The organism is Paucibacter sp. JuS9 (assembly GCF_044043925.2).
GTDB lineage: Bacteria > Pseudomonadota > Gammaproteobacteria > Burkholderiales > Burkholderiaceae_C > JAUASW01.
The window spans coordinates 2,317,656-2,371,786 of sequence record NZ_CP194172.1; the positions used below are offsets into that span (position 1 = coordinate 2,317,656).

Consider the following 54,131-nt stretch of genomic DNA (forward strand, 5'->3'; position numbering starts at 1 on the left):
GACCTACGGCGACCCGCGCGGCCGTTCATTCTTTGCAAGCCTGAGCTACAGCTTCCGCTGAACGGGCCAAGGCCCGGCCCTGCTGCGCAGGGTCGGGCCTGCCTTCATTTCATCAATGTGGGCTTGCTTGCAAAGTCCCAGCTGAACTTCATCAGCACCGAGTTCTTGGCGGCATCCAGGCCGGTGTCGCGGCCCGCACCCAGGGTCAGGTACAGGTCCTTGTCCAGGCGCTTTTCGAAGCCCAGGACCGCGCGCTTGCGATCTGCGAACGCGTGACCACTGGCGTGCGAACGCAGGGTCGAGTACTCCGCAATGAAGGCGCCCGATTCGCTGCCCCAGCGCAGGTTCAGGCCCACCAGCTCTTGCCGCGCCAGCGTGCTGACGCCGAGCGTGGATTTGGCGCTGGCATTGGAGTTGCGGCGCCAGTGCGCGGTGAGCAACCAGCCGACATCGTCATTGCCGTCCTCGGCTTTGTCAGGGGCCGGCGCGCGCCCGCCGCCGCCCAGCGCCGCGGTGAACCACACCATGTTGGAGTCACCCGAAACGCCCGCTGGCAAGGCCGCGCCATCTTCCAGAGAAGCGACTGAGCGGCCAAAGCCCACGGCGACCATGGACTGGTTCCAGCGGGTCAGCGCGGTCTTGATGGCCTTGGCGCACTTGAGCCGGGATGCCTCGTCTTCTGCGGTGTAGTCGGGGGTGGGCATGGTCGTCCGGCCCGTCTTGTTCATTTCCGCAATGGCCTTCTTGAGAGCCTCTTCCCTGACAAATGTCTGTGCAGTGGCCATGCAGGACTCAACGCGAGACTGCTGCAAGGCCTCTTGGTAAGCTGGCGCATACAGAATGGTTTGCAGGCCAAGGGCGGAACGCGCCACATCCTTGTCCGATTTCACCTTGGTTGCGACGGACAAGGCCGTACGCGCCCATGCTCCCATCAGCGGGTCCTTGAGCTGCCCCCAGTCGAGCTTGCCTATGGCCATCGCCGGAATGAACTCGGCCGAAACAGCATTGGCCACCTTGCCATTGGCATCGAAGGCCCGCCCGACCTGGGCTGAGAACTCGCGCAGGCTGGACAGGCGCGGCACGTTTTCTCCGGACGCACCGAGCATGAAGGCAGCCACCGAGGTGGTGATCGGCATGTCGACATGCGTGGCCTTGATGGTCTCGCTGAGTGTGGTGGGCTTGGGCTCGTCAGCCGCCAGCACACCACTCGAAGCCAACGACATCAGCGCGAAAGCAGATCCGGAACAGGCATGGATCCATGTTTTCATGACAGCGCTCCCGGCTTACTGCGCGTCGACGTTGACCACGCCGACAAGACCGCTGGACATCGACTCTGAAAGCGTCTGGGCACCGCCGAAATCGGAGACCACGGCCCCGTTCCCAGCAAGGTAGAAGCTCAGCTTCAACGTCGAGGCAGAGACATCGATCAGCTGAAGATCGCCCTTGAAGCTCAGGCCGTAGCGCATGCCCTTCACAGCCTGGAAGGACACGGTCATGCCGTCGAAGGTGTCGGGGTCGTTGTCGAGCACCTTGCTGTCGACCACTTGCCAGTTGGCCTTGCCAATGGGGGTGCGAAAAACGCGCACTCCAAGCCTGGCCAGACCCGGCCAGGGCACCACCATGCCAAACGTCAGGGTTCCGGGCGCGCAGGCGCGCAGGGTCTTGTCTGTGAAATCAAGTACGGTCGCCATTGCAAACTCCTTGCGTCAAGAGATGGCGAGGATTCTTTTGCAATGAACAGAGGCGGCCATCCATCTTTGAGACGAGAAGACACGCTGCCGTCCGCAGGGTTGTGGAATACGGCCCGCTCGGTGCGGGGGTAGGCCTTGGGCTGCCAGGGCGCGAATGCCCGCGGCTCAGTCCTCGATATGCCGGCGCAGCCAGTCGGGCAACGGCGCCGACTTCTGCGCTGGGAAATCCATCCACACCGTGGTGGCACCGCCGGCGGCGCAGATCACGCCCGGCTCGCCCACCCGCTCCAGCGTGATCCAGCAATCAAAGCTGCTGCGGCCCGGGTTGCTGACGTAATGCTTGGCCAGCACCTCGCCCGGATATTCCAGCTGCTTGTAGAAATTGCAGAAGGTGTTGACGATCACCGGCCCTTCGCCGGCTGGGTTGGGCGCCGCGTTCAAGGACTCCAGCCACTCGACCCGCACGATCTCAAGGTAGCGGAAATAGATCGTGTTGTTGACATGACCCATTGCATCCATGTCGCCCCAGCGCAAGGGGATGCGGGCCTCGTGGACCAGCTTCTTCTGCTCGGGGATTTCAAATCTCATGGGGTCCTGCTCATGCGATGCCCAACTCCGCCTTGATCTGCGCAATCTGCGCTTTCAAGGCCTCGATCTCGCCAGCCTGGCGCGCCTGCTCGGCACGCAATTGCAGAATCTCGTCATCCCGCGAAGCTGGCTCGCCGGGAGCGGCAGGCACGGCATCAAACACCTCGCCGCAAAGCAGATGCGCCCAGCGACTTTCGCGCGCGCCCGGGGCTCTGGCCAGCTTGATCGCCAGCGGCGGCTGGCGCTCCGACAGCTCGACCAGGAAGGCCTCGACCGACGAGATGTCGGCAAAGCGATGCAGCCTTTCCGTGTTGCTGCGCAACTCGGCCGCCGTCTGCGGGCCACGCAGCATCAGCAGCGTGAGCAAGGCCTCGGCCTGCCCCGGCACATTGATGCCCCGGCGGAAATTGTGTTCATAGCGCTCGACCCGGCTGCCACTGACGCGGTTCACCAAGCTCATGCCCCGCAGCTCGTCGAGCGCGCGCAGCACCTCGTTCTCACCCGCGCTCATCACCGGGTCGCGGGCGGTCTTCTGATTGCAGCCCATCGTCAGGGCGTTCAAGGACAGCGGATAGCTGTCGGGCACGGTGAATTGCTTCTCGACCAGGACGGCCAGGACCCGCGCTTCCAGCGCGGTCAGCACACGAAGACTCATTGACTCAAACTCCAAAAACTCAGACGCCGAAGCCGTCGTCGGCCTGCAATACCGCGCCATTGATGAAATGGCTCTCGTTGGCGCACAGCATCAGCAGCGCCGTGTCCAGGTCCTGCGGCTGGCCGACGCGCTTGCGCGGCAACAGCTCGATCAGCTTCCTGCCCTGTTCGGTACCCCAGTGGTGGTGGTTGATCTCGGTGTCGATATAGCCCGGGCAGATGGCGTTCACATTGATGCCGTACTTGCCCCATTCCAGCGCCATCGCGCGTGTCATGTGGATCACGGCGGCCTTGCTCATCGAGTAGACACCGATCTGGCTCAAGACGCGCAGGCCGGCCATCGAGGCGATGTTGACGATGCGACCGCCCGTGAAGGTGCCGGGCGCAGAGCCGCGGGCGCGTGCCAGCATGCGCTTGCCCACCTCCTGGGCCACGAAGAAGGCGCCGCGCACATTGGTGTCCATCACGAAGTCGTAGTCGTCCGCGCCGACATCGGTGAGCTTCTGCGTGGTGCTCACGCCGGAGTTGTTGACGAGGATGTCGATCGTGCCCATCTCGGTCTCGGCATGCGCGATGGCCGACTTGATGCTGTCGAGATCGGTGACGTCGAGCGCCACCACATGGGCATCGCCGCCCTGCGACTCGATCTCGGCGCGCAAGTCCTTCAGCTTCTCGGTGCGCCGGCCCGCCAGCACCACGCCGGCCCCGGCCTTGGCGAGGGTGCGCGCGAACTGCGCCCCCAGGCCACTTGAAGCGCCGGTCACCAGGGCGACGCGCCCTTCCAGATCAATGCTGTAGCTCATCGCCTTGTCCTGTGAAAGCCTGGAGGAAACGATAGCACGCGCCCTGCACCGTGCCGACCTCAATCCGCATGCTGCAACTGACGCTGCGACATCCAGAAGCCTCCCGGCCCGGGCAAGCATTCGGCCGCGGCGCCAACGTGGAACTACCAATTCTTTGCCCCCGCAATCGCACTAGAGTCGTACCCAGCCCCGGCGCCTGACCGGGCGACCACAGGAGACTCCGATGCAACTGACTCGCCGCACCCTGACTCTGTCCGCAGCCCTGAGCTGGCTGACGCCCGCCGCCTTCGCCCAGCAGAAGTTCATCACGGTGCTGACCGGTGGCCAGAGCGGCGTCTACTACCCCTTGGGCGTGGCGCTGTCGCAGATCTATGGCAAGGCCCTGCCCGACGCCAAGGTCACCGTGCAGGCCACCAAGGCTTCGGCCGAGAACCTCAACCTGCTGCAGGCCGGCCGCGGCGAAATCGCCTTCACGCTGGCCGATGCCTTGTCCGACGCCTGGAAGGGCGACGCCGAAGCGGGCTTCACAGTGCCGCTGAAGAAGTTGCGCGCGGTCGCGGGCATCTATGCCAACTACATCCAGATCGTGGCCAGCGCCGACGCCGGCATCAAGACCCTGGCCGACCTGAAGGGCAAGCGCATCTCGGTCGGCGCTCCGAAGTCGGGGACCGAGCTGAATGCCCGCGCCGTGCTGAAGGCCGCGGGCCTCGCCTATGCCGACTTCGCCAAGGTCGAATACCTGCCCTTCGGAGAATCGGTGGAGCTGATGAAGAACCGCCAGCTCGACGTGACCCTGCAGTCGGCGGGCCTTGGTGTGGCCTCGATCCGCGACCTCGCGGCGGCGGTCAAGATCGTCATCGTGCCCATTCCTCCCGAGGTGGTGGCCAGGGTGGGCGACGCGGCCTACCAGAGCGCGCCGATCCCGGCCAACACCTACGCCGGCCAGGCCGCCGACGTGCCGGCCATCGCGGTCAAGAACTTCCTCGTCACCCATGAGGGTGTGGCGGCCGACGCGGTGTATGCCATGGTCAAGTCGATGTACGACAACCTCGACACCCTGGTGGCTGCCCACAACGCCGCGAAGGGCATCCGCAAGGACACCGCGCTGGGCGGCACGCCGGTGCCGCTGCATCCGGGCGCTGAAAGGTACTTCCGCGAAGCGGGACTGATCAAGTGATCGCCGGCAGCACGCCGGACGCACAACTGCAGGAACCCGGCCATGCCGGGGGCTTCAGCGGCGCGCTGTTCTGGATTGCCGTCATCTTCTCGACCTTCCAGATCGTCACGGCCGCCTTCAGCCCGCTGTCGAGCTCGGTGGTGCGGGCGGTGCATGTCGGCTTCCTGTTGCTGCTCACCTTCACCCTGCATCCGCCGCTCAGGCGCGGCTGGCTGGGCTGGATCATGGGCAGCCTGGCCTTCGCGGCGGGGCTCTACCACTGGGTGTTCGAGGCGCAGCTGGTGCAGCGGGCCGGCGAGCTGACGCGGGCCGACATGGTGGTGGGCGTGCTCAGCATCGTGCTGGTCTTCGAGGCCGCACGGCGCATCATGGGCCTGGCCCTGCCGCTGATCTGCCTGGCCTTTCTCGGCTATGCGCTGTTCGGCGAGCATCTGCCCGGCGCCCTGGCACACCGCGGCTTCGGACTCGACCAGGTGGTGTCGCAACTGGGCTTCGGCACCGAGGGCCTCTACGGCACACCCACCTACGTCTCCTCGTCCTACATCTTCCTGTTCATCCTGTTCGGCTCCTTCCTGGAGCAGGCCGGCATGATCACCCTCTTCACCGACTTCGCGCTCGGCCTGTTCGGCCATGCCAAGGGTGGGCCGGCCAAGGTGGCCGTGGTGTCGTCCGGCCTGATGGGCACGATCAACGGTTCGGGCGTGGCCAATGTGGTGACCACCGGCCAGTTCACCATCCCGCTGATGAAGCGCTTTGGCTACAGGGCTTCGTTCGCCGGTGGCGTGGAGGCCTGCGCCAGCATGGGCGGGCAGATCATGCCGCCGGTGATGGGCGCCGTCGCCTTCATCATGGCCGAGACCATCAACGTGCCGTATGTGGAGATCTGCAAGGCCGCGGCCATTCCGGCGCTGCTGTACTTCCTGACAGCGTTCGTGATGGTGCATCTAGAAGCCGGCCGTGCCGGCCTTGTCGGCCTGCCCAAGGAGCAGTGCCCCAACCCCTGGGCCGCGCTGCGCCTGCGCTGGTACCTGATCCTGCCGCTGGCGGTGCTGGTGTGGCTGCTGTTCGCCGGGTACACGCCGCTGTTCTCGGGCATGGTGGGGCTGGCACTCACCGTGGTGCTGATCTTCGGCGCCGGGCTCACGCCGCTGCTCGGGCGCCGCGTGCTGCAGCTGCTGTTCTGGGTGCTGATCGGGCTGGCCGCGTCGAGCTTCTTCCGCTTCGGCATCCTGGCCATCATGCTGCTGTGTGCCGTGCTGGGCACGGCGCTGTGGTTTGCCAAGGGGGGCCGCGACACGCTGCGCCTGGCGCTCGGTGCGCTGGCCGACGGCGCGCGGCATGCGCTGCCGGTGGGCGTGGCCTGTGCGCTGGTGGGTGTGATCATCGGCTCGCTGACACTCACCGGTGCGGCGACCTCGTTCGCCGGCATGGTGATCCAGCTCGGCCAGGACAGCCTGCTGCTGAGCCTGCTGCTGACGATGCTGGTCTGCCTGGTGCTGGGCATGGGCATACCGACCATCCCGAACTACATCATCACCAGTTCGCTGGCCGCGCCGGCCCTGCTGCAGCTGGGCGTGCCGCTGATCGTCTCGCACATGTTCGTCTTCTATTTCGGCATCATGGCCGACCTGACCCCGCCGGTGGCGCTGGCGGCGTTCGCGGCCGCGCCCATCGCGCGCGAATCGCCGATGAAGATCGGCCTGCAGGCGATGCGCATCGCGATAGCCGGCTTCGTGGTGCCCTTCATGGCGGTCTACGCGCCGGCGCTGATGCTGCAGGGCGGCACCTGGTGGGACACGGCCTATGTGGTCGTCAAGGCTGTGCTGGCCATCCTGCTATGGGGCGGCACGGCCATCGGCTACTGGCTCGTGCCGTTGGCCTGGTACGAGCGCGTCTGGGCCTTCGTCGCCGCGGCCCTGCTGATCTCCGCCGTGCCGCTGACCGACGGGATCGGGCTCCTGATGACGGCGGCGCTGGTGCTTTGGCATGTGCCGCGCGCGCGGCGCATCGCGCCTGCGTGAGCACGGCACTGCTGGCCCTGTGCCTCAGCGCCGGCGCACTGCGGGTCGAGCTGCAGATGTCCAGTTTCACGCTGCGCTGGCGGCACTCGATCGAGAAGACCGAATGGGCCGAGGACTACGAACTCGCCGGCGACTGGCTGCACCTGTCGCAGGCCCGCATCCGCGGCTCCGGCGCAGGCATGGAGCCGCCGGCCGGTGCGGTGCTGCTGCACGGCGTCTGGCATTACCGCCCGACCGAACGCTGGCATCGCGAACTGGTGCTGGCGCGCTCCGGCTTCGTGCCTGACTACGAGCTCTGCACGGCGGCGGGATGCCGCCCCCTCACGGACTGGCTGCCGCTGGACCACGACGCAGAGGGTCCGACGGTGTTGCGGTCTTGTCCCCTTCGCCACAAAAAATAGCACGACCGTTCTATTTTTTGTGGGCGCCAGTAGAATGCGCCGCCAACGAGAGACAGCAGTACTTCACAGGACCTCCTACATGACCTCCGCAGAACTCCTCGCCCAATTCGGCCCCCGCGAAAGCATGGAATACGACGTGGTGGTCGTGGGCGGCGGGCCGGCAGGCCTGGCCACCGCCATCCGCCTGAAGCAGCGCGCTGCCGCTGACGGCAAGGACATTTCCGTCGTGGTGCTCGAGAAGGGCTCCGAGCCTGGCGCCCACATCCTCTCTGGCGCAGTGATGGACCCGCGGGCACTGAGCGAGCTGATCCCGGACTGGAAGGCTCAAGGTGCGCCCCTGGGCCAGGCCGTGACCGGCGACGACATCCTGTTCCTGTCCGAAACCGGATCGACCCGCACGCCCGACTGGCTGGTGCCGCGCAATTTCCACAACGACGGCTGCTATGTCGTCTCGCTGTCGAATGTGGTCAAGTGGCTGGCCACGCAGGCGGAAGCCCTGGGCGTGGAGATCTTTCCGGGCTTCACGGCAGCCGAAGTGCTGTATGACGAACAGGGCCGGGTCAAGGGCGTGGCCACCGGCAATCTCGGCATCGGCAAGGACGGCGCGCCGCACGATGGTTTCCAGCTCGGCATGGAACTGCTGGGCAAGTACACCGTGTTTGCCGAAGGCGCACGCGGCCATCTCGGCAAGCAGTTGATCGCCAAGTACCAGCTCGATGCGGGCAAGGACCCGCAGACCTACGCCATCGGCATCAAGGAACTGTGGGAAGTGCCGGCCGACAAGGCCAAGCCTGGCCTCGTGGTCCACACCGCCGGCTGGCCGATGACCGACGACACCTTCGGCGGCGGTTTCCTGTATCACCTGGAAGACAACAAGGTCACGCTCGGCTTCGTGATCGGTCTGGACTACCAGAACCCGTACATGAGCCCGTTCGAGGAAATGCAGCGCTGGAAGACCCATCCGGCCATCGCCGCCCATATCGAGGGCGGCAAGCGTATCGGCTACGGGGCCCGCGCCATCAACAACGGCACGCCGCAAGCCCTGCCCAAGACCGTGTTCCCGGGCGGCGCCCTGGTCGGCTGTGATGCCGGCTACCTGAACGCCGCGCGCATCAAGGGCAGCCATGCCGCCATCAAGTCCGGCATGCTCTGCGCTGACGCCATGGCCGATGCGCTGAACGCCGGCCGCGCGCAAGATGAGCTGGCCGCCTACCCCACGGCCTTTGAAGCGAGCTGGCTGAATGAAGAGCTGCAGCAGACCCGCAACTTCAAGCTGTGGTTCAAGAAGGGCAAGCTCACCGGCCAGCTGATGACCGGCATCGAGCAATGGCTGCTCCCCAAAGTCGGCGTGCAATCCCCGCCCTGGACCCTGCATGGCAGCAAGCGCGACAACGAGTGCCTGCTACCGGCGGCGCAGTGTCAGCCCATCAACTATCCGAAGCCTGACGGCAAGCTCAGCTTTGACAAGCTCTCGTCGGTGTTCATCTCGAACACCAACCATGAAGAGAACCAGCCTGCCCACCTGACCTTGAAGAACGAGGGCGTGCCCGTCGCGGTCAACCTGGCCAAGTACGCCGGCCCCGAGGGCCGCTACTGCCCGGCCGGTGTCTACGAATTCATCAAGACCGATGCCGGCGAAGACAAGCTGCAGATCAATGCGCAGAACTGCGTGCACTGCAAGACCTGCGACATCAAGGACCCGACGCAGAACATCGTCTGGGTCACGCCAGAAGGTGGCGGCGGCCCGAACTACGCGGGCATGTGATCGAAGGGCGGCCGCGGTCGCCCTTTTCGTTTCTACAAGCTGTAGTCGTAGCGCAGGAAACCCCGGTGCTGGCCCACGCGGTCGTAGAGGCCCCGCGCGCGCGCGTTGTCCTGGTGCGTGAGCCAGTAGTAGCGCGCAGCGCCTCGAGCACGCGCCGCTGCAGCCACTGCTTCGATCAGCGCTGCGGCCACACCCCGCCCGCGCGCAGCCTCAGCCACGAACAAGTCCTGCAGATAGCAGACCGGGCCGCTCCAGGTCGAGGCATGCATCAGGTAATGCGCCATCCCGACCAGCCGGCACTCATCCAGGAGCACCAGGCCGTGGACCTCGTTGGCAGACAGCAGCCGCTGCCAGGCCAGCTCGTAGCCGGCGTCGTCCAGCTCGGTCTCGTAGAACTGCTTGTAGCCGCGCGCGAGCTGCTCCCAGCCGGCACGGTCACCGGGCTGCGGCGGACGGATCTCAAACGCAGTCATCAGATGCCCAGCCTTTCCATCCACGACACCATGTCCTGCCCTCGCGCGCCCTGCCCGGCGAAATGCGCGCGCAGCCGCTCGCGCTCGCTGGCAGCGCGGTTCTGGCTCAGCTTGGCCTTGGCCTCCCAGCGCGTGACGCGGATGCGGAAGCCGACGATGGCGCCAAGCAATTTCTCCTTGTAGTCCTCCGGCAGCTCGATCCATTGCGCCGCATACCCGGGCTCATGGCGGGCGATCAGACGCTTGAGCAGGTGATCCTTGGCGAGTGGCGCGTCGATCAGCTCGACCTGACCGTAGACATGGACCGCCAGATAGTTCCAGGTCGGCACAGCGAGGTGGGTGTCGTAATGGCTGGGCGAGACGTAGCCGTCCGGCCCGCTGAAAACCGCCAGTGCTTCGCGCTGTTGCGCCAGCCAGGCCCCATGCGGGTTGGCGCGGGCCATATGGCCCTCCAGCCACCAGCCGGATTCATCAGCGCCCCAGCCCAGCGGCAGGTGGCTGACAAAGGAATGCCCTTGTGCATCGGGGCCGATCAGTGCGGCCAAGGGGCGCTCGTCGATCAACTGGCGCGCAAGGTCCAGATCGCTGAGATTGAAGTGCTTGGGGTTGTACATGGGGCCTCGTTCAGTCCTGGCGCGACTTTAGGTTCCAGCTTGGTACGATGAAAGCTCCAATATCTGCCGATTCCATGGAACCAATCGATGCCAGCCTGGGTCTCGACGCAGCCGGCATCGCGCTGCTGCCGGGTACCGCCCTGGGAGCGCAGCTCCACGAGCAACTGAAAGCCCGCATCCTGCAAGGCCAGCTGCCCGCCGCGCTGCGCCTGCCCACCACGCGGGCGCTGGCGGATGCGCTCGGCATCTCGCGCAACACGGTCGTGCGGGTCTATGAGCGGCTGCTGTCAGAAGGCTATCTGCGCACGCGCACCGGCGACGGCACCTATGTGGCAGCGCTGCGCAACACAGCGCCGGCGGCACTCAGCACCGAACGGACGGAGCCGCCACCACCTGACACGCCGATGTGGGCGCGCCTGCAAGCCTTCGAACCCTCAAGCGCTCTCACGGGCCCGCCCCGCGCCTTCCGCCACGGTGTGCCGGCGCTGGAGCTGTTTCCGAGCGAGACCTGGTCGCGCCTGCTGGCCCGCTTCTGGCGGCGCGCCGACCAGCACAATCTCGGCTATGGCGAAGCGCAGGGCCTGCCACGGCTGCGCGCGCTGATTGCCGCCTACCTGAGTCACAGCCGAGGCCTGGTCTGCACGGCCGAACAGGTGATCATCACCGGCGGCGCTCAGCAAGCGATTGCGCTGGCTTCGCTGGCCCTCTTGAAGCCCGGCGACCGAGTGGCGGTGGAGTCGCCTGGCTACCGCGCCGCAGCGGCCGCGCTGGCTCTGAACGGCGCCGAACTGCTGCCGATTCCGGTCGATGCCGAGGGGCTGCAGGTTGGCGCCCTGGAAGCGACGGGCCCTTGCCGACTGGTTCACGTCACGCCTTCGCACCAGTTCCCGTCCTGCGTGGCCATGAGCCTGCCGCGGCGCCTCGCGCTGCTCAATTGGGCGCAGCGCCACGATGCCTTCATCCTCGAAGACGACTACGACGGCGAGTACCGTCATGCCGGTGTTCCCTTGGCACCGCTCGCCTCGCTGGACAGTCATCAGCGCACCCTCTATGTAGGCAGCTTTTCCAAGATCCTCGTGCCCGGCCTGCGGCTGGGCTATCTCGTTGCACCAGCGGCCTGGGCACCGACGCTGGCGCGCCTGCGCAAGCTGCTGGACCGCCATTCGCCGATAGCGGAGCAGACGGTGCTGGCCGACTTCATCGAGCAAGGTCATTTCCTGCGCCACCTGCGCCGCGCCCGGCGCGCCGCCACGCAGCGGCGCGATGCCCTGCTCGATGCCTGGCAGGCGAGCTTCGGCGGCGCCCTGCCGCTGGCGCCCATTGACGCAGGCCTGCATGCCTTGCTGCCTCTGGATGAACCGGGCCAGGAGCAGCGCCTCGTGCAGGCGGGCCGGGCCGCCGGGCTGGAGTTGATCGGCATGCGCGAGGTCGGCGGTCTGCCACCGCACAGCAGCCGGGCCGGCATCGTGCTGGGCTTTGCCGCCGTCGCACCCGAGGTTTTGCATAAAGCGGTACGAACGCTGCACAAGGCCTGGAACAGGGGCTGAAAACTGGCAAGGCTTGACACAGGGCCGATGCGCTTGCGCCGCCACGCCGTGCCCGATAGATTGCCTGCTCCGCAAGCTCCGCAGCAGCAACAGCAGGAATCATGATGAGTGCAAGCAAGATCCGCGTTGGCATCGGCGGCTGGAACTTCGAACCTTGGCGCGACAACTTCTACCCCAAGGGCTTGCCCCAACACCGTGAGCTGGCATACGCCAGCAGCAAGCTCACGGCCATCGAGATCAACAGCACCTACTACAGCTCACAGAAGGCCACGACCTTCGCCAAGTGGCGAGACGAAACGCCCGAGAGCTTCATGTTCTCGCTGAAGGCCTCGCGCTTTGCAACCAACCGGCGCGTGCTGGCCGAGGCCGGCGAATCGGTGCAACGCTTTGTGGAGAGCGGCATTGCCGAGTTGGGCGAGAAGCTCGGGCCTATCGTCTGGCAGTTCGCGCCGACCAAGAAGTTCGATCCGGTCGACTTTGAGGCCTTCCTGAAGCTGCTGCCAGCTGAAGTGAGCGGATTGCCGCTGCGCCATGCCATGGATGTGCGGCATGCCAGCTTCCAGAGCACCGACTACCTGGCCTTGGCTCGCCGCCATGGTGTGGCCACCGTGTTCACCGAGTCCGAAGACCATCCGCCCATCGCCGACGCGACCGGCCCCTTCATCTACAGCCGCGTGATGCGCACCGCGCCCGAGCTGCCGCAGGGTTGCACGCCCGCGGTGCTGGATGGCCTGGCTGCCAGCTGCCGCAAGTGGCAGGCAGGCGGGACGCCCAGTGGCCTGCCCTTGCTCGAGCCCGCGCCGGCAGCCGGCAGCGAGCGCGATGTGTTCCTGTTCTTCATCAGTGGCGCCAAGGAGCGGGCGCCGGCCGCCGCCATGGCCTTGCTTGATCGCCTGGAATGAAACTCATGAAAAGAGTCTGCGTCGCCCTGTTCTGTATCGCACTGCTGGCGTCGCTCGCCGCGCTTGGCGCCTGCTCGACTCCACCACCAGCGCCTTCCGCACCGCTGCCCATTGCCGCCACACCCGACCCCGATCCGCAATGCAAGCTGAGGAATCGTGGCGAAGGATTCGACATGATTGCCCGGCACCGGGCCTGGAGCAATGCTGTGATCGCGCGCGATGTCAAAGCGCTCTCCGAAATCTACGATGATCTGCCCATGCATGCAGAAGGCGTGATGCATGACGCCGCCCAAACGGTACTCACCCGGGACCGCGTGATCACGGAGCTGTTGAACAAGACCGATGGCCAGCGGCTCACGTTTTGGAATTACGGTGCTGGAGGCATACGCTGCGACACCGCGATCAGCATCAACACCCTGACCCTCACCGACGCCAATGGCAACAAGCGCGACGTGACCTACCATCTGACCTGGGCGCGTGTCGGCAAGGACTGGAAGCTACTCGCCCAGTACTTCGGTCAGCAGCTTTAGACGCCCCGCGACCCGGCCAGAAACAGCAAAGCCCCCAGGCTTTCGCTTGGGGGCTTTCCATGTTCTGGCGGAGTCGGAGAGATTCGAACTCTCGATGCAGGTTTTGCCCACATACTCCCTTAGCAGGGGAGCACCTTCGGCCACTCGGTCACGACTCCAGAAGAGCCTCGCAGTATAGCAGCGTTTTTCGTGGCTCTCAGCCCAATCAGGCCGAAACTTCCTGGTCGAGATCGAAAGCCTTGTGCAGCGCACGCACCGCGAGCTCCATGTACTTCTCGTCGATCACGACGCTGGTCTTGATTTCGCTCGTGGAGATCATCTGGATGTTGATGCCCTCTTCGCTCAGCGCGCGGAACATCTTCGAGGCCACGCCCACATGCGAGCGCATGCCGATACCGACGATCGAGACCTTGCAGATTTTCGGGTCACCCATCACGCGCGCAGCCTGCACCGCGGGGCCGACCACCTTCTCCAGCAACTCCATCGTGCGCGCGTAATCATTGCGGTGCACGGTGAAGGAGAAGTCGGTCTTGCCGTCTTGCGAGACGTTCTGGATGATGACGTCGATATCGATATTGGCGTCGGCCACCGGGCCCAGGATCTGGAAGGCGATGCCGGGTTTGTCGGGCACGCCCAGCAGGGTCACCTTGGCTTCGTCGCGGTTGAAGGCGATGCCGGACACGACGGCTTGTTCCATGTTTTCGTCCTCTTCAAAACTGATCAAGGTGCCGGACTTGGCTTCCTCGTTGATGTCGATGTCCCAGGGCGTGAAGCTCGAGAGCACGCGCAGCGGCACACGGTATTTGCCAGCGAATTCGACCGAGCGGATCTGCAGGATCTTGGAGCCAAGGCTCGCCATCTCCAGCATCTCTTCAAAGCTGATCGTGTGCAGGCGGCGCGCCTCGGGAACGATGCGCGGATCGGTGGTGTAGACACCGTCCACGTCGGTATAGATCAGGCATTCGTCGGCCTTCATCGCGGCGGCAATGGCCACAGCGGAAGTATCCGAACCACCGCGACCCAGGGTCGTGATGTTCATGTCCTCGTCCACACCCTGGAAGCCGGCGATGACCACGACCTTGCCGGCCGCCAGGTCGGTGCGCACGCGCTTGTCGTCGATGCTTTCGATGCGCGCCTTGGTGTACGAGGAGTCCGTCGCCACCGGCACTTGCCAGCCGGTGTAGCTGACAGCCTCCATGCCTTCGGCCTGCAAGGCGATGGCCAGGAGGCCCACGGACACCTGCTCGCCGGTGGCGGCAATCATGTCCATCTCGCGGTTCAGCTCGGGGCTGCTGGTGGCGGGCGAAAGCTCCTTGGCCAGGCCCAGCAGGCGATTGGTTTCGCCGCTCATGGCCGAGGGCACGACCACCATCTGATGGCCGGCACGCGCCCATTTGGCGACGCGCTTGGCGACATTGCGGATGCGGTCGGTGGAACCCATCGACGTGCCGCCGTACTTGTGAACGATTAGTGCCATTGGAATTCTTTGGAAGCGCGGAATTCGTCGGCGTGCGTCGCTCACTGAACGGCGCACGGATGCGAACCGTCGATTCTAGCTACCGCAATGCAGCATTTACCCGCAGACGGTTACGGCGCGACGTCAGGAATCCAGCTGAGGCGCAGCTGCGGCGAGCCCGCCTCAGCCAGGTGACGAGCGTCCACTCCGAGGCCCGCCACAAAGACCAGTTCACTGCCGCAAACAAGCATCGGCCCCTGGCGTAGCCAGGCTGGCACCGCACGATCCTGGAAGCATTTCTTGAGGCTGCGCGGCAGCCCTTTTGCGTGCAACTGGAACTGCTCGCCGCCCCTGCGTTCGCGCATCGTCAAGCATCGCAAGACATTTTCCGAAGCCCCTTCGATCTCGGCCCGCTCGACCAACCACGCGCCTTGCCAAGCCGGCTGTGGATAGCGACCTGGCTTGCTGAGGTCGAGTTCAAGTTCGGGGCGTTCGGCCTCTGCGCCGTCTTCGATGAAGCTCAGGCGCGCGCGATAGAGGCGCAAATGCCCACCTGCGCAGGGCCAGCCGCCATGCTCATCAGCCTCGTGAAGCAATCGGGCCACGAGGCTCGCCGGCGCAGGCTGGGCCAGTTGCTCCAGGAGCCAGGCGCGCAGGGCATTGCTGGCGCGGGCTGGCGAGAGCAGTCGCAGGCCGGCCAGGTCAATGCCCAAGTCGTCCTCCAGCGCCTGCAGGTCCTGCTGCGCCATCTCGCGCTGCAAATCCAGCGCCTCCTGTGCCCATTGCGCCGCCTGAGCCAAGGAGGCTTCGGCTTGCGCAAAGGCCTCGCACAAGGCCGGCCAGACCTGCAGGCGCAGACGGTTGCGGGCATAACGAGGGTCGGCGTTGCTGTCGTCATCGACGAAGCGCAGCCCATGCTCTTGCAGATAGGCTTCAACGGCGTCGCGCGGCTGACCCAGCCAGGGCCGAGCCCAGCTCATGCCATCGCGAAACTGCAAAGCTGGCATGGCCGCCTGGCCGGCCGTACCGCCGCCACGCAAAGCCTGAAGCAAGAAGGTCTCCGCCTGATCACGGCGATGCTGAGCGAGCAGGACCAAGTCGGCGCCCTGCTCTTCAGCCATGGCCTGCAGTGCCAGATAGCGTCCCTCCCGCGCCCAGGCCTCGACACTCTGCCCCCCTGCAGGCGCTCCTGCCAAGCGACGGAACGAGAACTGCACCGGCAAGCCCTGTGCCGCCCAGGCCTCGCATTGCGAGCGGCAATGCGCGACCCAGCCGTCGGCGCGCGCACTCAAGCCATGGTGGACATGCAAAGCAAGAACCCGCAGACCCAGTTCCTGGGCACTGCGGGCTGTTGCGTGGAGGAGCGCGGTGGAATCACGGCCGCCGCTGTAGGCCACCGCAACGACCGGCAAGGGCTCAGCGGTTCTTGGTGTCGCTGAAACGGCCATAGGCCTGCAGGCGCTCGTAGCGGCGCTCCAGCAGGGCGTCCGGCTTCAGGTCGCTGACCTGGCGCAGTGCGTCGCCCAGGGCGCGCTTCAGGCTGGAGGCCATCATCTTGGCATCGCGATGAGCGCCGCCCACCGGCTCGCTGATGATCTTGTCGATCAGACCCATGGCCTTCAGACGATGGGCGGTGATGCCCAGCGCCTCGGCGGCCTCTGAGGCACGCGCGGACGACTTCCAGAGGATGGAGGCGCAGCCTTCCGGCGAGATCACCGAGTAGGCCGAGAACTGCAGCATCAGGACCTGATCTGCCACGCCGATGGCCAACGCGCCGCCAGAACCGCCTTCGCCGATCACGGTGGCAATGATGGGCACTTCCAGCTGGGCCATCTCGAAGATGTTGCGACCGATGGCTTCGGACTGGCCACGCTCCTCGGCACCGATGCCGGGATAGGCACCCATGGTGTCGATGAAGGTGAACACCGGCAGGCCGAACTTCTCGGCCAGCTTCATGAGGCGCAGGGCCTTGCGATAGCCCTCGGGGCGCGGCATGCCGAAGTTGCGCAGCGTGCGCTCCTTGGCGTCTGAGCCGCGCTGGTGGCCCACGATCATGCAGGGCTGGCCATTGAAGCGGGCCAGGCCACCGACGATGGCCGGGTCATCCGCGAAGTGGCGGTCGCCGTGCAGCTCCTGGAACTCGGTGAAGACCTCGGCGCAGTAGTCCAGCGTTTGCGGGCGCTGCGGATGCCGGGCGATCTGGTAGACCTGCCACGGCATCACGTTGCCGTAGATGTCCTTGGTCAGCTGCTGGCTCTTCTTGGAGAGGCGGTCGATCTCTTCGGAGATGTCGACGGCCGACTCGCTTTGCACGTAGCGCAGCTCTTCGATCTTGGTTTCGAGCTCGGCGATGGGCTGCTCGAATTCGAGGAAATGTTTCTTGCTCATCCTGCTAGGGTCTCTCAGTGATGATGCCGTCAGGCGGGCGGCACAGAACTCTTGATCAGGTGCCGGGCGCGTGACCCGCCGGCTGTCAGTAATCGACAGGGAGCGGGTCGAGGCTGCGCCAAATGTACCATGTGGCTACCGAGCGGTAGGGAGCCCAGGCGTCGCCCACCTCCCGTGCCTCGGCGCGGGACACCGGCTCGCCGGAGAAGTAGTTTTCGCTGATGCCCTTGAGCAGACCCAGGTCGTCCAGCGGCATCACATTGGGCCGCATCAGGTGGAAGATCAGGAACATCTCGGCCGTCCAGCGGCCGATGCCCCGGATCGCAACAAGCTCGTCAATGATCGCTTCGTCGTCCATCTGCGTCCATTGGCGCACATGAACCTTTCCGGCCTCGAAGCTTTGCGCCAGGTCCGACAGGTACTCGATCTTGCGCGCGGACAGGCCGACACCCCGCAGCGCCTCGGTTGCCAGGCCCAGCACGGCAGCCGGCTGGATCTTGGTGGACGGGCCCGAGGTCAGCGCCGCGAAACGGTCCCAGACTGCTTGCGCGGCCTTGACCGAGATCTGCTGGCCGACCACCGAGCGGGCCAGCGTCGTGAACGCGTCGCCATTGCTCTGCAGCCTGGCCTCGCCAAACTGCGGGATGAGTTTCTTCATCACCCGGTCACGCTTGACCAGGTGGCGGCAGGCCTCATCCCAATAGTCCGGGGTCACCCCCGCCGATGTGCGCGCCATCGGCTCAGGCCTTCACCCAGGATGTGCCTTGCGGCGTGTCTTTCAGCTCGATGCCCTGGGCCGACAGCTCCTTGCGGATGCGGTCAGCCTTGGCGAAGTTCTTCGCAGCCTTGGCGGCAGCGCGAGCGTCGATCTGGGCCTGGATCGCGGCCTCGTCAAGGCCGCTGCCGGCCTGCAGATAGGCCTTGGGCGACTGCTGCAGCACGCCCAGGGTGGCCCCCAGGCTCTTCAGCAAGCGGGCGTCGTCCAGCGAGCGGCTGCGGTTCACCTCGGTGGCCAGCTCGAACAGTTGGGCGATCGCGCCCGGCGTATTGAAGTCGTCGTCCATGGCCACCTTGAAGGCGGCCGCCTGCGGGTGGCGCCAGTCGATCTCGCCAGCCTCGACTTCGCCCACGCCGTCCAGCGCCGTGTAGAGGCGGCGCAAGGCGCTGCGTGCATCGTCCAGATGGGCGTCGCTGAAATTGAAGGGGCTGCGGTAATGCGTGCGCAGCATGAAGTAGCGCAGTGTCTCGCCATCGAACTTCTTCAAGACGTCCTGGATGGTGAAGAAGTTGCCCAGGCTCTTGGACATCTTCTCGTTGTCGACATTCAGGAAGCCGTTGTGCATCCAGGTGTTGACGAAGGGATGGCCCAGCGCGCCTTCGCTCTGCGCGATCTCGTTCTCATGGTGCGGGAACTGCAGGTCCATGCCACCACCGTGGATGTCGAAGCGCTCACCCAGCAGCGCGCAGCTCATGGCCGAGCATTCGATATGCCAGCCCGGACGGCCGGCCCCGAACTCGCCTTCGTACTTGGCATCCGCCGGCTCGCTCGGCTTGGCCGCCTTCCAGAGCACGAAGTCCAGCGGATCGAGCTTGCCTTCGTCCACGGCAATGCGCTCGCCGGCACGCAGATCGTCCAGCGACTTGCCGGACAGCTTGCCGTAGCCCTCGAACTTGCGCACCGCGTAGTTCACGTCGCCATTGCTGGCGCGGTACGCCAGGCCCTTGCCTTCCAGCGTGCTGATCATGGAGAGCATCTGCGGCACGTACTCCGTAGCGCGCGGTTCATGCGTGGGGCGCTCGACGCCGAGGGCGCCGATGTCGCGGTGCATGGCGGCAATCATTTCGTCCGTCAGCGCGCGGATGCTCATGCCGCGCTCGACGGCGCGCTTGATGATCTTGTCGTCGATGTCGGTGATGTTGCGCACATAGGTGACCTTGAAGCCCGAGGCCTTGAGCCAGCGCTGCACCACGTCGAAGGCCATCATCATGCGGGCATGGCCGACATGACAGAGGTCGTAAATCGTCATGCCGCAGACATACATGCGCGCATGGCCAGGTTCGATGGGAGCAAAGGGCTCGACCGCTCGGGTAAGCGTGTTGTAGATGCGCAGGGACATGGGACTTCTGGTGACCACTTCCACGGCTGCGAAAGCCGACAGAGTGGGAATGCTTCAGTACTTCAGGATGAATCGGGCAGCTTGTGCCGACCCGGCGGCCTCCGGCTGTGGACCAGGGCGTCAATGGCGGCAGCGCCTTAGAATGCCGGTCCAGTATACCGACAGGGGTTTGGCAACGCGCCCGCACTGACCCTGCCCCGGCGTGCGCTTTCGCACCCCAAACGGACGACATCAGACAATGCCCACCTCCCGGCACCTCGCACGGCTCATCGCCACCCTGGCCCTCGCCCTGCCCTTCGCGGCTGGCGCCATCGCGCCCCTGGATGAAGCGCAGGCCCTCTGGCATGCCGGCAAGCAGGCAGAAGCAATCGCCGCTGTCGAGCGCCTGGTGGCCCAGTCTCCGAACGAGGCCCGCCCCCGTTTCGCACTGGCCGTGATGCGCATGGAGCGCGGCGAAACAGACACGGCAGCCAAGCTCTTCACTGCACTGACGCAGGACTTCCCGGACCTGGCCGACCCCTTCAACAACCTGGCCGTGATCCTGGCCGCCCGCGGCGAGCTCGACGCGGCGCACCAGGCGCTGGAGCAGGCCGTGCGCCTGCAGCCGGACCACGTGCTGGCCCAGGAAAACCTCGGCGACATCCTTCTGCGCATGGCGGCCCGTGCCTACGAGCTGGCAGCCAAGCTGCCCAGCGCCACACAGGCACAGGCCGCAGTCAAGCTGGCGCGCTCCCGCGAACTCATTGCCAGCAATGCAGGCAATGCCCGCAGCGACAAGCGCTGAGCCACAATCACCATTCCGCTTGCTGCAGCCATGGGTGCAGCACCGACAGACCGAGACACGATTGCCGATGAAAACCCTCGCTTCCCGGAGCTTGCAAGTCTTCGCTGCCCTGAGCGTCAGCCTGGCCTGCAGCGCCAGCGCGCTGGCGCAGACCGTGGTCAAGCTGACCACCACCGCCGGCGACATCCGCGTTGAACTCGATGCCGAGAAGGCACCGAAGACCGTGGCCAATTTCATTGCCTACGTGAAGGCCGGCCACTACAACGGCCTGATCTTCCATCGCGTGATCGAGAACTTCATGATCCAGACCGGCGGCTATACGCCCAAGCTGGACCAGCGCCCGACCAAGCCACCGATCCCGCTGGAAAGCGGCAACGGCCTGTCCAATGTGCGCGGCAGCATTGCCATGGCCCGCAGCAACGACCCGAATTCGGCCACCTCGCAGTTCTTCATCAACACTGTCGACAACCCCGGCCTCGATGCCGAGAATTTCCCTGACGGCCGGGGCTACGCTGTCTTCGGCCGCGTCATCGAAGGCATGGAAGTCGTCGACCAGATCCGCGCCGTGCCGGTGGCACCGTCGCAAAAGAACGAGGCCTTCCAGCACCTGCCCCTCAAGAACATTCTGATCACCAAAGCCATTGTGGAGTCCAAGAAATGAGCAATACCGTCGAACTGCATACCAACAAGGGTGTGATCCGCATTGAACTCGACGTCGAGAAGGCGCCGCTGTCAGTCGCCAACTTCCTGAGCTATGTGCGCAAGGGCCACTACGACGGCACGATCTTCCACCGCGTCATCAAGGGCTTCATGGTCCAGGGTGGCGGCATGGAAGCCGGCATGAAGCAGAAGAGCAGCGACGCACCGATCCAGAACGAAGCCAACAACGGCCTGACCAACGATCACTACACGCTGGCCATGGCCCGCACCAATGCGCCGCACTCGGCCTCCAGCCAGTTCTTCATCAACACCACCAACAACGGCTTCCTGAACTTCAAGTCCGAGACGCCTTCGGGCTGGGGCTATGCCGTGTTCGGCAAGGTCGTTGACGGCAAGGACGTGGTCGATGCGATCGAAAAGGTCAAGACCGGCCGCAGCGGTTTCCACGACGACGTGCCGCTGGAAGACGTGGTGATCGAGCGCGCGGTTGAAGTCGACTGAAGTTCCGGCGTTCGCCAGTCTGATAGCGCCGCCCACATGGACGGCGATCGATCTGCTGTCGGACCTGCACCTCTCGCCCGCCCTGCCGCGCACGGTGGAGCGGCTGCGCCGCCACCTCGCCGAAACGCCGGCCTCGGCGGTGCTGCTGCTCGGTGACGTCGTCGAGGTCTGGCTGGGCGACGACGCCCGCTTCGAGGGCTTCGAGGCGGAAATCACCGCCCTGCTCCGCGAAGCCGCCAGGCAGCGTCCGCTGTTCTACATGATCGGCAACCGCGACTTCCTGGTCGGCGAGCAGATGCTGGCAGACTGCGGCTTGCAGCCACTCGCTGATCCCACCGTGCTCTCGGCGTTCGGACAGCAAATCTTGCTGACGCATGGCGATGCGCTATGCCTGGCCGACGTTGAATACCAGCGCTTCCGCGCCATGGTGCGCGACCCGGCCTGGCAACAGCGCACGCTGGCCCAGCCGCTGGCCGTGCGTCAGGCTCTGGCCAGGCAGTTGCGCGACGCCAGCCAGCAGAAGCAGGCCGCGCAGGAAACCTATGCCGACCTCGACACCGAGGCCTGCATCGCCTGGCTGCGGGCCGCTGGCTGCACGCAGATGATCAATGGCCACACGCACCGGCCGATGGCGCATGAGCTGGGCCTGGGCCTGCAGCGCCATGTGCTGTCCGACTGGGACTTCGACGGCGAGCAGCCGCGCGGTGACGTGCTGCGCCTGAGCGCAGCCGGCCTGCAGCGCATGCAGCTCGATTGAAGCAGTGATTTCTCGCCTCTTGAAGGCCTGGCAACAGCGCCGCGAGGCTGCGCAGCTGGAACGCCACGCCATCCCCGAGCCGCTCTGGCAATTGACGCTGGCGCGCTATCCCTTCATCAGCGAGCGCACTGCCGGCGAGCTGATCGAGCTGCGCCGACTCTGCTCGCTCTTTCTTGCGCAGAAGGAATTCCACGGCGCCGCCGGCTTCGAGGTGACTGACGAGATCGCGCTCGCCATTGCCGCGCAGGCCTGCCTGCCGGTACTGAAGCTGGGCCTCGCCTGGTATGACGGCTTCGTCGGTATCGTCGTCCATGCGAGCGAAGTGCTGGCCCAGCGCGAGTACATGGACGAGGATGGCGTTGTCCACCAGTACGAGGAGCTGCTGGCCGGCGAGGCCATGGAAGGCGGGCCCTTGATGCTGGCCTGGAGCGAGGCCGACGCAGCCTTCGAGTCAGGCGACAGCATCTACAACGTCGTCATCCACGAGTTCGCCCATGTGATCGACATGAGCGACGGCTGGGCCGATGGCGTGCCGCCGCTCGCGAGCAGCGCGGCGCGCGAGGCCTGGCTTGACGTGATCGAAGCTGAATGGTCTGAATTCTGCGAGCGGGTCGCTGCCGGCGAGCCCACCTTGATCGACCCCTACGGCGCCGAGAGCCTGGAAGAGTTCTTTGCCGTGGCGGTGGAGGCCTTCTTCGTGGCGCCAACAGACATGAAAAACGAGCAGCCGCGTTTGCACGCGCTGCTCGCTGGCTTCTTCAACTAGACGCTGGTTCAGCTCGCTCAGGTCGTCGTTGCCGGCTCCGCCTTGGGCTTGTTGTCCTTGGCCGGCTTCAGCGGCTGGATGTCCAGCGTCGTGTTGCCCTCGGCATCGACACCCACACTCAGGCGCCCCCCATCGACCAGGCGCCCGAACAGCAGCTCGTCTGCGAGCGCGCGGCGGATCGTGTCCTGGATCAGGCGCTGCATCGGGCGGGCGCCCATCAGCGGGTCGAAGCCCTTCTTGGCCAACTGCTGACGCAGCTCGTCAGTGAACGTGACCTCGACCTTCTTCTCCTGCAACTGGCTTTCCAGCTGCAGCAGGAACTTGTCGACCACGCGCATGATGATTTCCTGGTCCAGCGCACGGAAGGACACGATGGCATCCAGCCGGTTGCGGAACTCGGGCGTGAACAGGCGCTTGATGTCGGCCATCTCATCGCCCTGCTCGCGGGCGTTGGTGAAGCCGATGGTGGACTTGTTCATGGTCTCGGCGCCCGCATTCGTCGTCATGATGATGATGACGTTGCGGAAGTCGGCCTTGCGACCGTTGTTGTCCGTCAGAGAGCCGTGGTCCATCACCTGCAGCAAGACGTTGAACACGTCCGGGTGCGCTTTCTCGATTTCGTCGAGCAGCAGCACTGCATGCGGCTTCTTGGTGATGGCCTCGGTCAGCAAGCCACCCTGGTCGAAGCCGACATAGCCCGGAGGCGCACCGATCAGGCGGCTGACGGCATGGCGCTCCATGTACTCCGACATGTCGAAGCGGATCAGCTCGATGCCGAGGATGTAGGCCAGTTGCTTGGCCACTTCGGTCTTGCCGACGCCGGTGGGGCCGCTGAAAAGGAAGCTGCCGATGGGCTTGTCCGGCTTGCCCAGGCCCGAACGCGCCATCTTGATGGCGGCGGCCAAGGCATCGATCGCCGGTTCCTGGCCGAAGACCACGCTCTTCAGGTCGCGGTCCAGACTCTTCAACTTGCCACGGTCGTCTGTGGACACCGAGGCCGGCGGAATGCGCGCGATCTTGGCAACGATGTCTTCGACCTCGGTGCGGGTGATGGTCTTCTTCTGCTTGCTCTTGGGCAGGATGCGCTGGGCGGCGCCGGCTTCGTCGATCACGTCGATGGCCTTGTCCGGCAGATGGCGGTCATTGATGTACTTGGCCGAGAGCTCGGCTGCCGCCTGCAGTGCGCCCAGCGCGTACTTGACGCTGTGGTGCTCCTCGAAGCGCGACTTCAGGCCCTTCAGGATCTCGATGGTCTGCTCGACCGAGGGCTCGTTCACGTCCACCTTCTGGAAGCGGCGTGAGAGTGCCGCATCCTTCTCGAAGATGCCGCGGTACTCGGTGAAGGTCGTGGCGCCGATGCACTTCATCGCGCCCGAGCTCAGGGCGGGCTTCAGGAGATTGCTCGCATCCAGCGTACCGCCCGATGCGGCGCCAGCGCCGATCAGCGTGTGGATCTCATCGATGAAGAGGATGGCGTGCGGCTGTTCCTTCAGCTGCTTGAGGACGGCCTTCAGGCGCTGCTCGAAGTCGCCGCGGTACTTGGTGCCCGCCAGCAGTGCGCCCATGTCCAGTGAATAGACCACGCTGTCGCCCAGCACGTCGGGCACGTCGCCCTCGGTGATGCGCCATGCCAGGCCTTCGGCAATGGCTGTCTTGCCCACGCCGGCCTCGCCGACCAGCAGCGGATTGTTCTTGCGGCGGCGGCACAGCACCTGCACCACACGCTCGACCTCGGGCTCACGGCCGATCAGCGGGTCGATCTTGCCTTCCTTGGCGAGCTGGTTGAGGTTCTGCGTGAACTGCTCGAGCGGAGAACCCTTGCCCTGCGGTTCGGCTTCCTCGCGCTCGCTGTTCTCCTGGCCACTGCCACTACCGTCCTGCCCCTTGGGCGGCTCGGGCGGCTCGCTCTTCTTGATGCCGTGGGCGATGTAGTTCACCACGTCAAGGCGCGTCACGCCCTGCTGGTGAAGGTAATACACGGCATGCGAATCCTTCTCGCCGAAGATGGCCACCAGCACATTGGCGCCTGTCACTTCCTTCTTGCCGGAGCCGGTGGACTGCACATGCATGATGGCGCGCTGGATCACGCGCTGGAAGCCGAGCGTGGGCTGGGTGTCCACCTCGTCGCTGCCGCCCACGGTGGGCGTGTTTTCCTTGATGAACTGCGTCAGGCTCTTGCGCAGGTCTTCGATATTGGCCGAACAGGCGCGCAGCACCTCGGCGGCGCTGGGGTTGTCCAGCAGGGCCATCAGCAGGTGTTCCACGGTGATGAACTCATGGCGCTGCTGGCGTGCTTCGACAAACGCCATGTGCAGGCTGACTTCAAGCTCTTGGGCAATCATGCGGCCTCCATAATGCACTGCAAGGGATGGCCTGCACGCCGCGCGGCAGCCAGCACCAACTCAACTTTGGTCGCGGCGACGTCTTTGGTGAACACACCGCAGACGCCCCGGCCCTCGTGATGGATTTTGAGCATGATCTGGGTCGCTGTATCCAGATCGTGGCGAAAAAATTCCTGCAACACCATCACGACAAACTCCATCGGCGTGAAATCGTCATTCAGAAGCAGCACCTGGTAGAGGCGCGGCGGCTCGGTTTTCTGCGGCACGCGCTCCAGCGTGGTCGTGCCATCCACATCTTCTCGGCCGGGTTTGACGACGGGGGGCGCGGGCGGCTGGCGAGGGGTATCTGACATGGCTTTGATTCTATCGACTGGGACTGGGCCCTGCCGGCCGCGGACTGCTATCCCATCTGGGGCCTCCGGCCTTCAATGCAAGCACCGTGCGCAGCTCATGCAGGCACCTGGCTGCCGCCCTGCAGATGCCCCGCAATTGCGCCAAACCAGGAAGCAAACGGTTGCCTGCACTGCACCGCGGAGCCGACCACCCATCTCAGTGGGGAGTCCGGGTCCTTACGCAATTGACACGAAGCTGACTAGCCTTTGAGAATCCGCCTCGGTGCGTTAGACACCGGGATGGAGAATTGGAGAAAGTATGCAAACTGGAACAGTCAAGTGGTTCAACGACGCCAAGGGTTTTGGCTTCATAGAACCCGAAGAAGGCGGCGAAGACGTGTTCGCCCATTTTTCAGCAATCAAGATGGAGGGCTTCCGAACACTGCGACAGGGCGGACGGGTCAATTTTGAGCTGGTGCAGGGCCCCAAGGGCCAGTTGGCGCAGAACATCACCCCCATGGACGGCGAAGGCGACTTGCCACCGCCTGCAGCGCAGGAGCTCGCACACAGCGCCAGTGCCTGAAGCAATATCAGGCAGCAAAAACAAAGGCCCGCTTCGCGGGCCTTTTTAATTTACCAAGCAGTTGGCAAATCAATTTCTCTGCTGGGCGAAATCAAATCGCAGCTCGCGCCGCGAGTTACTTTCGATTCACATCTGGTCAATCATCACCTGCCCAAAACCCGAGCAGGAAACCTGGGTCGCGCCGTCCATCAGGCGGGCAAAGTCGTAGGTCACCTTCTTGCTGGCGATGGCCGCCTCGAGCGAGCTGATGATCAGATCGGCTGCTTCGACCCAGCCCATGTGGCGCAGCATCATCTCGGCCGACAGGATCTCGGAACCGGGGTTCACGTAGTCCTTGCCGGCGTACTTGGGCGCCGTGCCATGCGTGGCCTCGAAGCAGGCCACCGAATCCGACATGTTTGCGCCCGGCGCAATGCCAATGCCGCCCACCTGCGCAGCCAGCGCGTCGGAAATGTAGTCGCCGTTCAGGTTCAGCGTCGCCACCACGGAGTATTCGGCCGGGCGCAGAAGGATCTGCTGGAGGAATGCGTCGGCGATCGAATCCTTGATCGTGATGCCCTTGCCTGTCTTCGGACTGATCAGCTTGCACCAGGGGCCGCCATCGATCAGCTCAGCGCCGAATTCCTTCTGCGCCAGCGCATAGGCCCAGTCACGAAAACCACCCTCGGTGTACTTCATGATGTTGCCCTTGTGCACGATGGTGACGCTGGGCTTGTCGTTGTCGATGGCGTACTGGATGGCCTTGCGAACCAGGCGCTCGGTGCCTTCACGCGAGACCGGCTTGATGCCGATGCCCGAGGAGTTCGGGAATCGGATCTTCTTGACGCCCATCTCGTCCTGCAGGAACTTGATCAGCTTCTTGGCCTTCTCGCTTTCGGCCTCGTACTCGATGCCGGCATAGATGTCTTCCGAGTTCTCGCGGAAGATCACCATATTGGTCTTCTCGGGTTCCTTCAGGGGCGAGGGAACGCCCTTGAAGTACTGCACCGGGCGCAGGCAGACGTACAGGTCCAGCTCCTGGCGCAGGGCCACGTTCAAGGAGCGGATGCCGCCGCCCACGGGCGTGGTCAGCGGGCCCTTGATGGACACCACGTACTCGCGCAGCGCCTCCAGCGTCTCGGCCGGCAGCCACACATCGGGACCATAGACCTTGGTCGACTTCTCGCCGGCAAAGACCTCCATCCAGTGGATCTTCCTCTTGCCGCCATAGGCCTTGGCCACGGCAGCATCGACCACCTTGAGCATCACGGGGGTGATGTCCAGGCCCGTGCCATCACCCTCGATGAACGGGACGATGGGCTCGTCCGGCACATTGAGCGACATGTCGGCGTTGACGGTGATCTTGCTGCCCTGGCTGGGGACCTTGATGTGCTGATACATGTAGGAAGCGTCTCCGGGAATGAATGCAGGAAGTCGACGGCGGAACGTCAGGCAGCGACCATTGCCAGCGCGGCATTGAAGGTCGCGCTTGGGCGCATCACGGCATCCAGCTTGGCCATGTCGGGCAGGTAGTAGCCGCCGATGTCCGCCGGCTTGCCTTGCACGGCGGCCAGCTCGGCCACGATGGTGGCTTCGTTGTCGGCCAGGGCCTTGGCCAGCGGCGCGAACTTGGCGGCCAGTTCGGCGTCGTCGGTCTGTGCAGCCAGGGCCTGGGCCCAGTACAGCGACAGGTAGAACTGGCTGCCGCGGTTGTCCAGCTGCCCGGTCTTGGGGCTGGGGTTCTTGTTGTTGTCCAGCAGTTGGCCCGTGGCCGTGTCCAGCGTCTTGGCCAGCAGCTTGGCGCGGGCATTGTTGTTCTTCAGGCCCAGGTCTTCCAGGCTGACCGCCAGGGCCAGGAACTCACCCAGCGAATCCCAGCGCAGATGGTTCTCTTCAACCAGCTGCTGCACATGCTTCGGAGCTGAACCGCCAGCGCCCGTTTCGTACATGCCGCCGCCGGCCATCAGTGGCACGATGGAGAGCATCTTGGCCGAGGTGCCCAGTTCCATGATGGGGAACAGGTCGGTGAGGTAGTCGCGCAGGATGTTGCCGGTGGCACTGATGGTGTCCAGGCCGCGGATCACGCGCTCCAGCGTGTAGCGCATCGCGCGCACCTGGCTCATGATCTGGATGTCCAGGCCCTGCGTGTTGTGCTCGTGCAGGTACATCTTGACCTTGGTGATCAGCTGCGCCTCGTGCGGGCGGAACTGGTCGAGCCAGAACACCACCGGCATGCCCGAATTGCGGGCGCGGTTGACGGCCAGCTTCACCCAGTCGCGGATCGCGGCGTCCTTGCACTGGCACATGCGCCAGATATCGCCCTGCTCCACCTCCTGGCTCATCAGCACCTCGCCGCTGTCCAGGTCGGTGATGTTGGCCACGCCGTCTTCCGAGATCTCGAAGGTCTTGTCGTGCGAGCCGTATTCCTCGGCCTGCTGGGCCATCAGGCCGACATTGGGCACGGTGCCCATGGTCTTCGGGTCGAAGGCGCCATGCCACTTACAGAAGTTGATCATCTCCTGGTAGATGCGGGCGAAGGTCGACTCCGGCATCACGGCCTTGACGTCCTTCAGGCGGCCGTCGGCGCCCCACATCTTGCCGCCGTTGCGGATCATCGCGGGCATGGACGCGTCGACGATGATGTCGTTGGGCGAATGGAAGTTGGTGATGCCCTTGGCCGAATCGACCATTGCCAGCTCGGGGCGGTGCTCGTGGCAGGCGTGCAAGTCGCGCTTGATCTCGTCCTGCTTACTCTGCGGCAGCGTGGCGATCTTGTTGTACAGATCGACCATGCCATTGTTGACGTTGATGCCCAGCTCGTCGAACAGCTTGCCGTGCTTCTCGAAAGCCTCACGGTAGAAGATTCGCACGCAGTGGCCGAACACGATGGGGTGCGACACCTTCATCATCGTGGCCTTCACGTGCAGAGAGAACATCACGCCGGTCTGGCGCGCGTCCTCGATTTCCTTTTCGTAGAAGTCCAGCAAGGCCTTCTTGCTCATGAACATGCTGTCGATCACCTCGCGGTCCAGCAGGGCGACCTTGGGCTTCAAGACGATGGTCTTGCCGCTCTTGGTGATCAGCTCCATCTTGACATTGCGGGGGCGGTCCAGCGTCATGGACTTTTCGCCGTGATAGAAGTCGCCGGCATGCATGTGCGAGACATGCGAGCGCGAGGCCTGGCTCCAGTCGGCCATGCTGTGCGGGTTCTTGCGGGCGTATTCCTTGACGGCCTTGGGTGCGCGGCGGTCGGAGTTGCCTTCACGCAGCACCGGGTTCACCGCGCTGCCCACGCACTTGTTGTAGCGCGCGCGGATGTCCTTCTCTTCGTCGGTCTTGGGTGCTTCCGGATAGTCCGGAATGGCGTAGCCCTTGCCTTGAAGTTCCTTGATCGCAGCCTTCAATTGCGCGACGGAGGCGCTGATATTGGGCAGCTTGATGATGTTGGCTTCGGCCTTCAGCGTCAGACGGCCGAGCTCCGACAGGCGGTCGGGCACGCGCTGGTCTTCACGCAGGCATTCCGGGAACTGGCCCAGCACGCGGCCGGCAACGGAAATGTCGCTCGTCTCGACATTGACGCCCGCAGGCGCAGCGAAGGCGCGGACGATGGGCAGGAACGACGCGGTCGCCAGCAGCGGCGCTTCGTCGGTCAAGGTGTAGATGATGGTCGGTTGCTGCAGTGTCATGGGGTATCCAGGTCGGCCAACAATCAGGCGCAGTGGTGGGACAACTAGAGTGGCGATTCTAGGACAGCCGGGCCAGACTGGGAGCCCAGTCTTATATAAGTCTTGCGCTCGGCGGGTCGGCGCGGGCTAGCTGCAAAACGCAGCAATCTGGTCCCACAAGCCCATGGCCAACGCCCAGGTGGAAGCAGCGGCCAAGGCAAAGCCGGCCAGACGAATGGCCCAGCCCGTGCCTTGTGCGCTCAGCGAGCGCAGCAGCGTCGGCCCCAGCACGAGGCCGATGCCCGAGGCTGAGGCAAAGGCAGCCATGACCAGGGCACCGGCAGCGGCGCTGCTGGCCAGACCAGCGGTCAGCAAGGCGGATTGCAGCAAGCCGCAGGGCCAGGCCACCCAGGCCAGGCCGAGCAGACCGGACCGCGCCGGGGCGGACAGGGTGACCCGCCCGGCGCCAGGCATCGCCAGCCTCACCTCGCCTGCCTGCTCACTGACTTGCCTGCCAATCTGGCCCAGCCAGGCCGGCTGACGGGCGAACACCAGCAGGTAAAGCCCCAGCAGCAGCGCCGCGCAATGGACCAGCAACCACAGGGGCCGCAGCCAGGCCGCAGCACCGCCGAGCCATGCCAGGGCACCAACACTGGCGGCAGCGATGGCGCCACCAAGCGCGTAGCTGAGCAGGCGGCCAAGCTGGAAAGCGCCCATGGAACTGCGCCCACCGCGACTGCAGCCGGTGGCCGCCGCGCCGCACATCGCAAGGCAATGCGGCGTGCCGGCGAGACCCATCAGCAGGGCAGATCCGGCGAGTGCAGCGTCCAGCATGGCAGCGTTCAGATGATTCGCGAGAAGCGCGCGCGTTGCTGGTCGGCCTGCAGATAGCGGTCGAACACCAGGGCCACGGCGCGGACGAAGTACCAGCCTAGCGCCGTCACCTGGATCGCGCCGGGCTCAATCTCGACCATGCCCGTTTCCGCCAGCGCGTGGAGCTTCTCCAGCTCGGCCGCGAAATAGCGCTTGAAGTCGACCAGGTGCGCCAGCTCGATGGATTCAAACTCCACGCGGCCCTGGCACATCAAGGCCATGATGACCGCGCGGCGCACCAGGTCGTCGCGATTCAGGGCCAGGCCGCGCGCGGTGGGCAGCTCGTCATGACGCAGGGCGTCGTAATACTCAGGCAGCGTCTTCACGCTCTGGCTGTAGGTGGCACCCACACGGCCGATGCTCGAGACGCCCAGACCGATCAGGTCGCAATCCGGTTGCGTGCTGTAGCCCTGGAAGTTGCGATGCAGTCGCCCCTGGCGCTTGGCCACGGCCAAAGAATCGGTGGACAGCGCGAAGTGGTCCATTCCGATATAGCTGTAGCCATTGGAAAGGAAGCCGCTGATCGCACCAGCCAGCATCTGGATCTTGTCGCCGGCCTGCGGCAGCTCGGCCGCGTCGATGCGGCGCTGCGGCTTGAAGCGCTGCGGCAAATGCGCATAGCCGTAGAGCGCGATCCGGTCCGGCTTCAATGCCGCGACCTGGGCCACGGTGCGCGCGAACGAGGTGGACGTCTGCAGCGGCAGGCCGTAGATCAGGTCCACATTGATCGACTCGAAGCCCAGCGCCCTCGCCTCGCGCATCAGGGCGACCACGCTGTCATGACTCTGCACGCGGTGCACGGCCTTCTGCACGTCCGGATCGAAGTCCTGCACACCGAAGGACAGGCGGTTGAAGCCGATCTTGCGCAGGTGGGCCAGGCGCTCGGCATTGACCGTGCGCGGATCGACCTCGATCGACACCTCGGCGCCCGGCTGCAGCCGGAAGGCCTGGCGCAGGTCGCCCATCAAGGCCTCAAGCTCGGCATCGCTCAGGAAGGTCGGCGAGCCGCCGCCGAAATGCATCTGCGAGACCTGCGGCTGCCGGTCGAGGTGGCGCAGCGTCAACTCGATCTCCTTGCGCAAGGCGACCAGGTATTCACCGGCGCGCTCATGGTGCTTGGTGATCACCTTGTTGCAGGCGCAGTAGTAGCAGACCGATTCGCAGAACGGTATGTGCACGTAGACCGACAAGGGCGCGCTGCCCCCCACCATTTCCTTGCGCTGCTCCAGCGCCTGGATGTACTCGGTCTTGCCGAAGGCTTCGACAAAGCGGTCGGCGGTAGGATACGAGGTGTAGCGGGGGCCGGCGACGTCGAAGCGGCGCAGGAGGTCGGCATCGATGCCGGCGGTGGATTCGGTGAGCGTCTTGACCATGAACGCCACTGTGACCAAGCTCCCCGCCTTCAGACTTGATCCGGATCAATCTCTCATCGCTTGCGGCAGAGAACAATGCGCCAACGATTGAGGATCATCATGTTCACCGATACCGCAATGAGCGCCAGCACCCCTATCAAGCCCGAGCCGTTCAAGGTCGCCTGCTCCAGCTGCAATCTGCGCGAGCTCTGCTTGCCCGTGGGATTGAGCCAGGAAAACATCGACCAGATCGACAACATGGTCGGCCAGCGCAAGCAGGTGCCGCGCGGGGAAGCGCTGTTCCGCAGCGGCGACCCCTTCCAGTCGATCTTCGCGGTGCGCACCGGCTTCTTCAAGACCTGCGTGTCGTCGGAAGACGGCCGCGACCAGGTGACTGGCTTCCAGATGGCTGGAGAACTGCTGGGCCTGGACGGCATCAGCAGCGACCACCACAGCTGCGACGCCGTGGCGCTTGAGGACTCGCAGGTGTGCGTGATCCCGTTCAGCCGCCTGGAAGAACTGTCGCGCGAGTTCAATGAATTGCAGCGCCAGTTCCACAAGATCATGAGCCGCGAAATCGTGCGCGACCATGGCGTGATGCTGCTGCTGGGGTCGATGCGCGCCGAGGAGCGCCTCGCCGCCTTCCTCCTGAACCTCACGCAGCGCCTGCAGGCGCGCGGCTTCTCGGCTTCGAGCCTGGTGCTGCGCATGACGCGTGAAGAAATCGGCAGCTACCTCGGGCTCAAGCTCGAGACCGTCAGCCGCACATTCTCGAAGTTCCAGGACGACGGCCTGCTGGAAGTGAAGCAGCGCCAGATCCGCATCATCGATCAGGCAGGCTTGCAGCAATTGGTCAACGGCACGAACTGCGCCGCGAACTGACGTTCAGCGGGGCCAGTGCGGGGCGCTGCGGCGCCCTTTTTCTTCTTCATCCGGCATGCGGGCCATCAACACGCTGATGGCGCATGCAATGCTGATCACCAGCCACAAGACGAGAAAGGTCAGCGTGTAAACGCCCTGGCTCGACAGGCTCAGGTGCTCGCTGATCCAGAGCTCGCTGGGGTCGACCTGCGCGAAGACCAAGGCCTCCAGCACACCGGCCATCACAAAGGCCGGCCACAGCACGACCATCGCCAGGCCTCGCCTGCTGACCGGCTCGGTGCTCATTTGCCGCCCGTGGCTGCGTGGTTGCGGGCCCGCATCGCAGGCTGCTGAGCGGCATCGTCGATGCCCTCGGCCGAGGGTCGCGAGGCCTGCTCGATCACCGGATCGGGATGCGTGATGGCCAGGGTCAGCGTGGCAAAGCTCGCCACCACCACGGCGGCAGGGCCGCCAATCACCAGCCACATGAAGCGATAGCGCCACCAGGGCTTGGCTGCATGGATTGCGTCGGACATGGGGACTCCTTGCTCTGTATTCATCGTGGCACCACGAAGGTGGATTTCTCGGCGAGGGGGGCCGCTCCCGCGCCATTCAGGACAAACTCAATGTGCTGAGCGCCGGCACCGGCCGCCGTGGCGGCCTCGGGCGGCAAGCGCAGCGCCACGGTAACCCAGCGGGCTTCGGCCGGCGCCAGCGTGAGGCTCACCGGCGCCGCGAGCTTCAGGCCCTGCAGACCGCGTGCATCAAGCTGCAGCATCTGCGGCTGCTCGGTGGCATTCATCAACTGCACACGGTAGATGTTTTCGACCAGGCCATCTTCGACGATGCGGGCCAGGCTGGCACGATCACGTACCACGTCCATGCGCACCGGGGCACGCGTGGCCAGGCTGTAGACCAGTGCGATGCAGACCAGCAAGAGCACGGCCGAATAGACCATCACGCGCGGCCGGAACATGCGCCGTATCAGCTGCAGCTTCGTCAGGTGCTGCGACAGACCGTTCTCGGTGTCGTAGCGGATCAGCCCCCGCGGGTAGCTCATCTTGTCCATCACGTCGTTGCAGACGTCGATGCAGGCGGCGCAGCCTATGCATTCGTATTGCAAGCCCTTGCGAATATCGATGCCGGTCGGACAGACCTGCACGCAAAGCGTGCAATCGATGCAGGAGCCCAGGCCCTGGGCTGTCGGGTCCGCCTTCTTGCTGCGCGAACCACGCGGCTCGCCGCGCTCGCTGTCGTAGCTGATGATCAGCGTGTCCTTGTCGAACATCGCACTCTGGAAGCGCGCATACGGGCACATGTACTTGCAGACCTGCTCGCGCATGTAGCCGGCATTGCCATAGGTGGCAAAACCATAGAACAGCACCCAGAACGTCTCCCAGGGACCCAGGCCGAAGCTCATGACCTCGGCGGCAAGCACCTTGATCGGCGTGAAGTATCCGACGAAGGTGAAACCGGTCCACAGGCCGAGCACGATCCACGCAGCCTGCTTGCCGCTCTTGCGCCAGAGCTTGTTGAAGTTCCAGGGCGCCTTGTCGAGCTTGATGCGGGCCTGGCGGTCACCCTCGAAGAGCTTCTCCACCCACATGAAGATCTCGGTATAGACCGTCTGCGGGCAGGCATAGCCGCACCAGAGCCGCCCGGCCACCGCTGTGAACAGGAACAGCGCGTAGGCCGAGATCATCAGCAGCGCTGTCAGGTAGATGAAGTCCTGCGGATACAGGACCAGACCGAAGATGTAGAAGCGCCGGCTGCCGAGGTCGAACAGCACAGCTTGCCGGGCATTCCACTCCAGCCAGGGCAGCCCGTAAAACAGCAACTGCGTGCCCCACACCAGCGCCCAGCGCCAGGCCGCGAACCAGCCGTGAACTGCGCGCGGATGGATCTTGTCCTGGGCCTTGTACAGCGAGATGACCTGGACGCTGGAATCTTCGGACTGATTCATCAGGGTTTACTGCTTGGGCCCGTTGTGCGAGAGCGACCACACGTAGGCTGCGAGCACGTTCATCTGATCAGGACTCAGTCGCGACTCGTGGGCCGGCATCTGATTGGTCTTGCCTTCGTTGATCATGCGCACCACGGCTTCTTCGCCCCAGCCATGCAGCCAGACCTTGTCGGTCAGGTTGGGCGCGCCGAGGGCCTGGTTGCCCTTGCCGTCCATGCCATGGCAGGCCGCGCAGGCGCCGAACTTGGTCTTGCCCAATTGTGCAGCGATCGAGTTGTGCGGGCTGCCCGACAGGCTGAGCACGTAGTTGGCGACGTTCTTCACATCTTCGGCACCACCCACGGCTGCAGCCATCGGCGGCATCTGACCCTGGCGGCCCTTGGCGATCGTCTGGACGATGGTCTCGTGGCTGCCGCCATAGAGCCAGTCGTCATCGGACAGATTGGGGAAGCCCTTGCTGCCCTTGGCATCCGAGCCATGGCAACCGGCGCAGTTGTTGGCGAACAGGCGCTCGCCAATGCCCATGGCCTTGGGATCCTGTGCCAGCTTCTCTGCAGGCTGCCCCTGGAACTGGGCGTAGACCTTGGTCATCGCCTCGTTGGCCTTGGCCATCTCCGCCTCATGTTGCCCCTGGCTGCTCCAGCCCAGGCTGCCGGCCATTGCGCCGAGGCCGGGATAGAGGGCCAGGTAGATGCCGGAGAACAGCACCGTCAGCACGAACAGGCCCATCCACCAGCGCGGCAGCGGGTTGTTCAGCTCACGCAGGTCTTCATCCCAGACATGGCCGGTGGTGTTGTCAGTGGCCATGACGCGGCGACGCGCCGCGATGACCAGCAACAGCAGGCACAGCACCAGACCCACGATGGTGGCGCCAGCCACGAACCAGGACCAGCTGGCAGAAACGAAATCACTCATTGCTTGCTCCTTGCGAGCCCGGCTGTTCGTCGGCAAACGGCAGTGCGGCGGCTTCATCGAAGTTGCGCGCGCGCTGGTAAGCCCACCACACGATGGCGCCAAAGCACGCCAGCGAAAGCAGGGTCACGACGCTTCGAATTTGATTGAGATCCATGATGACCTCTCTTGCTTATTTCACCGAGGTGCCCAGCACCTGCAGGTAGGCGATCACGGCTTCCAGTTCGGTCTTGCCCTTCACGGCCTCGGCGGCACCGGCCACCTCGGCATCGCTGTAGGGCGCACCGAGAGTGCGCAGCACGCTGAGCTTCTTGCCCATGTCGCTGTCGTCGACCGGCCGTGTGGCCAGCCAGGGGTAGGCCGGCATGTTGGACTCAGGCACCAGATCGCGCGGATTGATCAGGTGGATGCGATGCCATTCATCGCTGTACTTGCCACCCACGCGTTGCAGATCGGGTCCGGTGCGCTTGCTGCCCCACTGGAACGGACGGTCGTAGACGAATTCGCCGGCCAGCGAGTAGTGGCCGTAGCGCAGCGTCTCGGCGCGGAAGGGGCGGATCATCTGCGAATGACAGTTGTAGCAACCTTCGCGCACATAGATGTCGCGCCCTGCCACCTGCAGCGCGGTGTAGGGCTTGAGCCCGGGCACTGGCTGCGTGGTGGAGCGTTGGAAGAAAAGCGGCACGATCTCGACGACACCGCCGACGATGACCGTCAGCAGCACCAGCACGATCATCAGGAAATTGCTGGTCTCGATCTTCTCGTGACCTTTGACGTTATGGCTTGCCATAGCTTATTGACTCCGTGGCTTCAGGCGTGGGCCAGCACGGCCGGCACAGGCACCGGCGTGGTCTTGCCCGCTTGCATCGTCTTCACGACGTTCCAGCCCATGATCAGCATGCCGCTGAGGTAGAGCAGGCCGCCCGTGAGGCGCACGACATAGAACGGATAGGTCGCCTTGACGCTTTCGACGAAGGTGTAGACCAGCGTTCCGTCCGGATTGACCGCGCGCCACATCAGGCCCTGCATCACGCCGGCAATCCACATCGCGGCGATGTAGAGCACGATGCCCAGGGTGGCGATCCAGAAGTGCAGCTCGATGGCGCGCTTGCTGAACATCTCCGTGCGACCGTACATACGGGGGATCAGGTGGTACAGGCAGCCCATCGAGATCAGGCCCACCCAGCCGAGGGCGCCGCTGTGCACGTGGCCCACCGTCCAGTCGGTGTAGTGGCTGAGCGCGTTGACCGTCTTGATCGACATCATCGGTCCCTCGAAGGTCGACATGCCGTAGAAGGACAGCGAAACGATCAGGAACTTCAGGATCGGGTCGTCACGCAGTTTGTGCCAGGCCCCGCTCAGGGTCATGATGCCGTTGATCATGCCGCCCCAGCTCGGCGCCAGCAGCACCAGCGAGAACACCATGCCCACGCTCTGCGCCCAGTCCGGCAGCGCCGTGTAGTGCAGATGGTGCGGGCCCGCCCACATGTAGGTGAAGATCAGCGCCCAGAAGTGGACGATGGACAGGCGATAGCTGTAGACCGGGCGACCCGCCTGCTTGGGGATGTAGTAGTACATCATCCCGAGGAAGCCGGCTGTCAGGAAGAAGCCCACGGCGTTATGGCCGTACCACCACTGCACCATGGCGTCCTGCACACCGGCATAGGCCGAGTAGCTCTTGAACAGGTTCACCGGCAGTGCTGCGCTGTTCACCAGGTGCAGAAGCGCCACCGCGATGATGAAGGCGCCGAAGAACCAGTTCGCCACATAGATATGGCGGATCTTGCGCGTACCCACTGTGCCGAAGAACACGATGGCATAGCTGACCCAGGCAACCGTGATCAACAGGTCCACCGGCCACTCCAGCTCTGCGTACTCCTTGCCACTGGTGACGCCGAGCGGCAGCGAAACTGCAGCCGCAACGATGACCAGCTGCCAGGCCCAGAAGGTGAACCAGGCCAGGCCCGGCGCGAACAGGCGCGTCTGGCCAGTGCGTTGGACCACGTGGTAGGAGGTCGCGAACAAGGCGCAGCCACCGAAGGCAAAGATCACCGCGTTCGTGTGCAGCGGCCTCAGGCGGCCGTAGCTGAGCCAGGAAATGCCGCCGAGGAAGTCGGGCCAGGCGAGCTGGGCGGCGATGATCACGCCAACCAGCATCCCCACCACACCCCATAGGACCGCCGCCAGCGCGAACGCGCGGACCGGTCCGTCCTCATAGTTGATCGCCGTACTTGGCGCAGATTGGGCCATCGCCACACTCCTTTTTCAGTCAATGCGCTTGAATGCGAAGAATTGTTTGGCGGCAGCTCACTTGCCCGGTTGATCCGCATCAACTGCAGGCGAGTCCGGCTCCAGAATCCGCTCGCCTTCGCGCTCGAGATCGTCCAATTGGCCACTGTTGAGCGCCCAGCCGAACAAGCCGACCAGTACCAGCACCAAAAGCACCGACAGTGGAACCAGGATGTAGAGCGATTCCATCGTCAGCCTCGCGCCAGGCGAAGTGCATTCGCTACCACTGCCAATGAGCTGAGCGCCATGCCCAGGCCGGCTGCCCAGGGCGGCAGCCAGCCGCTCAGCGCCAGCGGCACACAGGCCAGGTTGTAGGCCGCGGCCCAGGCGAGGTTCTGCTTCACCACCCTGCGCATGCGCAGCGCCATGGCACGGGCACGCGGCAACACGGCCAGTTGCTCGTTGACCAGCACGGCATCGGCTTGCGCACGTGCCAGCAGCGCGCCCCGCCCCATCACCACGCTGGCGTCGGCCCGTGCCAGCACCGGCGCATCATTGATGCCATCGCCCACCATCAGTACCTTGCGGCCCGCTGCCTGCAACTCGGCCACCACGGCCAACTTGCGCTCTGGGCTGGCACCGGCAATGCAGCGCTGCACGCCAGCCGCTGCAGCCACGCGCTCGGCACGCTCGGGCGCATCGCCAGACAGCAGCAGGGTGCCGAGGCCAGCGGCATGCCAGGCAGCAACGGCTTCGGCAGCGCCCTCGCGTACACGCTCATCGAACTGCAGCCAGAGCAAGACCTGGCCCTCGCAGCCGAATGCGAGCTGTGCAAGGCCTGCGGAAGGATCAACGCCCTCGCCCACCCAGGCGAGCGCGCCGAGCCGCCATTGCCGGCCTTGCGAATCCATGGCCTGCAGGCCGTGACCTGGCAACTCCTGCAGGTCCGTCCAGTCGGCACTCGCATCAGGCCAGGCGCGCACCAGCGCCTGAGAAAGCGGATGGCGTGAATGCGCGGCGAGCGCTGCAGCTTGCTCGAGCAAGGCGGCATCGGCGCCAGCCGCCAACCAATGCTGGCGCAAATGCAGCTGCTCTTCGGTCAAGGTGCCGGTCTTGTCCAGCACCAGCAAGTCCACCTCACAGAGAGATTCCAGCAGCTCGGTGCGACGCAAGAGCAAGCCTCGCTTGGCCAAAGCACCTGTCGCTGCCACGCGAGCCGCGGGCGCCGCCAGCGACAGCGCACAGGGGCAAGTGACGATCAACACCGACACAGCCACCCACACCGCCCGCGCAGGCTCCCAGTACGACCACCAGGCGGCAGCGCCCGCTGCCAGCAAGAGCACGCCCCACAGAAAAGGTCCGGCCACGCGCTCGGCCAGGGCCACGCTGGCGGGCTTCTGGCTCAGCGCCTCCCGCATCAGCCGCACGATGGCCTCGATACGCGTGTCGGCGCCGACGCGCTCGACTCGCATCAGCAAGGGCGCATCGAGGTTCAGGCTGCCGGCGACCACGGCGTCGCCCTGGTTCTTCATCACTGGCAGGGATTCGCCGCTCAGCAAGGCCTCGTTCACCGAGCTCTGGCCGCGCTCAACGCGACCATCGGCTGCAAAGGCCTGACCAGCGCAAACTCGCACGAGGTCGCCGGCACGTAGGCGGCTCGGCGGCACCTGCTCGCTGCGGCCGGCGCTGTCGATCCGCTCGACCATCTCGGGCATCTTGGCCGCAACGCGCTCCAGCTCTTGCGCAGCCCGATGGCGCCAGCGCAGTTCCAGGTAGCGTCCCGCCAGCAGGAAGCTGACGAACATCGTCAAGGAATCGAAATAGACCTCATGCCCGAACAGACCTCCGGGCTCGAAGGTGGCGCCGCTGCTGGCCACAAAGGCCACCGCAAGGCCCAGCGCCACGGGCACGTCCATGCCCAGTTGCCGCTGGCGGATCTGCTGCCAGGCGCCCCTGAAGAACGGGGTCGCCGAGAACAGCAGCACCGGCAGGCAGAGCACCCATTCGCCCCATTGCAGCAGGCGCACCAGGTCGGTTGCCATCTCGCCCGGCGCCGCCCAGTAGATCGGCGCCGCGAGCATCATCACCTGCATCATCATGAAAGCGGCCACGAACAGCCGCCACAGCGCCTGGCGCTGTTCGCGCTGGCGAAGCATGCGCGCTTGGGCAGCCACATCAGGCACGGCGCCGTAGCCGGCGCGCTCGATCGCGGCCACCAGGCGCGCCAGCGTCGTCTGGCCGGGTTGCCAGCGAAGGCTCAGGCGCGCAGCGGCTGCATGCACCGACGCGGCCAGCACGCCAGGCTCATTCAGCAGGGCCCGCTCAATGATGCCGGCGCAGGCCGAGCAATGAAGGCCCGAAAGCTGCAAGGCCGACAAGGCCTCGGTCCCCTCCCAGCGCGTGAAGGGCGCGAGCAGGTCCGGATCGTCGGCGGTTTGGCTGGGGAAAGCGGTGTTGGCAGCAGTCATGGCTTCGTAACCGCGACAGCGGCCTCGGACCATAATCTAGAGAAACCATCCGCCCTTCGACATGATCCATATCAAGACTCGCAGCTTCGCCGCCCTGATTCTGAGCCTGAGCGCCACCCTGGCGAGCGCCCAGGAACGGGCGCAACAGCTGCCCAGCATCCAGCTGGGCGCCGGCATGCACCTGATTCAGGCCGAAGTGGCGCAGACTGATGAGCAGCGCGCCATCGGCCTGATGCACCGCCCCACGATGCCGGCCAACAACGGCATGCTGTTTGTCTTCGATCAGCCACAGCCGCAGTGCTTCTGGATGAAGAACACCCTGCTGCCGCTGTCCATCGCCTTCGTCGCTGACGACGGCACGATCGTCAACATCGAAGAAATGAAGCCGCAGACGCTGGACTCGCATTGCTCGGCCAAGCCGGTGCGCTATGCGCTCGAGATGAATACCGGCTGGTTTGCCAAGAAGGGCATCAAGCCCGGCACCAAGCTGCGCGGCAAGCCCTGGGCGCAGTAAGCCCGGACGCAATGGAAAAAGCCGGCGCTGAGCCGGCTTTTTCTTGGAGCAAGCGCAATCAGGCGAAGTTGGCCTGAGCGAATTCCCAGTTGACCAGGTTCGAGAGGAAGGTCTCGACGAACTTCTGGCGCAGGTTGCGGTAGTCGATGTAGTAGGCGTGTTCCCAGACGTCGACGGTTAGCAGTGCCTTGTCAGCCGTGGTCAGCGGCGTACCGGCGGCGCCGGTGTTGACGATGTCGACCGTGCCGTCGGCCTTCTTCACCAGCCAGGTCCATCCCGAACCGAAGTTGCCGACGGCGCTCTTCACGAAGGCTTCCTTGAAGGCGTCAAAGCTGCCCCACTTGGCATTGATGGCATCCGCCAGCGCGCCGCTCGGAGCACCACCGCCTGCGGGCTTCATGCAGTTCCAGAAGAACGTGTGGTTCCAGATCTGGGCAGCGTTGTTGTAGATACCGCCGCTGGAGGTCTTGACGATCTCTTCCAGCGTCTTGCTCTCGAACTCGGTGCCCTTTTGCAGGTTGTTCAGGTTCACCACGTAGGCGTTGTGATGCTTGCCATGGTGGAACTCCAGCGTCTCGGCGCTGTAGTGAGGTGCCAGGGCATCCTTGGCATATGGCAGTGCGGGCAGGGTATGTTCCATATCAACTCCTTGTGATGTTGTGGGAAGAGCAGGTCGGCGCCGATTGTAGGCAGCGATCATCAAACCCTCTTGTCTGTGCGGATGACCGCCATCTCCGCTGCGCCGTCTGCGAGCACCGCCTTCACGTTCTGGCCCGGCTGCAATTGCGCGACCGAGGTGAGCGCGCGGCCGGAGCCGTCGTCCAGCCAGGCATAGCCGCGGGCCAGCACACGGGCCGGGTCGAGCGCCGCCAGACGCGCCTTCAGCGCCTCGAGTCGCCGGTCGTGCGCCTGCAATAGAGCAGGCAAGGCACGCGCACGGCGGGCGTCAAGGGCCTCGAGCTTCTGCTGCTGAAGATGCTGACGATTGGGCAAGACCTGGCCCCAGCGCTGCGCCAGCAGGGCCAGGCGCCGGCGCTGCTGGCCCAGGGCCTGGCCGGGCCGGGCCAGGCGCAGGCCGGCGCGATCCAGGCGCTGGGCGGCAGCGTCCAGGCGCTGCTGGATGCGACGCTGGAGCGACAGCGCCAGACCGGCCAGCTCGTCCAGGCAGGCCTCCCGCTCCGGCGCGGCCAGCTCGGCCGCTGCCGTAGGTGTGGGCGCGCGCAGATCGGCTGCCAGATCACACAGCGTGATGTCGGTTTCATGGCCGACGCCGCAGATGACCGGAATGTCGGAGGCCGCCACCATGCGAACCAGCCGCTCGTCGTTGAAGGCCCAGAGGTCTTCCATCGAGCCGCCACCACGGCACAGTATCAGGGCATCGACTTCGGCGCGGTCGTTCGCCGTGCGCAGCGCGTTGATCAACGCTGCCGGTGCTTCAGCGCCTTGCACAGGACTTGGATAGATGATGATTTCGACCTGCGGCGCTCGGCGCGCCAGCGCGGTGAGCACATCGTGCAGCGCGGCGCCTGCAGTGGACGTGATGACGCCCAGTCGCTTCGGGAAACCCGGCAGCTCGCGCTTGCGAGTGACATCGAACAGGCCTTCCGCCTCGAGCTGGGCCTTGAGCCGCAGGAATTGCTCGAACAAGGCGCCGGCACCGGCCTGGCGCATCGCCTCGGCCACGAACTGCAACTCGCCGCGTGGTTCATAGAGCGCCAGCCGGCCGCGCAGCTCCACCAGTTGGCCGTCCCGTGGCGCAAAGCCGAGCATGCCGGCCGCCCGGCGAAACATGGCGCAACGCATCAGCGCGTTGCCCTCGGCGTCCTTCAGGCTGAAGTAGCAATGGCCGCTCGCGGCCCGGGTGAAGCCGGAGATTTCGCCCTGGACCGTGACCACCGAAAAGCGGGCTTGCAAGCTGTCGGACACCGCTGCAAGCAGGCCGGCGACACCCCAGACCACACGCTGTGGCGCGGCTTTGAAAGGCTCAACCATGCGCAAAGCCAACGCTGGCGCGGGTCCAGAACTCCACAGCCGCGCCAATGCTGGGCTGGCGGGGCATCGCTGGCGTCACGCGTTTGTCACAAGGGGTTAACTGCTTGAATCTCAAGGCCTTTTTCCTGCTCAAGAATGAGGCAATCTGTTCCAGGCCGCATTCCTGCGTGCTCTGCGACAGTTGCGCGCAAATTTGCCCACAAAGTTATCCACAGCATCGGTGGATTGTTGGCGGGTTCACCCGGCCGAAACTGGCCTCGGCTTGGGCCCATAATCGCCCGCTGAACGCCGACACCGGTCGGCACGCGCACCGCAAGCCTCGGAGGGACGCCCTTGTTTTCGATCATACAAGCCGCTGGTTGGCCGATTTACCCGCTTCTGCTGTGCTCGATCGTGGCCCTGGCCCTGGTCATTGAACGCATCTCCAGCCTGCGCCGCCGTCGCGTCACGCCGCCGCGCCTGCTTGACGAGGTGCTCAGCGTCACCAGCCACAGCCTGCCCAGCGCCGACGTGGTCGAGAAGCTGGCCGACAACTCGGTACTTGGCGAAGTGCTGGCCAGCGGCCTGCGCGCCGTCATCGTCGAGCCCCGCATCACCGAGGTGAAGCTGCGCCAGGTTTTTGAGCTGGCCGGCCGCAGCGCCATCCACCAGCTGGAACGCTACCTGAACACGCTGGGCACCATCGCCACCGCAGCACCGCTGTTGGGCCTCCTGGGCACGGTGGTGGGCATGATCGAGATTTTCGGCAGCCAGGGGCCCAGTGGCGGCAACCCGGCGCAGCTGGCACATGGCATTTCGATTGCGCTCTACAACACGGCCTTCGGCCTGATCGTTGCGATCCCCTCGCTGATGTTCTATCGCTACTTCCGCGGCCAGGTCGAGGAAATCATCCTCGAGCTGGAGCAGTCGAGCGATCGCATGCTGGGCCACCTGATGCGCTTTGCGATCCAGCAGCCGCCCGCGGCCAATGGCAACATCAAGGGCTGAGCCATGAAGTTCAGACATCGTCGCGCCGAGGAACCGGAGATCAACCTGATCCCCTTCATCGACGTGCTGCTGGTGATCCTGATCTTCCTGATGCTGTCGACCACCTACAGCAAGTTCACCGAGCTGCAGGTCAACCTGCCGACAGCGAACGCAGAGAAGCTGAAAGACAGGCCCACCGAGATCATCGTCGCGGTGTCGGCGGATGGCCGCTATGCGATCAACAAGCAGCTGGTGGATGGCCGCACGCCCGAGCAACTGGCAGCAGCCTTGCGCGCTGCCGCCAACGGCAGTGAAGATGCCGTGGTAATTGTTTCGGCAGATGCCGCCGCGGCCCACCAATCGGTGATCAATGTGATGGATGGGGCGCGCCGCGCTGGTCTGAACCGGCTGAGCTTCGCGACCCAAGGTTCGACGCAGTGACGCTGGAAGCGCGGGTACAGCGCGCCTGGAGCGAGGGCGGGCTGCTCGCGCTGGCACTGCGGCCGCTGGCATGGCTCTACGGCTCGCTGCTCGCGCTGCGCAATGTCCTCTACCGACTCGGCGTAAAAAAGACGGCCAGCCTGCCGGTGCCCGTTGTCGTCGTCGGCAACTGGATCGTCGGCGGCGCCGGCAAGACGCCTACCACGCTCGCGCTGCTTGACCTGCTGAAGCGCGAGGGCATCAGGGCCGGCGTGATCTCGCGGGGCTATGGCCGCGGCGATGAGCAGAGCGTGCAAATGGTTCATCGAGACAGCCTGGCCACCGAGGTCGGCGATGAGCCGCTCCTGATCCATCTGCGCAGCGGCGTGCCCGTGGCGGTGGGCCGCGATCGCGTGGCGGCCGCCGAAGGCCTGCTGTCCCTCCATCCCGAGTTGCAAGTGCTGATCAGCGATGACGGCTTGCAGCATCTGCGCTTGCCGCGGGTCTTGTCTGTCCTCGTGTTCGACGAGCGCGGCATCGGCAATGGCCGCCTGCTGCCCGCCGGCCCTTTGCGCCAGCCTGCGAGCCCCGTGCTGCCTGGCGATGCCCTCGTGCTCTACAACGCCACTGCGCCGACCACCACGCTGCCAGGCCATCTTGGCCACCGCAGGCTCAGCGGCGCCGTGAGCCTCAAGGACTGGTGGCAAGGGCAGCCGGCCGATGTCGCCACGCTGCAGTCATTGCGGGGCAAGCCAATGCTAGCCGCGGCCGGCATGGCGCAGCCCCAGCGCTTCTTCTCGATGCTGCGCGAGCAGGGCCTGCAGATCAACGAGCTGCCCCTGCCCGACCATGCCTCCTTCGCCACCCTGCCCTGGCCGGCAGACACTGCCGATGTGTGCGTGACCGAGAAGGACGCTGTCAAGCTGCGGCCGGAGTCCATTTCAGCCACCCGGGTCTGGGTGGTGGCGCTAGACTTCCGACCCGATCCGGCGTTCGAGCAAGCCCTGCTGCAACGCCTCAAGCCGAGAATTTCGAATCATGGATAACCGATTGCTGGAACTGCTGGTCTGCCCTCTTTGCAAGGGCCCGCTGACCCTGCATCGCGGCGACAACAGCCAACGCGAATTGATCTGCCACGCCGACCGCCTCGCCTTCCCGGTGCGCGACGACATCCCGGTGATGCTGGAAAACGAAGCCCGCGCCATCGACGCCGTGGAGATGGAAAAACTCAACGCCGCGCGATGAGCTTCACGGTCGTCATTCCCGCGCGCCTCGCGTCCACGCGCCTGCCCAACAAGCCGCTGGCTGACATCGGCGGCTTGCCGATGATCGTGCGCGTGGCGCAACGGGCGGCCATGTCCAAGGCCGCGCGCGTTGTCGTCGCCACCGATGCACCGGAAGTGCTGGCAGCCTGCGCAGCGCACGGCGTTGAAGCCGTCGCCACGCGCGCCGATCACCCGTCCGGCAGCGACCGGCTGGCCGAGGCCTGCGCGCTGCTGGGTCTTGATGGCAATGACCTGGTCGTCAATGTCCAAGGCGACGAACCCCTAATCGCGCCCGGCATGATCGACGCCTGCGCCGCGCAATTGCAGGCGCGCCCCGACTGTGTGATGAGCACCGTAGCCCATGCGCTGGAAGACGCAGCCGAGTTCACGAACCCGAATGTGGTCAAGCTGGTGACCGATGCGCGCGGCACGGCTTTGTACTTCTCGCGCGCGCCGATTCCCTGGTGGCGCGACGCTGAGCAAGTACCCGGGCCACAGCCAGGTTCGGCGATGCGCCATGTCGGCCTCTATGCCTATCACGCCGCCTTTTTGCGCCGCTTCCCGACGCTCGCTGTGAGCCCGCTGGAGCGCATCGAGTCGCTCGAGCAACTGCGCGTGCTCTGGCATGGTGAGCGCATTGCTGTGCACGTCAGCGCCGAGCGGCCGGGGCCAGGCGTCGACACGCCCGAAGATCTGGAGCGCGTGCGCGCACTGATCGCCGCCGGACACTGAGCAGAAGCGCCCCGAAGCCCGAAGCAGCGCAGCGGGAGTGCAGTTTCAGCCCAGCGTCAATCGGGGCGCGCGTCAGTTTGGTGCAGGGCAGTGCATGCTATCCTCGCCCGCAGTTTTGCAGGGCGGCCGTACCCATATTGCGCCCTGTCTTGAGTATTAGGAGACCCCGTGCGACTGATTCTTCTGGGCGCCCCCGGCGCCGGCAAAGGCACCCAGGCAGCCTTCATCTGCCAAAAGTTCGGCATCCCGCAAATCTCCACCGGCGACATGCTGCGTGCCGCGGTCAAGGCCGGCACTGAAATGGGCCTCGCGGCCAAGAAGGTGATGGACTCGGGCGGCCTGGTTGGCGATGACATCATCATCGGCCTGGTCAAGGAACGCATTGCCCAGCCCGACTGCGCCAGTGGCTTCCTGTTCGACGGCTTCCCGCGCACGATCCCGCAAGCCGACGCCATGAAGGCCGCTGGTGTGAAGCTGGACTATGTGCTCGAGATCGACGTGCCCTTCTCGGCCATCATCGAGCGCATGAGCGGCCGCCGCTCACATCCGGCCTCGGGCCGCACCTATCACGTCAAGTTCAACCCGCCCAAGGTGGAAGGCAAGGACGACGTGACCGGTGAAGACCTGGTGCAGCGCGACGACGACAAGGAAGAAACCGTCCAGAAGCGCCTGGAGGTCTATTCGGCCCAGACCCGACCGCTGGTGGACTACTACTCCGGCTGGGCCGCTGCAGGTGATGCACAGGCGCCGAAGTACCGCCGCATCGAAGGCATTGGCACGGTCGACGAGATCACTGCACGCGCGCTGGCTGCACTCGGCTGATACCAGCCCACGCCAATTTGCCAAGGCCGCTTCCAGCGGCCTTTCATTTGTTCGACAATTGACGTTTACGTCAACGTAAGGAAGAAATCATGGACATCGCAGGCAAGGTATTCATCGTCACCGGCGGCGCTTCGGGCCTCGGCGAAGGCACGGCCCGCATGCTGGCGCGCGAAGGCGCCAAGGTCGTGATCGCAGACCTGCAAGCCGAGCGCGGCGAAGCAATCGCCGCCGAGCTGGGCGGCGCCTTTGTGCGCTGCGACGTGAGCCAGGAAGCCGATGGCCAGGCCGTCGTGGCCAAGGCTGTTTCGATGGGCAAGCTGATGGGCCTGGTGAACTGCGCCGGCATCGCACCCGCCACCAAGACCGTAGGCAAGGATGGCGCCCATCCGTTGGCCAGCTTCTCGAAGACGATCACGGTCAACCTGATCGGCAGCTTCAACATGATCCGCCTGGCGGCCGAAGCGATGAGCAAGAACGAGCCGGAAAGCACCGGCGAGCGTGGCGTGCTGATCTCGACGGCCTCGGTGGCCGCCTACGATGGCCAGATCGGCCAGGCAGCCTATGCAGCCTCCAAGGGCGGCGTGGTGGGCATGACCTTGCCTATCGCTCGAGACCTGGCCCGCAACGGCATCCGCAACATGACCATCGCGCCCGGCATCTTTGGCACGCCGATGCTGTTCGGCATGCCGCAGGAAGTGCAGGACGCGCTGGCTGCCAATGTGCCCTTCCCTTCGCGCCTGGGCACGCCGAACGACTATGCCAAGCTGGTGCACCAGATCATCACCAACGAGATGCTCAACGGCGAAGTGATCCGCCTGGACGGCGCGATCCGCCTGGCACCGAAGTGATGCTGGCGGCGCCCATGCCGCGGCAATAAAAAACGGGCCCCTCGGGGCCCGTTTGCTCTTGGCGCATGGCGCCCGTGCTTCATTACTTGGCGCTGCGGGACTGGACGATCCACAGGCGCGCCAGCTCGGCAGCGGCATTGTTGGCGCCACCGCGCGATGCTGCCTTCCAGGCTGCTTGCGCCTTGGAGACGTCACCGCCGTTGAGGTAGGCCAGGCCCAGGTACAGATTGGCGTCTTCGTTGCTCTTGACGCCCTTGTCGATGGCCGCCTTGATCATCTGCGTACCCTTGAGCGTATCGCCGCGGAACGCGATTGCCAGGCCCAGCGAGACCATCGGCGTGCCGTCCTTGGATTCGGACGCCACCTTTTCGGCCTCGGGCGCAGCGGCCTTGGCTTCGGCGATCTTCTTGGTCAGCAGGTCAGCCAGGCGCTTGTGGCGGGCACCTTCGGTACCCTGACCCAGGACGCCGGCTGCAATGCCCTTTTCAACGATCTTCTTGCCTTCGTCGGGATAGCCAGCCTGCGCGGCCAGCTGAGCCATCTCCATGTAGTCATCGGACTTGACGATATTGCCGGTGACAAGCTTCAGGCGGTAGACGTCCAGCGTGTACTTGTCCGAGAAGTACTTCTTCTGGGTCAGGCCTGCCAGCACCTGGGTCCACATGTCCTTCGTGGGATAGAAGTTGAGCTTCTTTTCCTCGATCAGGGCGACGGCGTTGTTGTCCTTCTGCTTCAGTGCAGCGAAGTGCGCCAGGTCCAGCTTGTCCTTGGACGGCACACGGCCCGCAGCCTCGTCGGCGCGCAGGTCTGCCATGGCGTCCTTCAGCACGGTGGCCATGTCGCCCGACTTCACCTGGGCGTTGAGCTGCACCTGCTTCATGCCCGGGCTGTTGCCGCCTGCTGCGAAATACTTGTTGGCCCACTCGAGCGCCTTGGCCGAATTTCCCGCGCGCAGATAGGTGCCGGCAATGGTTTCCATCGTGCGGATCTGGCTGGCGTTGTCGATCTTGCCGGCTGCCTTCAGGGCTTCGAAGCCCTTGACGACCTGATCGGCATCGCCCGCGCCCGAAGCGGCGGCCATGCGCATGTATTCGATGGTGGAGTTCTCGGTCGCGTTGCGGCCCGAGACGCCTTCGGCATCGCGGACCTTGGCCAGCGCTTCCTTGTACTTGCTTGCCTTGATCAGCGTCTGGGCATCCTTCAGATGCTTGCCCACCTCAGGGCGCACGCCTTCGGCCTGGGCCTGGGCTTGCGGGAAACCGACGCCGCCTTCAGGCGTGCCACCGATCACGAAGGCGGCGGCGCCGGCGGCGGCCGCGGCCAGAGTCTTGAGTTTCATCTCGAATATCTCCTGCGAAAGATCAGGCACTTTGCGCGCTGGTTGATAACTTCAGGCTTCCGGAGCAACACAGCCTCCCTGGCGATCACGAATTAAAGCGCAAAGAGCCAAGAAAAAACGCGCGGCCCTTGCGGGCAGCGCGTTCATCAAAGCTTGACAGCAATCACTTGGCGAACTGTTCGTTGCCAACCATGCCCATCTTGGTCAAACCGTGGCGCTGCACCGAGGCCATGACCGCGGCAACCACACCATACTCCACCAGCTTGTTCGGCTTGATGTGGATTTCAGCCTGGTCCGCGACCGGGATCTGGGCTTGCTCGCCGAGGCGACTGTCCAGTTCAGCCATGCTGGCCACCGGGACGCCGTTCCAGCTGACAACGCCGTCGAAGTCGATGAACAACTCAACAACCGTCGGCTCCTTCGGGGGCGTCTGGTTGCTCGGCGGCGGCATGTCCAGGTTGACCGAGTGCAACTGGATCGGGATGGTGATGATCAACATCACCAGCAGCACCAGCATCACGTCGATGAGGGGCGTCGTGTTGACGTCCATCATGACTTCGGGTTCGTCGCTGCCCGAAGAGCTACCTACATTCATTCCCATGCTTGGCTCCTAGCTTCAGTTGCGAGCCGGAGGCTCGGTGACGAAGCTGATCTTCATGATGCCAGCGCGCTGGCAGGCATAGATGACCTTGCCAACCGACTCGTAGCGCGACCGGTCGTCACCGCGGATGTGGACTTCGGGCTGAGGGTTCAGCACCGACTTTTCCTTCAGGCGGGTGACCAGTGCTTCCATGTCGGGCACCAGCGCAGTGTTCCAGTAGACGTCGCCGTCCTTGGTCACCGCGATTTCGATGTTTTCCGGTTTGGTGACGCGGACGATGTTTGTCTCTTTGGGCAGAGACAGGTTCACCGATTGCGTCACCACCGGGATGGTGATGAGGAAGATGATCAAGAGCACCAACATCACGTCCACGAGGGGCGTGGTGTTGATGGTCGAAACCACCTCATCATCGCCGGAAGAAGATCCGACGTTCATTCCCATGATGGGTTCTCCGGGAAGCGGGGATTAACGCTTGGCGCGGTTGCCCATCAGCACGCCGTGCAGGTCGGCAGCGAAGGCACGCACTTCGGCCATGACGGCCTTGTTGCGGTTGACCAGCCAGTTGTAGCCCAGCACGGCCGGCACAGCGACGCCCAGACCGATGGCGGTCATGATCAGCGCTTCACCCACCGGGCCTGCCACCTTGTCGATCGAAGCCTGGCCGGCAACGCCGATGGCGGTCAGTGCTTGCAGAATGCCCCACACCGTGCCGAACAGGCCGATGAACGGCGAGGTCGAACCAACGGTAGCCAGGAAGCCCAGGCCCGAACCGACGCGGCTGTTGACTTCACCAACGGCGCGCTCGACGTTCATCGTCACCCAGCTGCTGTGGTCGATGTTCTCGGTCAGGGCGCCTTCATGGTGCTCCGAAGCCTCGATGGCCGACGAAGCGATGAAGCGGAAAGCGCCAGTGTCCTTCAGACCCTTGACGCCATCAGCCAGACTGGCCTTCTTGAAGAACGTGGCACGCACTTCCTTGGCTTCGTTGGACAGCTTTTGCGTGTCCCACAGCTTGGTGATCAGGATGTACCAGCTACCCATCGACATGATGGCCAGCAGGAACAGCACGCCCTTGGACACGGCGTCGCCGTGCGACAGCATGTGGCCCAGGCCGTAGGGATTCTCTTCGCTCTTCGGAGCAGCAGCGGCAGCAGGTGCCGGGGCAGCAGCTTCGGTGGTCGGGGCGGCAGATGCTGCATCAGCAGCTTGCGCGAAGGAGGCTTGCGAGGACAGCGCCAGGGTCGCGGCCATTGCAACGGCGGCCAGGAAGCCGGAGATACGAGAGATCATGGAGTCAACTCCTAGGAAGAAATCGGATATCGATCAGATATCGGTTTTTGAGAATGAGGGGGCTTGCTTTCAAGCCACCCCATGCGTGCTTGTTGGTGCGAGCCTTATTCGATGCGGAACTGGAATTCCTGTTCGAACACATGGTCGCCCGGGCATTCGTAAGCTTCTTTGAGCGTCGCGTCGATCGCTTGCTGCATGGCGCGCAGCGCCTTGCGTTCCACGCCACCACGCAGGCTGGCGTACTCGACCGAGACAACGCGACCGGAGCGAACCGTGGCAGTTGCCTTGATCAGGGCCTCGCCGCTCCAGTTCATGCTGGGAGCTTCGGGCTTGCCCATCTTGGTGCAGACCATGGCTGCCGTGACCGGGCCCGTACGGGCCACCGGAGCCGGAGCCGGAGCCGGGCGGGCCGGCGGCGTGGCCGCGATCGGCGCCGCGGGCGGGGGTGTCGACGTTGTCGGCGTATTGATCACGGCCGGCGGCGCCGGGGCGGTGATCACCACTTCAGGCGGCGGCACGAACGGCGGCGGCGGGGTGTCCAGCTTCGGCGGCGGCGGTTCGACCTTCTTGATCTCTTCCGGCGGCTTGACCTTCTCTTCGATCACCTTGGTCTCGATCGGCTCGGCCACGGCCTTGACGATCTTGCGAGCCAAACCACTGGCCAGCGCCCAGATGATCAGGATGTGGATCAACACCACGATACCGAAGCCTGTAGCGCGCGACGTACCCTTCTGTTCCTGCGCAAAGTTCATGCGCGCTCCTTCATAAGACTGCCAATCTTTTCCATCATTTGATGTGGGGGTTGTTGACCCTGCACAGCGCCCGCGTTGAAAGTTCTGTCAATGTCCCCAGCTTCGAGAAGCCGGGCCGAAATTACTGCAAACCGCTGGCCATGCAAGTCACCAGCAAGACTGCGCGGGATTGGCACTTTCGCACCACTGCGCCCCGACGACAAGAGGGGCACTGCGCAGCCGCCGGCTGAACGAAGATCAAGTCTCAAAACACTGGGTCAGATGGAAAGCCATCACTCAACAAAAATGCCCGCCGGCCAAAGACCTGCGGGCGACTTCCGTGGGTCGGCAATGAACGATGTAGCAGAACTACTCGTCAGCTTCCCTCGAACGCCTCCCATCATAAACGAGCAGCCCCCTAGCTTGGTCCTGGGGAATTCCCCATCCTCCTTGCAAAGAGCCCTTGTCAAGCGGCTTCCCGGTTGATGATCAGACACGCCACGCCCAGCCATCGACTGCTGGTATTTTATTGGTATCCAAATACCCCTCGGGTTCAGGAGCGCAAGGGTTTTTACCTAGATTGCAACTGTCTGCGCGCCCTGCGCCCAATCAGTGGCCATGCGAGTGCCCAGGCGCATCGTGATGATCATGATGATGATTGTTGTCATGCCCATGCTCGCTGGCCCAGCCGATCAGGACCTCGCGCCCCTGCACATACAGCTCGGCCTTCGCTCCGACGGGCAGGCATACCTTGGTTCGCACATGGCCAAACGGCAGACCGGTCAGGACCGGCGTGCGGGTCGCGGCGCGCACTGCCTCGATGGCAGCTTTCAGCGAGTAGCCACGGTCCAGCGGTGACTTGCGCCAGCCGCTGAAGTCACCCAGCACGACGGCCTTCTGCGCATCCAGCACACCGGCCTGCTGCAATTGCAGAAGGCTGCGCTCGACGCGATAGGGATGCTCGTTGATGTCTTCCAGGAACAGGATGCCGCCCTTGATCTTGGGGAAATGCGGCGTACCCAGCAGCGAGTTCAGCACGCAGAGATTGCCACCCCAGAGCGTGCCGCGCACGCCGAGCTCCTCGAAGCCAGCCTCGGTGCGGAAGCCCACGGCCTCCAGCGCGCCACTCATGGCCTCCGTGAAGCAGTCCTGGGTGATCTCGTCCATCCCACCCTCTTCCTCGCTGCGGCCGAAGTCGTCGCAGGCCAGGGGGCCGGCCCAGCTGACCGGCCGCTGGCCGTCCTTGGCGTGTGCCAGCATGCCCAGCTGCAAGGAGGTCAGGTCGCTCTGCCCGACCCAGCGCGTGCCACGCTCGGTGCTCTTGATGAGCTGCTTCCAGTTGATCTGGTCCAGCAGCCGGGTCAGGCCATAGCCACCGCGCGAGGCCAGCGCAACGCTGGGGCTGGCCTTGGCAATGCGGTGCAAGGCGGCCAGGCGCGTCTCGTCGTCGCCGCCAAAGCGCTGATGCTTGGCCAGCGCGCTTTCATCGATGGCGACCTCGAAGCCGAGCTGGGCCAGGCGCTTGGCCGCCCGCTTGAGGGGCTGGGCCTGGGCCAGCACGCCGGCCGGCGTGTACAGGGTCAAAGAGGTCATGGCTTGATGTCGTCCAGGTGAATGGCATCCCCGGTGGGAATGCGCTCTTGATCTTGGGTGGCGGCGGCACGCGCCAGGTCGCGACGCTGGCGAGCCTGCTCACGTCGCTCGGCGAAGAACTCACGCAAGAGGCGCGCCGCCGGTTCAGCCAGCACCCCGCCTTGCACGGCCGTGTGATGGTTCAGCTGGGCCTGGGCAAACAGGTCCAGCACCGAACCGGCCACGCCGGTCTTGGGGTCGGGCGCCGCAAACACGACCCGCTTCAAACGGGCATGCATCATGGCCATCGCACACATGGCGCAGGGCTCGAGCGTCACGTAGAGCTCGCATTCCGGCAGGCGGTAATTGCCCAGCAGCGTGGCCGCATGTCGCAAGGCGACGATTTCGGCATGCGCCGTGGGGTCGTGCGTCGTGATCGGTCGGTTGTAGCCAGTGGCGATGACCTGGCCGTTGCGCATCAGCACGGCACCGACCGGCACCTCGCCGACCAGCAGCGCGTTGTGGGCCTGATCGAGCGCCAGGCGCATCGCGTATTCGTCGGCGGGAAGGAGCAGGTCGTCGGTCATGGCAGAGGCGCGGTCAGTGTAGCAAGCCGGCTACGCTGCGCCCCGATGATGGAAGAGGAAGAACCGGTCGCCTTGGCCCGGCAGGATCTGTTTGGCAAGCTTGCCATGGCAGATGCGCCAGTCGCGCCGAAACCGCGGCGCCGGGCAGATCCTGATGCCTCAGGGCTGCGCTTCGGATGCGCGTGCCGCGGCCTGGTCGATGGCGCCTTGCACCTGCGCACCCACCGCGGCCGGCAGCGGCAACTGCGCGGCGGATGAGGCGGCTTGAGATGTGCCCGCCACCGGCTGAGGCACGGGC

General features: G+C 64.8%; 60 protein-coding genes and 1 tRNA gene (2 of these 61 cut by a window edge). 23 read left to right on the top strand and 38 right to left on the bottom strand.

What is annotated here, in order from left to right; translation table 11 throughout:
- A protein-coding gene (locus ABT392_RS10315; protein ID WP_334275756.1) for a TonB-dependent receptor crosses the window boundary here: on the top strand, positions 1–61 show its final stretch. 2,711 nt of this gene lie to the left of the window's left edge; the window shows 61 of its 2,772 coding nt (coding positions 2,712–2,772); the start codon falls outside the window, past its left edge; it ends in the stop codon at positions 59–61.
- Between the two features lie 43 nt (positions 62–104).
- On the opposite strand, the gene ABT392_RS10320 is transcribed toward ABT392_RS10315, so the two are convergent.
- The 5 genes from ABT392_RS10320 to ABT392_RS10340 form a co-directional block, all read right to left on the bottom strand.
- The gene (locus ABT392_RS10320; RefSeq protein ID WP_395385809.1) at positions 105–1,268 is read right to left on the bottom strand and encodes a hypothetical protein; all 1,164 of its coding nucleotides are present in this window, start codon (positions 1,266–1,268) and stop codon (positions 105–107) included.
- A 15-nt stretch (positions 1,269–1,283) separates the two neighbouring features.
- Complete coding sequence (locus ABT392_RS10325) at positions 1,284–1,691, bottom strand: hypothetical protein (protein ID WP_334275758.1); 408 nt, start codon at positions 1,689–1,691, stop codon at positions 1,284–1,286.
- A 165-nt stretch (positions 1,692–1,856) separates the two neighbouring features.
- Complete coding sequence (locus tag ABT392_RS10330) at positions 1,857–2,279, bottom strand: acyl-CoA thioesterase (RefSeq protein WP_334275759.1); 423 nt, start codon at positions 2,277–2,279, stop codon at positions 1,857–1,859.
- Between the two features lie 10 nt (positions 2,280–2,289).
- Positions 2,290–2,934 carry a YceH family protein gene (locus ABT392_RS10335; RefSeq protein WP_395385808.1) on the bottom strand — a complete coding sequence of 215 codons (645 nt, stop codon included), beginning with the start codon at positions 2,932–2,934 and terminating at the stop codon, positions 2,290–2,292.
- A gap of 19 nt (positions 2,935–2,953) precedes the next feature.
- The gene (locus tag ABT392_RS10340) at positions 2,954–3,736 is read right to left on the bottom strand and encodes an SDR family oxidoreductase (RefSeq protein ID WP_334275761.1); all 783 of its coding nucleotides are present in this window, start codon (positions 3,734–3,736) and stop codon (positions 2,954–2,956) included.
- Positions 3,737–3,959: 223 nt separating this feature from the next.
- Here ABT392_RS10340 and ABT392_RS10345 point away from each other — a divergent pair, with 223 nt between their 5' ends.
- From ABT392_RS10345 to ABT392_RS10360, 4 genes are all read left to right on the top strand, one after another.
- The gene (locus ABT392_RS10345; protein WP_334275762.1) at positions 3,960–4,913 is read left to right on the top strand and encodes a TAXI family TRAP transporter solute-binding subunit; all 954 of its coding nucleotides are present in this window, start codon (positions 3,960–3,962) and stop codon (positions 4,911–4,913) included.
- Positions 4,910–6,934, top strand: a complete 2,025-nt coding sequence (locus ABT392_RS10350; RefSeq protein WP_334275763.1) for a TRAP transporter permease — start codon at positions 4,910–4,912, stop codon at positions 6,932–6,934. The genes ABT392_RS10345 and ABT392_RS10350 overlap by 4 nt, the downstream gene beginning before the upstream one ends.
- Positions 6,931–7,335 (top strand): DUF1850 domain-containing protein, encoded by a 405-nt coding sequence (locus ABT392_RS10355; RefSeq protein ID WP_395385807.1) that lies wholly within the window; start codon positions 6,931–6,933, stop codon positions 7,333–7,335. Before ABT392_RS10350 ends, ABT392_RS10355 begins: the two co-directional genes overlap by 4 nt.
- Positions 7,336–7,414: 79 nt before the next feature.
- The gene (locus ABT392_RS10360) at positions 7,415–9,100 is read left to right on the top strand and encodes an electron transfer flavoprotein-ubiquinone oxidoreductase (protein WP_395385806.1); all 1,686 of its coding nucleotides are present in this window, start codon (positions 7,415–7,417) and stop codon (positions 9,098–9,100) included.
- Between the two features lie 32 nt (positions 9,101–9,132).
- Here the strand turns inward: ABT392_RS10360 and ABT392_RS10365 are convergent, their stop codons facing one another.
- Together ABT392_RS10365 and ABT392_RS10370 are read right to left on the bottom strand one after the other, a co-directional pair.
- Entirely contained in the window at positions 9,133–9,573 is a 441-nt protein-coding gene (locus tag ABT392_RS10365) for a GNAT family N-acetyltransferase (protein WP_334275766.1), read from the bottom strand.
- Entirely contained in the window at positions 9,573–10,187 is a 615-nt protein-coding gene (locus tag ABT392_RS10370) for an FMN-binding negative transcriptional regulator (protein ID WP_334275767.1), read from the bottom strand. The genes ABT392_RS10365 and ABT392_RS10370 overlap by 1 nt, the downstream gene beginning before the upstream one ends.
- 74 nt (positions 10,188–10,261) lie before the next feature.
- Here ABT392_RS10370 and pdxR point away from each other — a divergent pair, with 74 nt between their 5' ends.
- From pdxR to ABT392_RS10385, 3 genes are all read left to right on the top strand, one after another.
- The gene (gene pdxR, locus ABT392_RS10375) at positions 10,262–11,734 is read left to right on the top strand and encodes a MocR-like pyridoxine biosynthesis transcription factor PdxR (protein ID WP_395385805.1); all 1,473 of its coding nucleotides are present in this window, start codon (positions 10,262–10,264) and stop codon (positions 11,732–11,734) included.
- 101 nt (positions 11,735–11,835) lie between these two features.
- On the top strand, positions 11,836–12,636 hold the full coding sequence (locus ABT392_RS10380) for a DUF72 domain-containing protein (protein ID WP_334275769.1): 801 nt from the start codon (positions 11,836–11,838) through the stop codon (positions 12,634–12,636).
- Positions 12,633–13,166, top strand: coding sequence for a hypothetical protein (locus tag ABT392_RS10385; RefSeq protein WP_334275770.1), 534 nt, complete (start codon positions 12,633–12,635; stop codon positions 13,164–13,166). Before ABT392_RS10380 ends, ABT392_RS10385 begins: the two co-directional genes overlap by 4 nt.
- 65 nt (positions 13,167–13,231) lie before the next feature.
- Here the strand turns inward: ABT392_RS10385 and ABT392_RS10390 are convergent.
- From ABT392_RS10390 to cysS, 6 genes are all read right to left on the bottom strand, one after another.
- Positions 13,232–13,324: transfer RNA gene (locus tag ABT392_RS10390), tRNA-Ser, on the bottom strand.
- Positions 13,325–13,371: 47 nt separating this feature from the next.
- Positions 13,372–14,643 carry an aspartate kinase gene (locus ABT392_RS10395; RefSeq protein ID WP_334275771.1) on the bottom strand — a complete coding sequence of 424 codons (1,272 nt, stop codon included), beginning with the start codon at positions 14,641–14,643 and terminating at the stop codon, positions 13,372–13,374.
- A 110-nt stretch (positions 14,644–14,753) separates the two neighbouring features.
- Positions 14,754–16,034, bottom strand: a complete 1,281-nt coding sequence (gene tilS / locus ABT392_RS10400; protein WP_464970971.1) for a tRNA lysidine(34) synthetase TilS — start codon at positions 16,032–16,034, stop codon at positions 14,754–14,756.
- Positions 16,035–16,038: 4 nt separating this feature from the next.
- A complete protein-coding gene (locus ABT392_RS10405; RefSeq protein WP_395385802.1) occupies positions 16,039–17,010 on the bottom strand; it encodes an acetyl-CoA carboxylase carboxyltransferase subunit alpha in 972 nt (323 codons plus the stop codon).
- 85 nt (positions 17,011–17,095) lie between these two features.
- Positions 17,096–17,746 carry a DNA-3-methyladenine glycosylase family protein gene (locus ABT392_RS10410; RefSeq protein ID WP_334275774.1) on the bottom strand — a complete coding sequence of 217 codons (651 nt, stop codon included), beginning with the start codon at positions 17,744–17,746 and terminating at the stop codon, positions 17,096–17,098.
- A gap of 4 nt (positions 17,747–17,750) precedes the next feature.
- Positions 17,751–19,127: a cysteine--tRNA ligase gene (gene cysS / locus ABT392_RS10415; RefSeq protein ID WP_395385800.1), complete on the bottom strand. Its 1,377-nt coding sequence runs from the start codon at positions 19,125–19,127 to the stop codon at positions 17,751–17,753.
- 238 nt (positions 19,128–19,365) lie between these two features.
- Here cysS and ABT392_RS10420 point away from each other — a divergent pair, with 238 nt between their 5' ends.
- From ABT392_RS10420 to ABT392_RS10440, 5 genes are all read left to right on the top strand, one after another.
- Complete coding sequence (locus tag ABT392_RS10420; RefSeq protein ID WP_395385799.1) at positions 19,366–19,911, top strand: tetratricopeptide repeat protein; 546 nt, start codon at positions 19,366–19,368, stop codon at positions 19,909–19,911.
- A gap of 67 nt (positions 19,912–19,978) precedes the next feature.
- Entirely contained in the window at positions 19,979–20,572 is a 594-nt protein-coding gene (locus ABT392_RS10425; RefSeq protein ID WP_395385798.1) for a peptidylprolyl isomerase, read from the top strand.
- Positions 20,569–21,072, top strand: a complete 504-nt coding sequence (locus tag ABT392_RS10430; protein WP_334275779.1) for a peptidylprolyl isomerase — start codon at positions 20,569–20,571, stop codon at positions 21,070–21,072. Before ABT392_RS10425 ends, ABT392_RS10430 begins: the two co-directional genes overlap by 4 nt.
- Positions 21,059–21,829, top strand: coding sequence for a UDP-2,3-diacylglucosamine diphosphatase (locus ABT392_RS10435; RefSeq protein ID WP_334275780.1), 771 nt, complete (start codon positions 21,059–21,061; stop codon positions 21,827–21,829). Before ABT392_RS10430 ends, ABT392_RS10435 begins: the two co-directional genes overlap by 14 nt.
- Positions 21,830–21,833: 4 nt before the next feature.
- The gene (locus tag ABT392_RS10440; RefSeq protein WP_395385797.1) at positions 21,834–22,595 is read left to right on the top strand and encodes a M90 family metallopeptidase; all 762 of its coding nucleotides are present in this window, start codon (positions 21,834–21,836) and stop codon (positions 22,593–22,595) included.
- A gap of 17 nt (positions 22,596–22,612) precedes the next feature.
- Here the strand turns inward: ABT392_RS10440 and clpA are convergent, their stop codons facing one another.
- Both clpA and clpS read right to left on the bottom strand, forming a co-directional pair.
- On the bottom strand, positions 22,613–24,937 hold the full coding sequence (gene clpA, locus ABT392_RS10445) for an ATP-dependent Clp protease ATP-binding subunit ClpA (RefSeq protein ID WP_334275782.1): 2,325 nt from the start codon (positions 24,935–24,937) through the stop codon (positions 22,613–22,615).
- The gene (gene clpS / locus ABT392_RS10450; RefSeq protein ID WP_334275783.1) at positions 24,934–25,290 is read right to left on the bottom strand and encodes an ATP-dependent Clp protease adapter ClpS; all 357 of its coding nucleotides are present in this window, start codon (positions 25,288–25,290) and stop codon (positions 24,934–24,936) included. Before clpS ends, clpA begins: the two co-directional genes overlap by 4 nt.
- Before the next feature lie 298 nt (positions 25,291–25,588).
- Here clpS and ABT392_RS10455 point away from each other — a divergent pair, with 298 nt between their 5' ends.
- A complete protein-coding gene (locus tag ABT392_RS10455; protein WP_395385796.1) occupies positions 25,589–25,852 on the top strand; it encodes a cold-shock protein in 264 nt (87 codons plus the stop codon).
- Between the two features lie 126 nt (positions 25,853–25,978).
- Here the strand turns inward: ABT392_RS10455 and icd are convergent, their stop codons facing one another.
- The 4 genes from icd to hemN all read right to left on the bottom strand — a co-directional run bounded on the left by icd (position 25,979) and on the right by hemN (position 31,742).
- The gene (gene icd, locus ABT392_RS10460; protein ID WP_334275785.1) at positions 25,979–27,232 is read right to left on the bottom strand and encodes an NADP-dependent isocitrate dehydrogenase; all 1,254 of its coding nucleotides are present in this window, start codon (positions 27,230–27,232) and stop codon (positions 25,979–25,981) included.
- A gap of 47 nt (positions 27,233–27,279) precedes the next feature.
- The gene (locus tag ABT392_RS10465) at positions 27,280–29,517 is read right to left on the bottom strand and encodes an NADP-dependent isocitrate dehydrogenase (RefSeq protein WP_334275786.1); all 2,238 of its coding nucleotides are present in this window, start codon (positions 29,515–29,517) and stop codon (positions 27,280–27,282) included.
- 126 nt (positions 29,518–29,643) lie between these two features.
- A complete protein-coding gene (locus tag ABT392_RS10470) occupies positions 29,644–30,330 on the bottom strand; it encodes an urease accessory protein UreH domain-containing protein (protein ID WP_395385795.1) in 687 nt (228 codons plus the stop codon).
- An 8-nt stretch (positions 30,331–30,338) separates the two neighbouring features.
- Entirely contained in the window at positions 30,339–31,742 is a 1,404-nt protein-coding gene (hemN, locus tag ABT392_RS10475) for an oxygen-independent coproporphyrinogen III oxidase (RefSeq protein ID WP_395385794.1), read from the bottom strand.
- A gap of 99 nt (positions 31,743–31,841) precedes the next feature.
- On the opposite strand from hemN, the gene fnr reads away from it, so the two are divergent.
- On the top strand, positions 31,842–32,603 hold the full coding sequence (gene fnr / locus ABT392_RS10480) for a fumarate/nitrate reduction transcriptional regulator Fnr (protein ID WP_334275789.1): 762 nt from the start codon (positions 31,842–31,844) through the stop codon (positions 32,601–32,603).
- Positions 32,604–32,606: 3 nt separating this feature from the next.
- Here the strand turns inward: fnr and ABT392_RS10485 are convergent, their stop codons facing one another.
- From ABT392_RS10485 to ABT392_RS10525, 9 genes are read right to left on the bottom strand one after another with little or no spacing between them, the layout of a single operon-like run.
- Entirely contained in the window at positions 32,607–32,888 is a 282-nt protein-coding gene (locus ABT392_RS10485) for a hypothetical protein (RefSeq protein WP_395385793.1), read from the bottom strand.
- Complete coding sequence (locus tag ABT392_RS10490) at positions 32,885–33,118, bottom strand: hypothetical protein (RefSeq protein WP_334275792.1); 234 nt, start codon at positions 33,116–33,118, stop codon at positions 32,885–32,887. The genes ABT392_RS10485 and ABT392_RS10490 overlap by 4 nt, the downstream gene beginning before the upstream one ends.
- Positions 33,119–33,138: 20 nt before the next feature.
- On the bottom strand, positions 33,139–34,545 hold the full coding sequence (ccoG, locus tag ABT392_RS10495) for a cytochrome c oxidase accessory protein CcoG (protein WP_395385792.1): 1,407 nt from the start codon (positions 34,543–34,545) through the stop codon (positions 33,139–33,141).
- Positions 34,546–34,551: 6 nt separating this feature from the next.
- Positions 34,552–35,460 carry a cytochrome-c oxidase, cbb3-type subunit III gene (gene ccoP / locus ABT392_RS10500; protein WP_395385791.1) on the bottom strand — a complete coding sequence of 303 codons (909 nt, stop codon included), beginning with the start codon at positions 35,458–35,460 and terminating at the stop codon, positions 34,552–34,554.
- Positions 35,453–35,614 carry a cbb3-type cytochrome oxidase subunit 3 gene (locus ABT392_RS10505; protein ID WP_334275796.1) on the bottom strand — a complete coding sequence of 54 codons (162 nt, stop codon included), beginning with the start codon at positions 35,612–35,614 and terminating at the stop codon, positions 35,453–35,455. The genes ccoP and ABT392_RS10505 overlap by 8 nt, the downstream gene beginning before the upstream one ends.
- Before the next feature lie 15 nt (positions 35,615–35,629).
- Positions 35,630–36,247, bottom strand: coding sequence for a cytochrome-c oxidase, cbb3-type subunit II (ccoO, locus tag ABT392_RS10510; RefSeq protein ID WP_334275797.1), 618 nt, complete (start codon positions 36,245–36,247; stop codon positions 35,630–35,632).
- A gap of 20 nt (positions 36,248–36,267) precedes the next feature.
- Entirely contained in the window at positions 36,268–37,707 is a 1,440-nt protein-coding gene (ccoN, locus tag ABT392_RS10515; RefSeq protein ID WP_334275798.1) for a cytochrome-c oxidase, cbb3-type subunit I, read from the bottom strand.
- Between the two features lie 57 nt (positions 37,708–37,764).
- The gene (gene ccoS, locus ABT392_RS10520) at positions 37,765–37,935 is read right to left on the bottom strand and encodes a cbb3-type cytochrome oxidase assembly protein CcoS (RefSeq protein ID WP_334275799.1); all 171 of its coding nucleotides are present in this window, start codon (positions 37,933–37,935) and stop codon (positions 37,765–37,767) included.
- A gap of 2 nt (positions 37,936–37,937) precedes the next feature.
- Positions 37,938–40,154: a heavy metal translocating P-type ATPase gene (locus tag ABT392_RS10525; protein WP_395385790.1), complete on the bottom strand. Its 2,217-nt coding sequence runs from the start codon at positions 40,152–40,154 to the stop codon at positions 37,938–37,940.
- A gap of 61 nt (positions 40,155–40,215) precedes the next feature.
- Here ABT392_RS10525 and ABT392_RS10530 point away from each other — a divergent pair, with 61 nt between their 5' ends.
- Positions 40,216–40,668, top strand: coding sequence for a DUF192 domain-containing protein (locus tag ABT392_RS10530; RefSeq protein WP_334275801.1), 453 nt, complete (start codon positions 40,216–40,218; stop codon positions 40,666–40,668).
- Positions 40,669–40,726: 58 nt separating this feature from the next.
- On the opposite strand, the gene ABT392_RS10535 is transcribed toward ABT392_RS10530, so the two are convergent.
- Together ABT392_RS10535 and xseA are read right to left on the bottom strand one after the other, a co-directional pair.
- The gene (locus ABT392_RS10535) at positions 40,727–41,308 is read right to left on the bottom strand and encodes a superoxide dismutase (protein ID WP_334275802.1); all 582 of its coding nucleotides are present in this window, start codon (positions 41,306–41,308) and stop codon (positions 40,727–40,729) included.
- Positions 41,309–41,367: 59 nt separating this feature from the next.
- Positions 41,368–42,660 (bottom strand): exodeoxyribonuclease VII large subunit, encoded by a 1,293-nt coding sequence (xseA, locus tag ABT392_RS10540; protein WP_334275803.1) that lies wholly within the window; start codon positions 42,658–42,660, stop codon positions 41,368–41,370.
- Between the two features lie 333 nt (positions 42,661–42,993).
- Between xseA and ABT392_RS10545 the strand changes: the two genes are divergently transcribed.
- From ABT392_RS10545 to ABT392_RS10575, 7 genes are all read left to right on the top strand, one after another.
- The gene (locus ABT392_RS10545) at positions 42,994–43,647 is read left to right on the top strand and encodes a MotA/TolQ/ExbB proton channel family protein (RefSeq protein ID WP_334275804.1); all 654 of its coding nucleotides are present in this window, start codon (positions 42,994–42,996) and stop codon (positions 43,645–43,647) included.
- 3 nt (positions 43,648–43,650) lie between these two features.
- On the top strand, positions 43,651–44,067 hold the full coding sequence (locus tag ABT392_RS10550) for an ExbD/TolR family protein (RefSeq protein ID WP_334275805.1): 417 nt from the start codon (positions 43,651–43,653) through the stop codon (positions 44,065–44,067).
- A complete protein-coding gene (gene lpxK / locus ABT392_RS10555; RefSeq protein ID WP_334275806.1) occupies positions 44,064–45,092 on the top strand; it encodes a tetraacyldisaccharide 4'-kinase in 1,029 nt (342 codons plus the stop codon). Before ABT392_RS10550 ends, lpxK begins: the two co-directional genes overlap by 4 nt.
- On the top strand, positions 45,085–45,291 hold the full coding sequence (locus tag ABT392_RS10560; protein ID WP_334275807.1) for a Trm112 family protein: 207 nt from the start codon (positions 45,085–45,087) through the stop codon (positions 45,289–45,291). The genes lpxK and ABT392_RS10560 overlap by 8 nt, the downstream gene beginning before the upstream one ends.
- Positions 45,288–46,043 (top strand): 3-deoxy-manno-octulosonate cytidylyltransferase, encoded by a 756-nt coding sequence (gene kdsB / locus ABT392_RS10565; protein ID WP_334275808.1) that lies wholly within the window; start codon positions 45,288–45,290, stop codon positions 46,041–46,043. The genes ABT392_RS10560 and kdsB overlap by 4 nt, the downstream gene beginning before the upstream one ends.
- A 168-nt stretch (positions 46,044–46,211) precedes the next feature.
- Positions 46,212–46,865 (top strand): adenylate kinase, encoded by a 654-nt coding sequence (adk, locus tag ABT392_RS10570; RefSeq protein ID WP_334275809.1) that lies wholly within the window; start codon positions 46,212–46,214, stop codon positions 46,863–46,865.
- A gap of 89 nt (positions 46,866–46,954) precedes the next feature.
- On the top strand, positions 46,955–47,713 hold the full coding sequence (locus tag ABT392_RS10575) for a 3-hydroxyacyl-CoA dehydrogenase (RefSeq protein ID WP_334275810.1): 759 nt from the start codon (positions 46,955–46,957) through the stop codon (positions 47,711–47,713).
- Positions 47,714–47,795: 82 nt separating this feature from the next.
- Here ABT392_RS10575 and ABT392_RS10580 read toward each other — a convergent pair whose 3' ends face one another.
- The 8 genes from ABT392_RS10580 to ABT392_RS10615 form a co-directional block, all read right to left on the bottom strand.
- Entirely contained in the window at positions 47,796–49,052 is a 1,257-nt protein-coding gene (locus tag ABT392_RS10580; protein ID WP_395385789.1) for a hypothetical protein, read from the bottom strand.
- A gap of 163 nt (positions 49,053–49,215) precedes the next feature.
- Positions 49,216–49,653, bottom strand: a complete 438-nt coding sequence (locus ABT392_RS10585; RefSeq protein WP_334275812.1) for an ExbD/TolR family protein — start codon at positions 49,651–49,653, stop codon at positions 49,216–49,218.
- 15 nt (positions 49,654–49,668) lie between these two features.
- Positions 49,669–50,094 carry an ExbD/TolR family protein gene (locus ABT392_RS10590; protein WP_289253251.1) on the bottom strand — a complete coding sequence of 142 codons (426 nt, stop codon included), beginning with the start codon at positions 50,092–50,094 and terminating at the stop codon, positions 49,669–49,671.
- A gap of 24 nt (positions 50,095–50,118) precedes the next feature.
- Entirely contained in the window at positions 50,119–50,943 is an 825-nt protein-coding gene (locus ABT392_RS10595) for a MotA/TolQ/ExbB proton channel family protein (protein WP_334275813.1), read from the bottom strand.
- A 104-nt stretch (positions 50,944–51,047) separates the two neighbouring features.
- The gene (locus ABT392_RS10600; protein ID WP_334275814.1) at positions 51,048–51,695 is read right to left on the bottom strand and encodes an ABC transporter substrate-binding protein; all 648 of its coding nucleotides are present in this window, start codon (positions 51,693–51,695) and stop codon (positions 51,048–51,050) included.
- A gap of 588 nt (positions 51,696–52,283) precedes the next feature.
- Positions 52,284–53,267, bottom strand: a complete 984-nt coding sequence (locus ABT392_RS10605) for an LD-carboxypeptidase (protein ID WP_334275815.1) — start codon at positions 53,265–53,267, stop codon at positions 52,284–52,286.
- Positions 53,264–53,833, bottom strand: coding sequence for a tRNA adenosine(34) deaminase TadA (gene tadA / locus ABT392_RS10610; protein WP_334275816.1), 570 nt, complete (start codon positions 53,831–53,833; stop codon positions 53,264–53,266). Before tadA ends, ABT392_RS10605 begins: the two co-directional genes overlap by 4 nt.
- A 159-nt stretch (positions 53,834–53,992) precedes the next feature.
- Positions 53,993–54,131, bottom strand: the 3' portion of a protein-coding gene (locus tag ABT392_RS10615) for a hypothetical protein (protein WP_334275817.1). It continues 89 nt past the right edge of the window; only the last 139 of its 228 coding nucleotides appear in the window; its start codon lies beyond the right edge, outside the window; its stop codon occupies positions 53,993–53,995.

Excerpts from the sequence above, each read along its gene's own strand:
- ABT392_RS10320 (WP_395385809.1), bottom strand. The coding sequence starts at position 1,268 with ATGAAAACATGGATCCATGCCTGTTCCGGATCTGCTTTCGCGCTGATG.
- ABT392_RS10325 (WP_334275758.1), bottom strand. The coding sequence starts at position 1,691 with ATGGCGACCGTACTTGATTTCACAGACAAGACCCTGCGCGCCTGCGCG.
- ABT392_RS10330 (WP_334275759.1), bottom strand. The coding sequence starts at position 2,279 with ATGAGATTTGAAATCCCCGAGCAGAAGAAGCTGGTCCACGAGGCCCGC.
- ABT392_RS10335 (WP_395385808.1), bottom strand. The coding sequence starts at position 2,934 with ATGAGTCTTCGTGTGCTGACCGCGCTGGAAGCGCGGGTCCTGGCCGTC.
- ABT392_RS10340 (WP_334275761.1), bottom strand. The coding sequence starts at position 3,736 with ATGAGCTACAGCATTGATCTGGAAGGGCGCGTCGCCCTGGTGACCGGC.
- ABT392_RS10345 (WP_334275762.1), top strand. The coding sequence starts at position 3,960 with ATGCAACTGACTCGCCGCACCCTGACTCTGTCCGCAGCCCTGAGCTGG.
- ABT392_RS10360 (WP_395385806.1), top strand. The coding sequence starts at position 7,415 with ATGACCTCCGCAGAACTCCTCGCCCAATTCGGCCCCCGCGAAAGCATG.
- ABT392_RS10365 (WP_334275766.1), bottom strand. The coding sequence starts at position 9,573 with ATGACTGCGTTTGAGATCCGTCCGCCGCAGCCCGGTGACCGTGCCGGC.
- ABT392_RS10370 (WP_334275767.1), bottom strand. The coding sequence starts at position 10,187 with ATGTACAACCCCAAGCACTTCAATCTCAGCGATCTGGACCTTGCGCGC.
- pdxR (WP_395385805.1), top strand. The coding sequence starts at position 10,262 with ATGGAACCAATCGATGCCAGCCTGGGTCTCGACGCAGCCGGCATCGCG.
- ABT392_RS10380 (WP_334275769.1), top strand. The coding sequence starts at position 11,836 with ATGATGAGTGCAAGCAAGATCCGCGTTGGCATCGGCGGCTGGAACTTC.
- ABT392_RS10385 (WP_334275770.1), top strand. The coding sequence starts at position 12,633 with ATGAAACTCATGAAAAGAGTCTGCGTCGCCCTGTTCTGTATCGCACTG.
- ABT392_RS10395 (WP_334275771.1), bottom strand. The coding sequence starts at position 14,643 with ATGGCACTAATCGTTCACAAGTACGGCGGCACGTCGATGGGTTCCACC.
- ABT392_RS10405 (WP_395385802.1), bottom strand. The coding sequence starts at position 17,010 with ATGAGCAAGAAACATTTCCTCGAATTCGAGCAGCCCATCGCCGAGCTC.
- ABT392_RS10410 (WP_334275774.1), bottom strand. The coding sequence starts at position 17,746 with ATGGCGCGCACATCGGCGGGGGTGACCCCGGACTATTGGGATGAGGCC.
- cysS (WP_395385800.1), bottom strand. The coding sequence starts at position 19,127 with ATGTCCCTGCGCATCTACAACACGCTTACCCGAGCGGTCGAGCCCTTT.
- ABT392_RS10420 (WP_395385799.1), top strand. The coding sequence starts at position 19,366 with ATGCCCACCTCCCGGCACCTCGCACGGCTCATCGCCACCCTGGCCCTC.
- ABT392_RS10425 (WP_395385798.1), top strand. The coding sequence starts at position 19,979 with ATGAAAACCCTCGCTTCCCGGAGCTTGCAAGTCTTCGCTGCCCTGAGC.
- ABT392_RS10430 (WP_334275779.1), top strand. The coding sequence starts at position 20,569 with ATGAGCAATACCGTCGAACTGCATACCAACAAGGGTGTGATCCGCATT.
- clpA (WP_334275782.1), bottom strand. The coding sequence starts at position 24,937 with ATGATTGCCCAAGAGCTTGAAGTCAGCCTGCACATGGCGTTTGTCGAA.
- clpS (WP_334275783.1), bottom strand. The coding sequence starts at position 25,290 with ATGTCAGATACCCCTCGCCAGCCGCCCGCGCCCCCCGTCGTCAAACCC.
- ABT392_RS10455 (WP_395385796.1), top strand. The coding sequence starts at position 25,589 with ATGCAAACTGGAACAGTCAAGTGGTTCAACGACGCCAAGGGTTTTGGC.
- icd (WP_334275785.1), bottom strand. The coding sequence starts at position 27,232 with ATGTATCAGCACATCAAGGTCCCCAGCCAGGGCAGCAAGATCACCGTC.
- ABT392_RS10465 (WP_334275786.1), bottom strand. The coding sequence starts at position 29,517 with ATGACACTGCAGCAACCGACCATCATCTACACCTTGACCGACGAAGCG.
- ABT392_RS10470 (WP_395385795.1), bottom strand. The coding sequence starts at position 30,330 with ATGCTGGACGCTGCACTCGCCGGATCTGCCCTGCTGATGGGTCTCGCC.
- hemN (WP_395385794.1), bottom strand. The coding sequence starts at position 31,742 with ATGGTCAAGACGCTCACCGAATCCACCGCCGGCATCGATGCCGACCTC.
- fnr (WP_334275789.1), top strand. The coding sequence starts at position 31,842 with ATGTTCACCGATACCGCAATGAGCGCCAGCACCCCTATCAAGCCCGAG.
- ABT392_RS10485 (WP_395385793.1), bottom strand. The coding sequence starts at position 32,888 with ATGAGCACCGAGCCGGTCAGCAGGCGAGGCCTGGCGATGGTCGTGCTG.
- ABT392_RS10490 (WP_334275792.1), bottom strand. The coding sequence starts at position 33,118 with ATGTCCGACGCAATCCATGCAGCCAAGCCCTGGTGGCGCTATCGCTTC.
- ccoG (WP_395385792.1), bottom strand. The coding sequence starts at position 34,545 with ATGAATCAGTCCGAAGATTCCAGCGTCCAGGTCATCTCGCTGTACAAG.
- ccoP (WP_395385791.1), bottom strand. The coding sequence starts at position 35,460 with ATGAGTGATTTCGTTTCTGCCAGCTGGTCCTGGTTCGTGGCTGGCGCC.
- ABT392_RS10505 (WP_334275796.1), bottom strand. The coding sequence starts at position 35,614 with ATGGATCTCAATCAAATTCGAAGCGTCGTGACCCTGCTTTCGCTGGCG.
- ccoO (WP_334275797.1), bottom strand. The coding sequence starts at position 36,247 with ATGGCAAGCCATAACGTCAAAGGTCACGAGAAGATCGAGACCAGCAAT.
- ccoN (WP_334275798.1), bottom strand. The coding sequence starts at position 37,707 with ATGGCCCAATCTGCGCCAAGTACGGCGATCAACTATGAGGACGGACCG.
- ccoS (WP_334275799.1), bottom strand. The coding sequence starts at position 37,935 with ATGGAATCGCTCTACATCCTGGTTCCACTGTCGGTGCTTTTGGTGCTG.
- ABT392_RS10525 (WP_395385790.1), bottom strand. The coding sequence starts at position 40,154 with ATGACTGCTGCCAACACCGCTTTCCCCAGCCAAACCGCCGACGATCCG.
- ABT392_RS10530 (WP_334275801.1), top strand. The coding sequence starts at position 40,216 with ATGATCCATATCAAGACTCGCAGCTTCGCCGCCCTGATTCTGAGCCTG.
- ABT392_RS10535 (WP_334275802.1), bottom strand. The coding sequence starts at position 41,308 with ATGGAACATACCCTGCCCGCACTGCCATATGCCAAGGATGCCCTGGCA.
- xseA (WP_334275803.1), bottom strand. The coding sequence starts at position 42,660 with ATGGTTGAGCCTTTCAAAGCCGCGCCACAGCGTGTGGTCTGGGGTGTC.
- ABT392_RS10550 (WP_334275805.1), top strand. The coding sequence starts at position 43,651 with ATGAAGTTCAGACATCGTCGCGCCGAGGAACCGGAGATCAACCTGATC.
- ABT392_RS10560 (WP_334275807.1), top strand. The coding sequence starts at position 45,085 with ATGGATAACCGATTGCTGGAACTGCTGGTCTGCCCTCTTTGCAAGGGC.
- kdsB (WP_334275808.1), top strand. The coding sequence starts at position 45,288 with ATGAGCTTCACGGTCGTCATTCCCGCGCGCCTCGCGTCCACGCGCCTG.
- ABT392_RS10575 (WP_334275810.1), top strand. The coding sequence starts at position 46,955 with ATGGACATCGCAGGCAAGGTATTCATCGTCACCGGCGGCGCTTCGGGC.
- ABT392_RS10580 (WP_395385789.1), bottom strand. The coding sequence starts at position 49,052 with ATGAAACTCAAGACTCTGGCCGCGGCCGCCGCCGGCGCCGCCGCCTTC.
- ABT392_RS10585 (WP_334275812.1), bottom strand. The coding sequence starts at position 49,653 with ATGGGAATGAATGTAGGTAGCTCTTCGGGCAGCGACGAACCCGAAGTC.
- ABT392_RS10590 (WP_289253251.1), bottom strand. The coding sequence starts at position 50,094 with ATGGGAATGAACGTCGGATCTTCTTCCGGCGATGATGAGGTGGTTTCG.
- ABT392_RS10595 (WP_334275813.1), bottom strand. The coding sequence starts at position 50,943 with ATGATCTCTCGTATCTCCGGCTTCCTGGCCGCCGTTGCAATGGCCGCG.
- ABT392_RS10600 (WP_334275814.1), bottom strand. The coding sequence starts at position 51,695 with ATGAACTTTGCGCAGGAACAGAAGGGTACGTCGCGCGCTACAGGCTTC.
- ABT392_RS10605 (WP_334275815.1), bottom strand. The coding sequence starts at position 53,267 with ATGACCTCTTTGACCCTGTACACGCCGGCCGGCGTGCTGGCCCAGGCC.
- tadA (WP_334275816.1), bottom strand. The coding sequence starts at position 53,833 with ATGACCGACGACCTGCTCCTTCCCGCCGACGAATACGCGATGCGCCTG.